A 56,122-nucleotide genomic window follows, 5' to 3' on the forward strand; every position below is an offset into this window, starting at 1 on the left:
AACGCTCTTCTATTGCCCACCGCTCAATTATTCACGGACCTTGTGAAGTGAGCGACGACGTTTTTATTGGTTTCAACTCCGTGGTGTTCAATACTGTTATTGGTAAAGGTTGTGTGATCCGCCATAACTGCGTGGTTGATGGAAGAGACCTTCCAGAGAGTTTCCATGTGCCGCCGATGACAAATATTGGTGCTGAATTTGACTTAAACAGTATCTCTAAGGTGCCGCCAGAGTATTCGGCGTTTTCTGAATCGGTTGTCTCAGCGAATCACACCCTTGTTCAAGGCTATAGGAGAATCGCCAATGAGCTCTAAACAAGCTTCTATTTCTGGAGTGCCCACCAATATTATTACTGGCTTCCTTGGGGTGGGAAAAACCACTGCCATCCTTAACTTAATGAAGCACAAACCGGAAGGCGAGAAATGGGCAGTGCTGGTTAATGAGTTTGGTGAGATAGGTGTGGATGGCAGCCTGATACAGGGACAGAAGCCTGACGCTCAATCGGTGTTTATTCGTGAAGTCCCAGGTGGGTGTATGTGCTGTGCGGCTGGTTTACCTATGCAGATCGCGCTTAATCAACTGCTCACTGAAGCAAAGCCTGATCGTCTGTTGATTGAACCGACTGGTTTGGGTCATCCAAAAGAAGTATTGCAGGTCTTATCATCTGAGCACTATCGCACGGTACTATCGCTTCAAAAGAACATTACCTTGGTTGATGCACGTAAACTTGCAGATCCTCGTTACACTGAGCACGATACATTCAATCAGCAAATTGCCATCGCTGATACCGTTGTCGGTAATAAAATTGATCTGTACCAAGACGGCGACCGAGAGAAATTACAAACATACGTTGCTAAGGTGGCAAAACCTGACACCAGAGTCGTTTTTGCGGAGCACGGTGAAATTGCTCAGCATGAATTTGATGGCGATACTCAAGCGCACACTCATGAACATCACCATCATCATCACGGCCACAGCAAGCCATTAGCCTCGGAGTTACCAATGCCAGAAGAGGGTGTTATTAAAGCCAGCAACAGTGGTGAAGGTTTTCACAGTGAGGGATGGCGTTTCTCTGCAGACAAGGTATTTGAACGCGAAGCCGTTGTTAAACTGTTGTTGACGATCGATGCAGAGCGCATGAAAGCCGTGTTTATCACCCAAGACGGCATTTTTGGTTACAACCAAACAGCAGACGGCCTGACGGAGACTGAGTTGGATGATTGCAGCGAAAGCCGTATAGAGGTGATAGCGACAGAAATGGATGCAGAATTAGAGAGCAGATTGCTGAGCTGCTTGAGTGCTTAGAGCCAACGGTTTGCCAAACTGCCTATTGTAGGTGGTTAAAAATGAGCCCCTTAAACGCTTCATTGTGTTTTAGGGGCTTTTGTTTTTTAGAAGGTTCGAGCTTGAGGCTAGCTAGCAACAGTATTCGTCAGAGTATCGTGTGGTTGCACAAATTATTAAGCCACAATGACCTTTTTCTTTTCCGCCAATGCCATCGCGATATTCGCTGCGCTATAGGCACTTTCGTTAATAAAGTGCGGGTAGACCTCTTTTTCGCTCTCCCAAAGTACATCGTATCCGAAGAACGTAGCCAGTATCGGATCACCTTGCTTAACTACTTCAAAGTCGCGCCCGCATATTGTTGGGTGCACGGTTGCTGCGCGCATGCCGTCGTGATCAAGTGGGATTTGAACCTCTTCGAGGTAGTAATAGGCGTCGTAGTTTTCTACTTCTCCAACCTGATCTAAATTATGTTTTTCGACATAATCTAGTACCAAGGTCAGCATCTGTTTCATTAGCTCTAATGAATTGTAGGTTAATGAACCATGTGCTTGAGCGCCAACTTCAATCATGATGCCATGCTGACCTGTGGTGCAAAGGTATGGTTGATCCTGCCAAGGTTTGCGATCTTCAAACAGAATATTAGATTCTGGCATACGTTGTTTCACATACGCGCCCATCTTTTCATAGAAAGGGTCGTTTGAAAGCAAGATTAAGGTTGCCCCCATGTTGCTGGTGGTATTGTGAAGGTCAACAATCAGCTGCTTATTGTTGTCTGAATGCATCGACACGATTTTTTGCGCAAGTGTTTGTTCAGCATTCGCTTCGCTGTCATCGCTGTTCTTTATTGCAAACTGACGATTGAGATCGTCGTCGATGAAACGCACGTTCTTTTTAACGGCTTCTGGGTTTCCTATCATCGATAGCACTGAAAATGTCGCGCGATCTGCGTTATATAAACGGTCTTTTATGAGCTTTTGTAGATAGATTCCTGTTAACTCGTTGCCATGTGTACCCGCAACCAGTAGAACGCGATTTAGTTTGTCCATGAGCGTGATGTTCCAAATGTTACTGCGTTTGAAAACAGTATTGACCAAGATAGCCAGCACTGTGGGATAATAATATTTAGTAATGTTATATCATAACAACTGAGGGTTTTGTATGAGTTCAACGTTTGTTGGCAGCTACTTAACGTCATTGCTGAATACTTAGCGATGAAAAGCAGAACTTGGATCATCTTAAGCCTATTTGGGATTTTAATTATAGTTGACCTTGTCAACTAGTTGCTTTTGGGTTACCTTTGTACTGTAAACGTTAACCCTCATCGACACTGGTTGATAACGCTCCCCAAAAGGCTCAAAGAAAGACCTATATGACTAAGTCTCAGTTTTTCGCGCACTACCTGCGTTTGAATCGTAAGTCTTACCTACTTGCGATTGTTTTCATATTTCTCGTTAACTGGCTGCAGGTTGAAATCCCTCGCTACATCCAGTTGGCGATTGATCTTATCGATGATGCATCGGTGGCTGGTCATGATCAGCTGAAAACGTATATTGCGATCATCGTGGTGATGTCGGTGTCGATGATCATTGTGCGAATTTGGTCGCGTATCTATGCGCTTAATCCGGGGCGTATAACCGAAGCTTCTCTCAAAAATACACTGTTGGAAAAGCTCAATCGGTTACCAAACAGTTTCCATTCTCAGTTTGCGTCAGGGCGTTTAATTTCAATCATTAACAATGACTTGCAAGGCGTACGCTTGTTGTTTGGTGTTGGTTTTTTGCAGTTTTTCAACGCATTGTTAGCGCTGTCTTTAACGCCTTTGTGGATGTGGCGCATTTCGCCCGAACTCACCATGTACTCAGTGATTCCGATCATGATTGCATTCGTTATCTTCCGCGTGGGTTTTGTGAGAATGAAATCACTGCATATGGAGCATATGAAGCGATTACAGAACTTGTCTGCACAGTTGATGAGTTACCTATCGGGCATCGATTTGATAAAGAGCCAACAAATGTCACCGTGGGTGAGAGCAGAGACTGAGAAGCTTAACCAGATGTTGTTGCAATGCAGAATCAAGATCACACGCATTCAAGTGTTCTTTATGCCTGTTTTAGATTATGCCAATGACCTAATGAAGATCCTGATTCTTGGTTTAGGTGGCTACATGCTTGTTAATCAAGAGCTTACGCTTGGTGAAATCACTGCTTTCTTAACTTATTCGGTACTGTTAGCCATGCCACTGATGCAGCTCGGGCGTATTGCGACCATTTACCAGCGTGGCATTGTGGGCATCACCAGTGCACAAACCATTTTGAATGCGAAGGTGCCTGAACGGGATGAAACGACGTTAACTACCGATGAAGTTGAAGCACTGAAAGGCCAAACGCTGTCAGTAAGAAACCTCAGTTATCAATACGAAGGTGAAGAGCGCTTGGTGTTGGATGACATCAGCTTTGATATTCCGGCAGGCAAAAAAGTAGGGGTACTCGGTAGTATTGGCTCTGGTAAAACGACACTGGTTAACTGCTTGAATCATCATTTAGATGTGGTAACTGGGAGTGTGTTTCTGGGCGACAAAGACATCACTGAGTTTTCGCGCAACGATTTGCGCCGCTACGTTAAAACCGTGACTCAAGACCCATACCTGTTTTCAGCTACGGTAGAAGAGAACATTCGATTTGGCAGCACTCAGGCTGACATTGCTAAAGAACAAGTAGATGAAGTGTTGAACCTTAGCCAGCTAGCAAATGATGTAGCACGTCTTGAAATGGGTGACCAAACCTTGGTGGGAGAGAAGGGCATTATGCTATCTGGCGGGCAGAAGCAACGCTTGAGTATTGCGCGAGCACTATTAGAGCCTGCTGACCTGATCATCATGGATAACGTCCTCTCAGCTGTCGATTATGAAACCGAAAGAAAGATTCTAGAAGGGCTGTTTAAACGCTTAGAGAATCAATCGGTGCTGGTGGTTTCACATCGTGTCAACGCACTAGAGTATATGGACGAGATCATCGTCTTGAATCAAGGAAAAGTGATCGCTAAAGGTGATCATACAACTCTGCTAAAAACATGTCCTTACTACTATGAGACGTGGCAATTACAGCAAAATGAAGCGGAGGCAGCGGCATGTTAAAAGGCGTTGATATTCAATATCTCAAACACTTCCTGCAGTTTGCGAAGAAGTACAAACGCACCGCATTTATTGGTATTGCGATGTTGCCGCTCACCATTATCACGAGCTTGTTGTTTCCGTGGCTGATCATTCAAGTCATCGACGTTCAATTGAGCAATGGCAATATCGATGGCTTGCTGGAATATGTGTTCTATCTGGTCGCGGTACTGATTGTCAGCTATGTGGTCGATACGACTTACTCTTACAACCTCAGAAAGACAGGGCAGCTGACCATCACAGATATGCGATCGGTGCTGTTTGCTCGTGTTCTTAAACTGCCACGTAGCTACTTTGATAACACACCGATTGGCATCACGCTGTCACGTCTAACCAGCGACCTTGAAACCATTGGTGAAACCTTCATTCAATCTGTGGTCGGTTTGGTAAAAGACACGCTCAATACGCTCGCTTTGATTGGGATGATGTTTTACATCGATTGGAAGCTCACTTTGATTGTATTAGTGGTGATGCCGCCAGTGACGTATTTGACTGTGTTTGTCCGTAATAAACTGCGCCAGATGCATCTTATTACTCGTTCGTCATTGGCTCGCGGAATTGGCTTTTTACAAGAAGCCTTGTTAGGCATGAAAACCGTTCAGTTGTACCGTGCCGAAGAAGCCGTCGAGAAAAGATTCAAAGGCTATACCGATGAGTTTTTAAGAGCGCAGAAGAAGATCAATAAGTACGATGCGATTCTGTTTTCGGTGATCTCCGGTGTCACCTCGATAACTATCGCATTGATGATTTGGTTTGGTTCAGAACAGGTTCTGCAGGGTAGCTTAACTCTGGGTGTATTGATCGCTTTCATCAATACTTTAGAGAAAGTGTTTGTTCCTATTCGCGACTTTACCTCGCAGATCGCTTCTATTCAGAGCTCGTTTGCAGCCTTTGACCATATTGAAGAGCTATTTGTTGAGCCGACAGAGGAGCAGGGGAGAAAACTACTGCTGTCGCACCAAGTTGAAGAGCAGTTACGTGACTTTGTGAGTTTGGAATTCAAGAATGTTAGCTTTCGTTATAAGCCGGACGCACCCTATGTGCTAAAGGATGTCTCTTTCGTTTTAGAGAAAGGCCATCAGATTGCACTGGTAGGTTCGACAGGCTCTGGTAAATCGACGATCATGCGTTTGATTTCGAAAACCTATCAGAATTATGAAGGCAGTATTCTACTTAACGGCATCGAGTTGTCAGATATTTCAATGGAAGACTCAGCGCACCTGTTTTCATTGATGATGCAAGACGTACACCTATTCGAAGAGAGTGTTCACTTTAATATCGCACTCGGAAAAGGACATGTTTCTCGTGAACACGTTGAGCAAGCCGCGCGTTATGTATATGCGGACCAATTCGTTAAGCAATTACCTAATGGGTATGACTTCCATCTTGATAAGAACGGATCGAACTTGTCAGTGGGGCAAACTCAACTGCTCTCGTTCGCTCGCGCTGTGGCGCAAGGTGGTCAAGTGATGATGCTAGATGAGGCGACCAGTTCAGTCGATTCAATTACCGAAGATCTGATCCAAAAAGCGATGCAGAAACTGTTCAAAGAGAAGACTGTGATTGCTATTGCCCATCGCTTGAGCACCGTTCGTCACTCCGACATGATTTTGGTACTGGAGAAAGGTGAAATCATTGAACGCGGTAATCACAGACAATTGGTTGACCACAACGGTGTATATGCAGGGCTACTCAATGAGTCCATTGTTGAAACCAGCGAACCACAAGCGGTTGAAGCGTAATAAGCCTTAAAAATCGTAAAAATGCATATCCAAAGCCCCAGTTTATCTCGCTAGGGCTTTTTCATTTGGAACTGACTCTGATTGGCTATTCTACTTCTTTTCTACTGTGCACGCAGGGGAAGAAGCTGGAGCATAACTAAGAGTTATACTCGATATAACTTAGCCATTGTTTGATATTGATAGGGGTGATGGGAATTCTACGTTGTTAACGTTAGAGAATATTTGTGAGTGCTTTCAATCTCAGTAACGGACTATCGAGGTGTGAGGTATCAGGTCACCCTAACGTTCTTGAAACAGAGCATGCGGAACAGAACATGAAAAATACAGACTTTAGCTTAATTCCCTATTTTGTTGTGATGATGGAAGAGCTTTCTATCTCCAATACCGCCAAGCGCTTTGGCGTCTCCCAGCCTGCTGTCAGTAAAGCACTAGGTCGACTCAAAGAAACCTACGATGATCCTTTATTTGTGAAAACCAAAGAGGGCTACCGACCAAGTCGTTTCTGTTACGACATCTATCCACAAATCAAGCAAGCATACGATGCCTTTGAATCGACATTTCCAAGCAAGCGTAAATTCGACCCAAGCAAAATTGACCGATCGTTTAATGTCGCGTGCATTAGTGGTGCGATTTACTCGGTCATGAAGCGAGTCTCAGACATGCTCTACAAAGAGACGCCTGATATTGGAATCAACATTGACCCTCTGTACACAGGTGATATCGCATTGGACTTACGCCAGCATCGGTATGACCTCTGTATCGCACATGTACCAACCAGTGACCCAGCACTAGAATGTGTACCGCTAGCTAGTGAACGCATGGTAGTGGTTTACGATAAGAACCATCCGCGATTAGGAGAGAGTATTACGCTGCAAGAGTATTTGTCAGAGAAGCACGTGGTGCACAGCATGTGGAACACTGAAGATTCGCCACTGATGAAAAACAGTAAGTATGCTCAAAAAAGAAAAGTCGCGCGCAAAGCGCCGGGACCGTTCGAAATGCTCGACATGGTGAAAGGTACTGACTTGGTCTGTATTAGCCAAGAGTCAGTGATAGAGAAGTTTGGATTATCACAAGACTTTCAAGTGTCACCGTTGCCATTTGAATCTGACTTAGGCATTGAATATCTGGTATGGCATAAGAGCCGCAATTCAGACATGGCGCACTCGTGGTTTCGCAATAAGATTATTGATGCCTCACAAAAAAAGCCCCAGTGGGGCTTTAATTAGGATTCAACGAGGCGTTGTAACTTTATATTGTTAATTCTGACTTAGTAACTCTAAATCAGTTCGCGCCTTGTTGTTGCATCTTCTGAACAAGCTTTTGTAGCTTCAAGGTGTTGTAGTTGATGTTCGCAGCACTAAAGCCTTGACCTGCTTGCATTGGGTAGCCTTCTAGAGAACCCATGAACTTCGCCACTTCTTGAGACATTGGAACAAACAACCACATGTTGTCGATCATCCAGCGCGTGTACATACCGGACTCTTTGGCTGCAGTTTCGAATGGGTCCATACGTAGGTTAGTGATTGACGCCCAAGCTGGAGCCTGACGTACTGCTGATTGCATGTCGCCTTCCATCATCGCAAAGCTCGCTTTCCAATCATTCCAACGCAGTGCATTTAGCTCACCGTTTGCTGAGAAGTATAGAATCGTTTCGCGAGGGCCTTTGTCCGATTTACCTTCGAAGAATGGTTTGAAGTTAGAACCGTCTAGGTGAACACGCCACTCTTTATCATTCAGTGTTACGCCTTCCTTCAGCTCGTCGATAATGTTGTCGTTACCCGCTGCTGCTGCCAGTGTTGGTAGCCAGTCTTCTTGAGACATTAATGCGTTCACCGCAGAGCCCGGTTCGATAACGCCTGGCCATTTCACGATTTGTGGAACGCGCATACCGCCCTCATAGGTGGTGCCTTTCTCACCGTGGAAAGGAGACGTACCACCATCAGGCCAAGTAAATTTCTCAGCACCGTTATCGGTAGAAAGGATAACGATGGTGTTATCAGCGACGTCTAGACGGTCAAGCGTATCCAATAAGGCGCCGACGTTGTCATCCAGTTGGCGCATACCGTCTGCGTAGATACCTTGACCTGTGATGCCATCGTAATGATCGTTGAGACGAGTCCATACGTGCATGCGAGTTGAGTTGTACCAAACGAAGAATGGCTTGTCTGCCTTCACTGATTTCTCCATGAAGGTGATTGCCGCTTCAGTGAAATCTTCATCGATGGTTTCCATACGAGCGCGAGTCAGTGGTCCAGTGTCTTCAATCTTGCCATCCGCAGTGGCTTTGATAACACCACGTGGGCCGTATTGCTTTCTGAACTCTGGGTCTTTTGGATAGAAATAGGTTTCTGGTTCTTCTTCAGCATTTAGGTGATAAAGGTTACCGAAGAACTCATCGAAACCGTGGTTAGTAGGTAGGTGTTTGTCTTGATCGCCTAAGTGGTTCTTACCAAACTGTGCTGTCGCGTAACCCTCTTGTTTAAGCGCATCACCGATGGTTGGTGCCCAGTCAGGAATACCGTGGTCAGAGCCCGGCATACCAATGGTCAAAAGGCCGGTACGGAAAGGGTGCTGACCAGTGATAAATGCCGCTCGGCCTGCAGTACAAGATTGTTGTGCGTACATGTCTGTGAAGATAGCGCCGTCGTGCGCGATACGATCGATGTTTGGAGTCTCGTAGCCCATCATGCCACGGTTGTAAGCGCTGGTATTGTAGTAGCCTAGGTCATCTGCCCAGATAGCAAGAATATTAGGTTGCTCTGCTGCCGCAACACCTTGAGCGACAGTTAGAGCGCTCATTGCAAGTACGGATTTGGTTAAGGTAGTCAAGGTCGAGTCCTCTCGTTGTTCTGAATTTGGTTGAGAAGAAAGTAACAAAATGCAATTAACCTAGAGGACTACAGGGTATAAATTATGGTTAAATCGCGGAGTTGATGACTGTTAACCGATAAAGTTGTCATTGATAAACAAGAGAAAAGTACGCGGTTTTGTATCTTAGGAATGGTCAAAATAAACATATTTTACTTCGGGAAATATGTTATCCTCTCGATACTACTAAAGGGGTGCTTTTTTAAGCATTGAAATGTATACGAGCAACAGAGAACGATGTTCGTGTCAGTCACTTTCTGGCGAGTATGGAATAGAAAATGTTGTTGGAAGAAGTTGTAGAAATTATTGAGTTAACCGATTCAGACCATTTAGTTCAAGCAATGGACCTGTTTAATGAGCATGGCTTTGTTCATGCTGAGCAACTGCCGTTTATGAAGGTGGTATTTGAAACCGCTCCTGAACACCTGACCAAGAAGCTCTCCCAAGTCGGCTTTAAAGGTAAAGTTGAAATTGTGAAAGCAGAAGGTGCATCTGATTACATCGTGTTTGATGCTGAACGTGCCGAGTCAGAAGGTGCAGTAAATTGGAGTAAGAGTGCTTAAGTCTTTTAAAACGACAAAGCACGACTTTTATCATTATTTGAGGTTAACACAGTGACAACAGCTACTGCTTCATCAACAGAAAAACTGTCTAACGAACATGCGTTATTGGGCGCAGCACTGCTTGCAGCGCAAAAGGTTGAGTTCTCACTTTATACGGTCATTGCCCGACTGGTTACCACTGACAGCAATGTACATGAGCGCCAAGCGATAGAACTGAATGCCGATACCTTTCTGAAAGGCAACAGCAACGATCTGTCATTGGTTCTAGACCTTTACTACCAAGTATTTGGTAGCAAAATTCCGCTAACTAAGGCAGAGGTGAGCGATTTTGTTTTCAATCGTAATCTCATCTCTCGTAACTATTGGCGTGCTACTGGCGCGGATGTAAAAGGCGGGGAAAAGCTAGGTAATCCAGAGCTTTATTTATCTGAGTTCACGGCTAAGTGTGAAGCTTGGTTGCAAAAGCTTTCTTAATTTAGCTTTAAAGTCCCTTTAAGCTAATTCAAATTAAAGAAAACCACGGTGATCGCCGTGGTTTTTTTGTTTCTGGAGAGGGTTATTTTTGTGACTACTTTAAGACACACTTCAAAATTACTTTGACTTGGTTTCTCGACTAGCGAATTGCACAATTTCAATATAGAGTGACCTAATATCAAGATGTATAAGGAATATACGATGCTAAGAGTGGTTTGGTTAGTAATAATGGCAGTGTTACCTATGATGAGTGTTGCGTCTGAAGAGACTCGATATTCTGAGAAGGAGTACCTTGATAGACCATTGATGGAACGTTACATCTTGGATGAACTTAAGTCTCTGCGAATTGAACAACAAGACCTTGAGCGCAGGATGACTATCCAAATCACCGACCGTGAGCTAGAAGTCGCGGATAAATCGCTGAACTATGCGAATGTTACGGTCACGTACTTCTTCTACATTATCGCGGGTGTGGCTTCTTTGATCGCGTTGATAGGATGGCAATCGCTTAAAGAAATTAAACACAATACCAAAGAGATGGCTGACCAACGGTTGAATAAGATCGCTCAAGAATACGAGAAGAAGTTTGTTGCCTTAGAGCGGGATCTAAAACGTAAAACTCGCATCATCTCGGAAAACAATCGCGAGATTGAGATCATCAACGAAGTACATAACCTTTGGCTGAGAGCTCAAAATCAACAGACTCCAGAGCAGAAGTTAGAGATCTATGACGAGATCCTTAAGATTCGTCCGGGTGACTTGGAAGCACTGACTTACAAAGCGGATGCAGCCATGGAGATGCAAGAGTTCCACTGGGCAATGAGCCTATGTAACCGTGTATTAGAAGTGGATGACCAAAATGCGCACGCCCTTTACCAACGTGCTTGTGCCTACGCGCGTTTAGGCTCTGAATCTCAAGCGATTGAAGATCTTAAACGCTCAATAGAAGCGAGTGCCTCAATGCGAGATCTTATCTCTGATGAAACCGACTTTGAAATGTTAAGAGGTTTAGAAGGTTTTGAAGCGCTACGTGAGGAGCAATAGGTCTGCAAGATAGCCCAACCAGTAACAGATAGAGCTGAGGAATAGCTCAATAGATTGTTACAAACACCGGTTTATCAACTCCAATTGTTATGTTATAACAATTGGGTTTTTTTACCTCTGCAAACTCTATTCGACCTATGAAGTTTATTCGCCTAGGACTAGTGACTATCGCTATTGTTGCCTTTTCGCTAGCTGCCGTCCTTTCTATTGAGCCTGAGCCGCCTCAAGAAATCGAAATCAAAGTCACACCTTATCAAGAGTTGGTAGAGAGTGAGGTTATTCCCCCTCAGCCTGTCGAAGCTTCGGAGTCGAATAGTAACCTTGTGAGAGTGCATTACTTCGTTAAAGTCGGGGATACTTTGAGTAATGTGTTTGCTTCGTGGCAACTGCCATACGAAACCGCGCACAAGATCTTAGAAGCTGATCTGGAATCGCTCAAGTTAGATACCATCAAGCCTGGGGAGCACTTAGAGCTGCTTGTCGACAAGGATACCCGCCGTCTTGTCGAGCTCACGTATCATGAAAGCTTGATTGAGCGTTCAGTCTATTCACTTAATGACGATGGCAGCTTTGACTATCAGTTCATCGAAATGCCGGGTGAATGGAAAGAGAAGATGTACGCCGGTGAAGTTAATGGCAGCTTCTCGCTATCTGCGCATAAAATTGGCTTGTCGAGCCGCCAAATCGCCAATATCACTCGAACGTTAAGAGATAAGATCAATTTCGCCCGTGATTTACGAGCTGGTGATCGTTTTAGTGTGTTAGTCAGCGAGCAGTATGCGGATGACCACTTAACGGGAAAAACAGAAGTCCAAGGGGTTTCTATTCAGCTTCGCGGTCGAGAAGTTGCCGCGTTTCTTGCTGATGATGGTCGTTTTTACGATCGAGAAGGCAACAGCTTGGAACAAGCGTTCGATCGCTATCCTGTGGATCGTCAGTATCGCAGAATCACTTCAGCATTTAACCCTAGACGAAAACACCCAGTGACAGGGCGTATTACTCCGCATAACGGAACAGACTTTGCGACTCCGGTTGGAGCGCCTATCTATTCAACGGGCGATGGTAGAGTTGTCGCAGTGAGAAACCACCCATATGCGGGTAAGTACTTAGTCATTGAACACAACAGCGTTTACAAAACTCGCTACTTGCACTTACACAGATTCTTGGTGAAGAAAGGCCAGCAAGTGAAACGAGGTCAGAAGATCGCCCTTGCCGGAGCAACGGGTCGCATTACAGGCCCACATTTGCACTTTGAAGTGTTGGTTCGTGATCGCGCGGTTGATCCAATGAAAGCAAACTTACCGATGGCAAGCTCGATCTCTAAAGAAGAGAAGGGTGCCTTTTATGCACGTATTTCTGAGTTCGACAAATTGGTACAAGGTCATCAAGACCAAGCTAGCTAACCTTTAGAGCCCCAGAACCATAAGTAGACAAGAGCAAAGCCCCTTGGTGATACTACCAAAGGGCTTTGTTGTATTAATCGACGACCACCGCTGTGCCACTGGCTGAAACCATCAGCATGCCGTTGCCTTGACCTAGTACTTCGTAATCAATGTCGACACCAACAACTGCGTTCGCACCCAACTCTTGAGCTTTTAGTTCTAGTTCTTGAAACGCATAAGAACGTGCTTTTTCGAGCTCTTTTTCATAAGTGCCAGAACGGCCACCAACGAAGTCTCGAATGCCAGAAAACATATCTTTAAACACGTTTACGCCGAGGATGGCTTCTCCGGCAATCACACCCTTGTAAGCGACGATGCGTTTTCCTTCAATCGACGGGGTTGTTGTCACGATCATAATGCAGTTCCCTTATTGGTTTAGTCTGTGTGGTTCGAGGTAAATTGTGCCCGTAACCATGCTCTTAGTTTTAGCACACTTTCATTTTTGAGTTTGTTATCTGAACAGACAAAGTAATAGTCTTGATGCGGGTTTGAAACAGGCTCGCTAATCTCAATCAAAGCTCCGTGTTTTATGTCGTCACGAACAAACAGTCGATGAGTGACAAGTATGCCAAGAGAGCGTGTCGCTGCTTGTACCGCCTGAATGGAGACATCAAAGGAGAGGTTGGTGCTGAAGAAGGGCATAGGTAATTGGTGTGCATCACACCACACCTGCCAGTCGTGTTCCCTACGTGGGTTAAAAACACCGATAACGGGGTAGGTCTTGATCAGCTCTTCCATTGATTGCGAATCTTGCTCTTTGACTAAATTGGGACTTGCGACTAGCACTAGCTCATCGTCACCAAGTTTTTCACAGTAGTAATCTTGCCACTCTCGCGGTTTTCCATGTACTAACGCAATATCGACACCCTCTTGATCGAGGTCGAAGTAACCGATGCGGTTAGAGAGTCGAATATCTAGGCTTGGTGAGTCTTGTTGCAGCATAGGAACTCGAGGTATCCACCAGTGTAGCGCTAGCGAGTTGACCATATTGACGGTTAATCGGTTCTCCTTCGGTGTATTGGCTAATTGATCTGTTGCATCGACAATCTGCTCGAGAGCAGGTGCGACTTTTCGATAGTAGCGCTTACCATCAGCATTAAGAACGACACGTCGCCCGACACGCTGGAACAGGGGTTTATTGACTTGCTGCTCTAAAGATTTGATCGCCTGGCTCACTGCAGAGTGGCTAACAAACAGCGCCTTAGCGGCTTCGGTCATGCTCCCTGTCTCAGCAACAGCGACAAAAGCGTAGATTGACTTTAATGGAACGAGTTTCTTCATAAGTAAGTTTTCCTTACAGTTCTGGTTAATATTACTCGCTATTTTTTGTCGTGTCAGCCTTCTAGAATAAAGCACATAGGAGGTGATAATTATGTCTGATATTACCAAGGCCACCCTGTTTATGGTGGTGTCTACATTTAGCCTGTCAGTCGGCGGGCTTGCAGCGAAATACCTCGCTGAAATCATGCCAGTAACTTTGCTCGTTTTTTCTAGATTCTTCTTTCCTGGACTGATTTTACTGTCGATTTTAGTTTTCGTTCGATTGCGTAAACCTAGTCGTGAACTACTCAAACCGATTGTATCGCGAGCTTTATGCATGACAGCTTGTCAGCTCTGTTTTCTATCATCGCTACAGAGCTTAACCTTAGTTGAAAGTATCGTTTTGTTTAGTACAGGCCCATTGTTTATCCCAGTGTTAGAAAAATTAATATTTGGCGTTAAGTTTAACCCAAGGATTTTGGTTTGCTTAGGGATGACGTTTACCGGTGTCGTGCTAATGGCAGACAATCTTTCTGAATTCGACTTTAAACCGGCGATCTTAATTGGCTTAATGGCTGGATTCTTTAATTCAGGCTCACAAGTGAGTTTGTATCGAGCATCAAAGGGGGAATTGTCGCCAGCAGAGATGAACGCTTGGACCTTCTTGATCGCCGCTCTACTAGCGTCACCAATCATGATTTATAGCTTGGTGGGTATTGTGTCGCTCGATCAGGCACTCATTACCAATGTGGGAGAAGGGTTTACGCTATCGAATTATTATTGGGTAGGGTTTGTGTTGGCAATGATTGCGGTGTTTACCATTAATACGCAAATATGCCGCGCCAAAGCCTATCGCCTAGTGAGCAGTGGTTCTCAACTGGCTCCGCTGATTTTCACTACACTTTTGTTCAGTGCGATTTGGCAAGCTCTACTGTTCGACGACACATTTTCAAATCAAAAGCTATTTGGTATCGGGCTGATTATTTTTGCCAGCATGGTCAATACCTTCTTGTCTCATCGAAAAAACAAGCTTGCCCTCAAGTTAGGCACCGAACGTCCTAAAACAGTGAACGAATGTAGGCCCTAACTTTCTCTATGTGTTGTGGAGTATCAACGTCACTGTGTTGCTCTGGCTCAAGAAAGGCATCGGCATAACGCTTGTAGATGTCTTTCTCCAAGAACAGCAAATAGAGCTTAGGGTCAATGTGCCCAGTGGTTGCCATACGAGTCATGATTTTTAAAGACTCTTCGAGGGTTTTGCCATGTTTATAAGGGCGATCGCTTGAGGTCAATGCCTCGAACACATCGGCAATTGCGACCACTTTGGCTTGGATAGAGAGTTCGTCATCGTCCAATCCAAATGGGTAGCCTTTGCCATCGATTCGTTCATGATGATAACTGGCGATCTTTGGAATCTCTTTAAGGTGCTCAGGGTAGGGGAGCTTATTGAGCATCACCGACGTTTGGATAATATGATCGTTAATCATAAAGCGCTCTTCTGGGGTTAAGGTGCCACTGCGCACTTTAAGGTTATAAAGCTCTCCACGGTTGTATTTTAACTCTCCAGGTTTGAGTACATAGTCTTCTTGCCATAGGTCTTGTGGGCTTAGACCTTTCTCCCACGGCACACAGTGCTGGGGTTTGTTTGCGAGCAGTGGTTCCATTACAGGTAATTCGGGCTCTTGCTCATAACGAATCTTTTCTGTCCAAGCTATGCCGACTTGATCACTGAGTGTGCGTTTCCATTTGTGCTTAGCGATTTCATCGAGTCGAGCTTGATTCTCTTCCTCCATTCTCTCGGAACCGATGTTGCATTGAGCGACAAACGCGAAATCTTCATCGAGTTGTTGATGTTTACTTTTCAGTTTCTCTAGCTCTTTTTCTGGAAGTGAACCATTGGCGACGGCTTTCCAGTAGTCGGTTTCTGCTTGCTGTTTAAGAAGCTCAAAACGCATTCTGATTTCGTGTATTCGGTCATAAAGTGTTTCGAGTTTGGTGGCCTTGTCGACCACGTATTCTGGCGTTGTTACCTTACCGCAATCATGCAACCACGAAGCTAAGCTCAGTGCTTCCCACTGTTTTTTGTCTAGTGCAAACAGCGGGTAGTAACGGTCATCTTTAATCGCTGCTTCGGTTAGCCATTGGGTGAGCTCAGGAACGCGCTGACAATGCCCACCTGTGTATGGCGACTTGGTATCGATAGCCGAAGCAATCAACTCGATGAAGGCATTGAGCATCTCTTTTTGCTGTTGCATTTGGTCAATGTTGTCTTTAGCAATTTCAGCAAAGCTCAACAGTTCGCGAAGAAAGGCGTGTTTATCTGACTGCATTTTTGATATCGCACGTTCGTAACCGATGATCACAATGCCGACGAGTTGTTTCTCTCGGTTGAGAAGCGGGAAAAAGTACAGATCTGAGTTGAAAATGGTCGCGTGATACTGGTTAAGTGCATTTTCGCTTCTATCGAGATGGACCACTTCACCCATTTTGAGTTTCGCGAGTAGCCAAGGCGTATCCTTAACAAACTCGTTGAGGTCAGCCTTGAATGGGATGATGGCGTGATTGGCTGCAATCTCAAACTGTTTATTTTTATTATCGTAGGCGTACAGCAAGATGGTTTCGGCTTTAGTGATCAGGTAGCTCTGGTGGGCAATGGTCTTAGCCAAAACAGAGAAGTCTTGATTACCTGCAGTATCACGCAATAGGGCGATTAAATCATGGAGCGTATGTTCCATGAGCTCGATGGAGTGGGCTAAATTCGCGACTTCGTTGATCATGCTCTTAGGATAGTGGGTACGCTTAAAATCGAAGCGCGCGATGTTATGCGTCAGCTCCATCAGTTTTTTGATTGGCATAGAGAGACGATTGGCGACAACCCATACCAACCCAAAACAGATGAACAGAAGAATAATGGCAACGGTGACCTGCCTATCCCTCATCGATATTAAGTCGGCAAGCAAGTCAGTATGAGGTGTCGCTTCAGCGAGAAACAGAGTCACATTGGCGGTGAGCTCTACAGGCGTTAAGGTTAGTGCCCAGGCATTGAGGTTGTATTCAACACTCTGAATGCTCTGTTTGGTAGCCCTGTTATCGCTTAAAAGTGGAGCAAGCACTGTCTCTTTAAGCACATTATTGGCTTCGCGAGAATTAAATCGCATTGGACTGGTGATTGGCGCAACAGCATCGAGATCGAGTTGGTGATGCCCGAGTAAGTTCAGATGACGGTCAAACAGCGCCAAGCGGCTTTGCTCCGAGAAGGCGAGATCGCCAATCTGAGCGGATAGGGAATTGAGGGTAAAATCCGCACCAATCACATACTGCTGGTCACTGGATCGTCTAGAGAGAGTTATCCCCGGCGTCTTGAGGAAGAAGAACTGATATGGTTCAGATAGCTGGATAGAACCGTCTCGCTTTGCATTGATAAACCAAGGTCTGGTTCTTGGGTCGAAGAGGTCTTGTCCTGTCTCTTGTTGGCTAATGACTTGGTGTGCGCCGTCTAGAAAAGTGATTCGAGTGAGTCCATTGGTGGCGGTTTCGGTCACCATCATGGTCGCTTTGGAAGGCGCACTATGCTCTTGACGTTGTTTGTTGGTTTTTATCGGGCGGAACAGTTTGAAGTCACCATTTTCTGAGCCGTAAAACAGAGCAACTAAGCTTGGGCTCTGCTGAAAGATAAGGTCCAGAGATGAGAGCCAAGCATGGTACTCATTTTGAGTCGTGTCGTGGGTGATAAATGGGCTGACCGCCAATACGTTGAGCGCTGTGACCACGGGAGCGACCGATTGTTTAAACACTAACTCAAGCTTGTTGCTGTGTTCTTGGCTGACCTCTTCAATGGTTCCAAGAAGCAGTTGCTGAGAGTGCTTGTAACTCATTGTGATTAATACTGTTCCGACAATGCTGGTCATGACCAAAAACAGCGTCGTGATGTGAATGCTTAAGGGGTAACGTTTTTTTCTCATTCGCAATTACCAATCGATTGACTGGTTTAAGTATTGTAGAAGCTGAAAAGGTTGCAAAAAAATGACTTAACTAAAGCATCATCGGTATGCTAATTGTCACTTTGAGCTGATAGACTGATTACAGCATCAAGATAAGAGTTCGGAGTGAAGCGCAAAGATGAAATTACAAGTTGATACCCACACCCATACCTACGCCAGTGGCCACGCATACAGCACTTTAATTGAGAATGCCAAAGCAGCCAGTGAGCGAGGTCTTGCGATGTTTTGTACGACGGATCACTCAGAATCTATGCCGGGCGCGCCTCACTACTGGTTTTTCAGCAACCAGCGTATTCTTCCTCGCTTTATTGAGGGTGTCGCCATTATCCGCGGCGTTGAATCGAATATCATGAATACGGACGGTGAGATTGACGTACATCCAAGTGTAGATAAGAACCTCGATTGGGCTATTGCAAGCTTTCATGAACCTGTTTTCCGCCCTGCAGATAAAGCGGCTCATACTCTGGCGCTGATCAACGTGATTAAGGCTGACCGTATTGATGCGCTTGGGCACTTAGGCAACCCGAACTTTGACTTCGATTTTGAGGCCGTAATTGATTGTGCGGTTGAGCACAATGTTGCTATCGAGATCAATAACACCACGCTTAAAGGTAATAGCCGTATAGGCAGTGTTGAGCGATGTTATAAAATCGCCAAAATTGCCAAGGCAAAAGGAGCATACATCACAACAGGTAGTGATGCGCACTTTTGCGCGGATGTCGGGGGCCTAGACCTCGTTTCTCAACTGCTTGATGAAGTGGGTATGCCGCCAGAGCAAGTGATTACTCATTCGCCTAGCCAGTTTCTGCGCTTTTTAGCACTGCGTGGTCGCAATGAGATCCCAGAATATTCAGATCTTGTTTAAGAGAATGTCGGCGGGTTTGCATTTCGTCACAATCATTTTTTGTGTGTGCGGCATTTTTGTATAAACTAGCGCTCACAAATAAAGTCATAAGCACCGTAAACAAAAAGGTGTATCTTCAACTGGAGAAACAATGAAAACTCGCTCAATTCTTTTATCTGGCCTGATTGCGGCCTCGGTGATGTCGGCATCAGCGTTTGCAAGCGTAGACCTCAAGAAAAACATGCAAGAGATGAAGCTTGCATTCAAACAAGCTGCAGAAGCTCAAAGCATCGAAGAGATGCAAAAACCAATGGTACGTCTAGATACTTTGGTTGCTGAGTTGAAAACGGGTTCTTACCCTGCGGAGAAAGAGCAAAACTTTATGGAAGGTTTCTCTAAGATCCAAGCATCAATTGACTCGATTGAGCAGAAGCTAGAACAAGGCCAGTTCGAAGAAGCGAAGCAAGAGCTACGCACAATTGATGGCCTACGTGAGCAATACCACGAGAAGCGTAACCCAAGCATCTGGAGCAAGCTATTCGGCTAACCTTTTGATGCTCCACTCTGAGAGCATATCTTGGGTCATACAGAATTCTAAACGCCACACCGGCTTTTGTTGGTGTGGCGTTTTTATTTCGAGCTAACTGACTATGTGAATGATATCAATAATGTGCGTCAGCTTAGGTTTTTAACATAATGTTAATTAATCCGTTTAAACGCCTATTTAACTGATTCATAATGTTAGAAATTTACAAACCCTATTTATAGATTCGTACTAGATGCGTCAAACATCGTTCAATTATTCCATGTTATGGGCTACCGCTTTAAGCTGGACGCTCATTACACTGATGCCTGTTATCAATGCTCATGGTAACAGCGCGGGCGTGTGGGCGACGTTATGTACGGTTAATGGGTTTGAGCTAGTACAAGTTGAAGAAGGTGAGCCGCAAACACACAATGGTAAGCCCTGTCCTTTTAGCCACTTTTCTAGCTTCCATCATGATGAAATTCCAACTGCACTACTGACAACTCGACTGAGTTTGATTGTCTCAGACAGCTACGCTTTTTTGGCTCTAAGCGAGGCTTTTAAGAGGCACTCCCCTAGAGGCCCACCTCTCGCTATTTCCTAACCTAAATAACAACAAATAAAACAACACAGTAAAGTCAATCTGCTCACACCTTTCCTCACTTTCTGATGACCTCAGAAGGTGTTTTGGTGCGTGCAAAAGGAAATTTCAATGTCGAGAATTGAATCTCAACCTGCCACTCCGGCTCGAAGTAAAACCCTCTATTTTCTCACTTGGCGATGGCACTTCTACGCAGGCCTGTTCGTTATCCCATTTATGTTGATGCTGAGCGTAACCGGACTGGTGATGCTACTTGATGACGAGCTTGAAAGTGCACTCTATCCAGAAGCACTTATCGTTCAAAGCAGTGCCACTGATACGATGGTACCGATTAGCGACCAGTTAAATGCGGTCAAAGCGCAGTACCCTGATGGAGCTGTCTCTCAGTTCATTACCGCAAAGTCTGAAAGCTTACCAAGTCGTTTCTCGGTTAACTTGTCAGACGGCCGCTCGGTTTTCGCCACTGTCGATCCATACTCTGGGGATGTCATTGGTGAGATCCCACGCAGCGAGAGTTGGTATCAGCTCGCAAATGAAATACATGGCACCTTGCTAGTAGGGGATTGGGGCGACTATTTGATCGAGGTGGCAACGAGTCTATCTATCCTTCTTTTGGTCTCGGGTATTTATTTATGGCTACCGCGTGACAATGCTACTAAAGCTGGATTTTTAAAGATTCGTTTCTCATCTGGAACTCGTATTCTGATGCGCGATTTACACGCGAATCTTGGTGGTACTCTGTCTCTAGTTCTGCTGCTGTTCCTTCTCTCCGGTCTTGCTTGGGCTGGGTTCTGGGGTGGAAAAATGATTCAGGCTTGGAGCAGTTTTCCTGCGCAAATGTGGGATGATGTACCACTGTCGGATAAAACGCATGCTTCTCTGAACCATGGTTCTGAAGAAGAATTACCTTGGAATTTGGAGCAAACACCACTGCCCGAATCGCACGATCACTCCGCAATGACAGACGAGCATAGTCAGCATGATGTCTCTACAGAGAGCATTTCGCTTGAGGAGGTCATGCAAACTGCCTCTAGATTGGGCTTTACCTATTATCGCGTCAACTTCCCGCGCTCTGAAACAGGGGTGTACACCATCACCGCTAATACCATGGGGGGCGATATTGTCGACCCGAGAAAAGACCGAACAACTCATCTAGACCAGTACTCAGGCCGTATTCTCGGAGAGGTGACGTGGAACGATTATAACGTGATGGCAAAGACGCTCGCTGTTGGTATCTCTCTTCACCAAGGGGACATAAGCGTCGTGAACAAAATCCTAAACGTTCTGTTCTGCTTAGCCTTCATTGCAGTGTCAATCACTGGTGTGGTTATGTGGTGGGTGCGCCGTCCTGCGGGTAAAGGAAAGTTGGGAGTGCCGCCTAAGTTTGAAGACGCAGGTATTTGGAAAGCGGGCTTGGTGACTGTGGTTCTTATCTCTGTACTGTTCCCGCTAGCAGGAGCAACGATAGTCATCGCGATGTTACTTGACTGGCTGCTGTTCTCACGTGTTGAAAGATTGAAGATGGCTCTGAGCTAGATAGAACGCTGCCCCTCGATGCGTATTACTCATTGAGGGGCGGTATATCATTTCAAACGGCTATTGTCTGCTTAGTCAGTTCTACAAACCTGACAAACGTTCTCTACACGTGAAAAAGCTCTTCACGCCTGATAAAGCTCCAGAGGCAATCCGTCAGGGTCTGCGAAAAAGGTAAACTCTCGACCTGTGAACTCATCCACTCGAATGGGTTCGACTTCCACGCCTTTACTTTCTAGGTAGCTTTTCATTTGTTGAACGTCATCGACACAGAAAGCTAAATGTCTTAACCCTTGAGCTTCTGGAAAACTCGGCCTTTCGGGAGCATTTGGGAAGCTGAACAGTTCAATTTGAGCACCACTCGGCAATGCTAAGTCGAGCTTGTAAGATTGGCGTGCCTCTCGATAGTTCTCGGCAACAATTTCCAGTTTTAGAATCTCGGCATAGAAGCGCTTTGAGACTTGATAATCAGAGCAGATAATCGCCGCGTGATGGATTCCTTTCAGCACTGTTTTGTTTCTCCTGCCAGTTTGTCGCTTAAGTGTTCCATGGCGTAATCAATGAAAACGCGCAGACGCGCCGGCATATATTTCGTTTGAGCAAACTGCATTGCGATAGCGCCGTGGTAGTTACTTTTGATTGTCCAGTCATTGAGGACTTGAACGACGCTTCCTTCAGCGAGCGCATCCTGAATCACGAAGTCGTGGAAGATACCGATTCCCAATCCTTCTTGTACCCCTTTTAAACGCATTTGCGAGTGGTTAACTGCGTAGCGTCCACTGACTGATACCGTGTGGAACTCATCATCTTTAAGGAAATCCCAAATATGGTCTTTGTCGGTCTCCGCAAGGTACAGACAGTCATGTTGGCTAAGATCTGTCGGATGTGACGGCGTTCCCTTATTCGCAAGGTAATCTGGACTTGCGCACAATACGAGATTGGTTTTGCCTAACTCCTTAAGCACCAAGCTCTCATCGGGTTTATCTGTGAGACGAAACGCGATATCGATTCCCTGACGCAGAATGTCGATGTCCCCATCGGCAGCGCGCAGCTTTAGTTGAATCTCTGGGTATTGATTAAGGAAAGGGACAACAAAGGGTTGCAACACAGAGTTTAAGAAAGCCTCGGGCGCTGCCACGATCAGAGAACCAGAGGGCTCAGTGTGATCAGAGGTGGAGAGCTCAATCGCTTGTTGTGCCGCGTTAATCATGACTACGCTCTGGTCGTACACCAGTTGACCTGCCTGTGTAATGATAAGACTACGAGTAGTGCGTTCAAACAGCTTTACTGACAGGGCTTTTTCCAAACGGGTAATTAGCTTGCTCAGCGCCGATGGCGTCACACCAAGTTGTTTGGCTGCGGCGGTAAAGCTGCCCTCATTAACCACCAAAATAAAGGAGGCAAGGTCAGGAAGTAGGGCTATCAGTTTTGGGTTGATCATAACGTTAGGTACTCGGCCAGTGGGCTGATATTTCTGGAAATCGACAATCAGCATCATACGTCAAACTCCATTCAATATTAAGCGCAGTGTTTTGTGTGGCTTGTATCACGTTTTGGTGGCGGATTAAGCAGAAGATTCCGTGTTTTATAAAAACAATTACCGCCTATGTATTTATTCAATCAAATACATATACTGGCTAAATAGTCATAATTAAATCAGTTGGTTAAGGGAAAGGATATTTATGGATAGATCGGAGAGCTTATTTCAAAAGCAGCGTATAAAACGGTTTAACTTTTCAGTATGGACAGTTCTGACTGGAACGTTACTCGCCCGAACAAGCTACTTTATGGCATGGCCTTTTCTGATCGTCTTTCTCTATGAAGATTACGGTGCGTCTGCGATTGAAGTCGGCACCATGCTAGCGGTATCCGCCGTCGTTGGGGCTGGAACTGGTCTCTACTCGGGCTACCTTTCGGATAAGCTAGGGCGTAAATGGGTCATGGTGCTAGGCAGTTGGATTGCCTCGATATCCTACACCGGTATCGCACTAGCGAGTGAAGTATGGCAGTTCTATGTGCTGATCATGATGACAGGTTTGATGCGTCCAATGATTGAAGCACCAGCCAAAGCAGTAATAGGTGATAACCTCAGCGATTTGAAAGATCGTGAGTTAGCGCTAAACATTCGTTACTTCTTACTTAATTTGGGTGGCGCACTTGGTCCACTGATTGGGATCACTTTGGCGCTTGCCCAGCCACAAAACCTGTTCTTTGTTGCTGGTGGTACTTATGTCGTTTACGGTTTCTGGCTGCTATTAGGAATTGAGCGCAAAGGGACTTTTACCAAGCCAGATCCCTCTCAACTGCCTAATTTTGCCGCGACGCTTAATGTGATTCGCAAAGACAATATTTTTGTAAAACTGATGGTTGCCAACTTCATCATGATGTTTGTCTACGCGCAGGTTGAGTCGTCAATTCCTCAAGTCATCGTGCGCTCTTCCATCACTGATGCCGCGCAACTCATTGCTGGGTTAGTGTTGGTGAATACGCTGACGATTATTGTCTTCCAATTTCCAATGCTTAAATGGCTTGAGCATGTGCCGCTGTTTGTGAGAACTCGAATCGGCATGATTTTGATGGCGATTGCGCAAATTGGCTTTCTTTTTACACCAAATGATTGGCCACTAGGTTGGGGAATTGCTTGTTTTATATTAAGTTTAGGGGAAGTGATTGCTTTCCCAACCCTTAATGTACAAATCGATAGAATGGCACCGCCACATCTAAGGGGTTCTTACTTCGGTGCGGCTGCACTTTATTCTCTTGGCTTTGCTATTGCGCCACTGCTTGGTGGTGTGGTGATAGAGATGTTGAGCGCCTACTGGCTATTTGTGCTCTGCTTCATCCTATGTTTGGTGATGATTTGGTTGTACTGGTTGGCAGAGCATACCGAAGACAGTGTCGAAAGAGAGCCGATTACCCAAAGCTAGCGAGATAAGCCTTGGGTGTTAAGCGACAGATAACAACTAAGGCAACGTAAGTTATGGATAAATCGAATTTTGCACAAGAGTTAAAGTGCCTGCGTGAAGAGAAAGCTTTATCTCAGGAAGAGCTGGCCGATATTTTATCGACCTCTCATCGAGCATTTTCCGGTATTAACCAGGTGATGGTTAGTCAGTGGGAGCGTGGTAAAACGCTCCCTAGCTTCGTTCGTCGCCTAGGCATCGCCAGCTTCTTTCAGCGAGAGTATGAATTCTCGGTAGATGAGATGGTGCATGTGAAAGGTGCCTCTAAGTTGATGGACACACGCTTTAATATTGATATTGGCTACGACTATCACATTACTAGCGTTGAATCGACAGACGTCAGCGCGTTGTCTGACGAGCGTTTGAGCTCGATTAAGAACATGCATCAAAAACTTTATGGGCAAGACTTTATCAAGGTTTCGAGTCAGCTTGGGATTGAACTTGCCAACATGAAAGCACTCTGTTTCCTATATAACGGTGTCATCATTGGGCACGTTATCTATGATGGTGCTTCTAAAATGTTATGTAGTCTGGCTGCGGTCAGTGTCACTATCCGACGCAAAATCTTCGATGATCTCGCTAATCGTTTTAAAGGTACCGAGTTTCGATTCCCAACGATAGATCCGGCAATGTGCCAGTTTCTCTATGACCTCTATTTTGAACCTTACACCACAAAAATGGGTATGGTGTTCTTCAAGGCTGAGATCACCAAAGTAGTGAGTAACCCGTTTTCGCAGACCATTCAAAACAAACACGATATCTATTTCAAATACTTAAGGTATCAAGACCTTAAGCAGAAAAAGAAAAGCGTCGAGTTTGTTTTAGCTTAGTTGCTAGCATTGTTCTCATTAGAATGAACCCAATTACATGAGCAACATTAAGTCCGGTAGGGCGACAGGCTTGCTGTATAAGAAGCCTTGGTAACTATCAAAACCCAGTTGCTGCACTCGATTTCGAGTCGTGTGGTCTTCTACACCTTCAGCTACTGTCGAAATCCCTCTGTTTCGGCAGTACTCAATAACGGTTTCGATCAGCTGTGATGCTTCGCTGACAGGTTTGTTAATCAAAGAGCGATCGAATTTCACTTCATCAATACTGAGTTTTTGAATTTTGTCGATGTCTGAATAGCCGACACCAAAATCATCAACACTAAACTTTACGCCGAGTGCTTTGTAGCTCTCCATTTGAGACGCCAACGAAGAACAAAGCTCATCATTCTCACTCAACTCAAAAGTGAGCTGCTTAGCTGGAAAAGAGCTGTTCCAAAGCATCTCTCTGACTCTCGCCACATTATCTGGGTTTGCTAACACTTGTTTACTGATGTTTACTGCCAAGTTTAACGACGGAGAAACAGCACGTATCTCAGTGAGCGCTTGCTCTAACACATTAAAGAAGATGGTCTCTTCATAACCAAGCGCAAACGCGCGATCAATGAATGTACCTGGTGCGAAGATACCGTGTTCAGGGATATCCAATCGAAAAAGCGCTTCTACTCCAATTACATCTGTATTGTCAGAGCCGTCGCTAGAGTCAGTTTTTACTTTTGGCTGGTAAAAGCATGTGTGCCACTCATTGGCGAAAGCTTCCTTGATCAATTGGTCAGATAAGTTCATTGGTCAGTGCGCTCATTTGTTAAGGGAGGCGCATTGTGGGGGCATATGCGTTTAGTCACTATATCGATTTGCGGGAAAATTTTTTAATTCGACATAAATCGAACTATTAGTGTTTGTGAGTTCTTTTTCTAATCAGGTTGGACGGTGAATTGTGACTCTCTTCATAGTTAAGGTATTTGATTCGTGCCTCAGGTTCATTAATGTTTTTCCAACTAGAGGGATAATCGAGATCGAGATGTTCTACTAGAATGTAGGCATAAGTTTTACAGTGTAAATGGCGCTCACGTCACCGTTTATACTCCCCCTATAAATAAGCAGCGAATTCGCTGTGAATAATAACTAGGAAGGAATTAGACAATGTCTTCTGCATTCTACCAACAGATTGAAAAACAAATTGAAGAAGTAAAGGCTGAAGGTCTTTACAAGTCTGAGCGTGTAATCACTTCTCAGCAGCAAGCAGCTGTTAAAATTTCAACAGGCGAAGAAGTACTTAACTTCTGTGCAAACAACTACTTAGGTCTAGCTAACCACCCTGAACTTATCGAAGCTGGTAAAGCGGGTATGGATCAACACGGCTTTGGTATGGCGTCTGTACGTTTCATCTGTGGTACTCAAGACATCCACAAAGAGCTAGAAGACAAACTATCTACATTCCTTGGTAAAGAAGACACGATTCTTTACACATCTTGTTTCGATGCGAACGCAGGTCTTTTCGAAACTATCCTAGGCAAAGAAGATGCAATCATCTCTGATGCTCTAAACCATGCTTCAATCATCGATGGTGTTCGCCTATGTAAAGCAATGCGCTTCCGTTACGCGAACAACAACATGGAAGAGCTAGAGCAACAACTTATCGCGGCTAAAGAAGCAGGTGCTCGCCACACGTTAATCGTAACTGACGGCGTATTCTCTATGGACGGCGTAGTAGCAAACCTTCCAGCTATCTGTGACCTAGCAGACAAGTACGGCGCTCTAGTAATGGTTGATGATTCTCACGCAGTGGGCTTCATGGGCGAAAACGGCGCTGGTACTCACGAGTTCCACAACGTTGTTGACCGTATCGACATCATCACAGGTACGCTAGGTAAAGCAATGGGTGGCGCTTCAGGCGGTTACACGTCTGGTAAGAAAGAAGTGATCGACTGGCTACGTCAGCGTTCTCGTCCATACCTATTCTCTAACTCAGTTGCTCCAGCGATCGTTAACGCGTCTATCCGTGTTCTTGATCTTCTAAAAGAGAGCGGCGAGCTTCGCGACCGTCTATGGGAAAACGCTGCACACTTCCGTACTCGCATGGAAGATGCAGGCTTCACAATGGGTGGTGCTGACCACGCAATCATTCCAATCATGCTAGGTGATGCAAAAGTAGCGGCTGAGTTCGCTGAGCGTGCTCTAGAGAAAGGCATCTACGTTGTAGGTTTCTCTTTCCCTGTAGTACCAAAAGGCCAAGCGCGTATCCGTACTCAAATGTCTGCTGCACACTCTCGTGAACAACTAGACCGTGCTATCGATGCATTCATCGAAGTGGGTAAAGAGATGGAAATCATCTAATTCTGAGGCTTTACTCAGAATATAGATAAAAAGTTTTTTGATTCTCGCCTTACAGTTAGGCGAGATGAACTAGGTAACATTATGAAAATTAAAGCACTTTCTAAGCTTAAGCCTGAAGAAGGCATTTGGATGACCGAGGTTGAAAAACCTGAAATGGGTCATAATGATCTTCTTATCCGTATTAAGAAAACCGCAATCTGTGGTACAGACGTACACATCTACAACTGGGATGAGTGGTCACAAAACACAATTCCGGTACCTATGGTTGTAGGTCACGAATACGTGGGTGAAGTTGTTGGCATCGGCCAAGAAGTTCGTGGTTTTGAAATCGGCGATCGTGTATCGGGCGAAGGTCACATCACTTGTGGTCACTGTCGTAACTGTCGTGGCGGCCGTACTCACCTTTGTCGTAACACAACAGGTGTTGGTGTTAACCGCACTGGTGCGTTCTCTGAATACCTTGTGATTCCAGCGTTCAACGCATTTAAGATCCCAGCAGAGATCTCTGATGATCTAGCATCTATCTTCGACCCGTTCGGTAACGCGGTACACACCGCGCTTTCTTTCGACCTAGTAGGTGAAGACGTGCTAATCACTGGTGCTGGTCCAATCGGTATCATGGCTGCAGCAGTTGCTAAGCACGTAGGTGCTCGTCACGTAGTTATCACTGACGTAAACGAATACCGCCTAGATCTTGCTAAGAAGATGGGTGTAACGCGCGCTGTAAACGTGATGGAAGAGAAGCTAGAAGACGTAATGGCTGATCTAGGCATGACAGAAGGCTTCGATGTAGGCCTAGAAATGTCTGGTGTACCATCTGCATTCAACAGCATGCTAACTAACATGAACCACGGCGGTAAGATCTCTCTACTAGGTATTCCACCATCAGACATGGCAGTAGACTGGAACCAAGTAATCTTTAAAGGCTTGGTTATCAAAGGTATCTACGGTCGTGAGATGTTCGAAACTTGGTACAAGATGGCTTCTTTGATTCAATCAGGCTTAGATCTAACACCAATTATCACTCACCACTTTAAGGTTGATGACTTCCAAAAAGGCTTTGACGCTATGCGTAGCGGGCTTTCAGGTAAGGTAATCCTTGATTGGGAATAGTCTAAATTAGGCTCTGATTTGCAAAAGGCGACGATATAAATTGTCGCCTTTTTTACGTCTAAAAGCGCTAAATAACGCTCTTTTACAGTGGCTGCCGCCATTTTGTCGCCACTAATTCTCTAAAGGATTGAGATGAACAGCCTGCATCAAATGCTCTGGGGCAAAATGAGAATACGCCATTGTCTGCTCGATTTTTGTGTGACCAAGAATACGCTGCAGCACTAAGATATCCCCTTTATTCATCATAAAATGCGAAGCAAAAGTATGCCGTAGAACATGGGTCGCTTGCCCATTCGGAACCTGCTCAGGCAAGGCTCTTTTTATGTAACGCCAAGCATCTTTGTAACTGGTGTTAAATATGTCATGGTCGCTTACCGCTATGTCTAATATCTCTTGATACAAAGATGGTGAGATAGGCACACTGCGATTCCTTTTCCCTTTTGTCTCTGTGTAAGTCAATTTGAACTCGGTTATTTGAGCGCGAGTTAGAGTGAGTGCCTCACTGATTCGTGCACCAGTTGCCAAACAAATTTTCGCGATGACAATGATTTGTGGGATTGATACCTTGATAACTCGCTTGCAGTTCTGCAGTTCATCAAAGAACTCGTCGATTTGTGGCTTGGTTAGATAGGCAAGGTGCTTCTCACTGGTTTTGATCGGCTCGATTGCTTCAAGCGGGTTGGGATATTTCCACTGATTGTACTTAATCAGCTTCTTGAACATGCCCTTCAGATAAATCAGTTCATGGTTGTGTGTGGTGGGGGATATCTTGATGGATTTATTCTTGCCCCTATAGGGGACTCGAGCTGCTCGATACGCCAGGTAGTCTCGTTCTTTAAACTGGCAGGCAATTGGGTTACCTAACTCTTCAATTGTTTTGGATATGAGATCTTTGGCTTGCTTGCCTGACTTTAGAGTATGGCCATGGATGGTCCACCAACTTTCCAAAAGCTCACTCATTCTTCGGTTATCCGGTTTAATACCCATCCATGGCTTATCGTCGACTTCTTTCATTGTGTGGAGCTCAAAAGCTTTGGCTTCGCCCTTGGTTGTAAACTTCTTTCTAACTCGCTTACCTCTGCGGCCATTTGGGTAGCATTCACAGATCCAAGGTTTCGTAGAACCATCTTTAAGATTGCGCACAGACATAATTACACCTAAAATTACTGTATATAAAAACAGTATAATTCGGGGCTAAAACGTTGAACAATGTTTTATATCGGGGAAGTTGTACAAGGTTTGTAGCTTCATCGGCATTGTTACGAGAGCTCGTTGGAGTAAACATGTTTAAATCCATCCAAGTCACTAACGGGTACAGTATTTTTAAGATGAACAGTGATGGCCCTATTGGTGTAAACAAGAAAAATGATGGGACAATTTCGGCACTTTTGAAGATGGGTGGCCGCTTCAGTGCGCCGTTTGGTGGGTTCATCGAAGCCAGTAATATCATAGGCTTGAAAAAGGTGAAGTTACTGGATATCAAATATCTATGTGTAGATGAAGATGCCGAAACAATCGAGTATGTTCTACAAAATGATCATTATGTGGTGGGTACATACAAAGATGGTCGGCTGTTCATTCTTTTGTTTGACGGGAAGCCCAAGCATTACGTGATAAAGGGGTATGAACAAGACGGGAAGAACAACGTATTTGGGATCTTTTGATTACTTGATTTTGATATTACCTGGTTTTGTTTATATTACTTTCATAGCTAGTTTGTTTTGTCGCCAGTTAGCTTCTGTATCAATGGTAATTTATGACTAAGTCGGTAAAATGGGACGGTTAAGTTCTTTGTGAGTAATGTGAATGAGAGTTAAAGCGATAGATTTATTTGCCGGCGCCGGTGGTTTTACACTTTCTGCAATCGATGCAGGGGTGGAAGTGCTTGCAGCTATCGAGTTTGATAAAGCAGCTGCCAATACTTACAAGAAAAACTTTGTTGATTCTAAAGGGTTAAAAATTGACCTTCGTGCTGGCGAAGAGTGCGGTGATATCAATAATGTAGAGCCGCAAGAACTAATAGATAGTTTAGGCTTAGAACCTGGTGATTTAGATTTAATTCTTGGTGGGCCACCATGCCAAGGGTTTTCAACACATCGCATCAAAAACGCTGGTGTTAATGATCCTCGTAATGCATTGCTTCTTAGATACTTTGAGTTTGTAAATGAGTTCAAGCCTAAGGCGTTTCTAGTTGAAAACGTTTCAGGACTTTTGTGGAAACGTCACAAGCCTTTTTTAGATAAGTTCATTGCATTAGCTGAACAAGCTGGTTATGAAATCAAATTCCGCAATATAGTTAACGCTAAAGATTACGGGGTACCTCAAAACCGAAAACGCGTATTTATTTTTGGCCTTCGTAAAGATCTTGATTCAGACGATATTGTATTTCCACCGTCAAGTACTCACTTTTCTCCAACTTCAGGAGAAAAACCAGAATGGGTTGCAGCATCTTCTGTATTTGAAAAGATTCCAGAACATCTTTACCAAGTGTATTGGGAAGACTTCTTCAATAAAAAAGACAAACGCAGTAAAGATGAGGTATTTGCACTCCTTAAATCACTCCCTTATGGAGAGCAGTTAAATAAGAATGATCCTTGTAACGTTCATATGGTTCCGACTGATATGATGAAAGAGCGTTTTGCGGATACACCACTAAATGGTAGTCGTGAAGACGCAGGTGAGAAACACCGATTAAAGTGTCACTCAAATGGTTACAAAGGACACAAAGATGTCTATGGTCGGATATTTATACATACACCGAGTAACACAATGACCACTGGTTGCAACAATCCATCTAAAGGGCGTTTTGTCCACCCTTGGGAAGATCATGGTATGACATTGCGACATGCAGCCCGTTTACAGTCATTCCCTGATTGGTTCAACTTTTATGGAAGTTCTACCGAACAAGCTCGCCAAATAGGGAATGCAGTACCGCCACTGCTCGGACAGATTCTTATAAGTGATATATGCAGTAGATTGAATTGAAGAAAGTGCCTACAATGTTAGGCACTTTTTTTATATCTAACATACTGAGATCTGGTTACAAATGGCTCAAATGAATGTAAGCGCTAGAGCAGTTGACATGCTTGGTCGACAGCAAATAGCTGGTATCCCAACAGCGATACACGAATTATTCAAAAATGCGCATGATGCCTATGCCAATAATGCCGAGATTGATTACTTCCAAGACCAAAACCTCGTTACCTTGCGTGATGATGGTATTGGGATGACGGAAGAAGACTTCGTTAAGAAGTGGCTTACCATTGGTACATCGAGCAAGTTTGGTGTAAACCGTAAATCCGCCTATATTCCAGAAGGCATGGATGAGCGGCCGCTAATGGGTGAGAAAGGTATTGGCCGTTTAGCTATTGCTTCCATTGGTAGACAAGTAGTGGCATTAAGCCGTGCGGAACGCGCCGATGGAATGCACGACATGGTCGTGGCTTTAATTCACTGGAGCCAGTTTGAGATCCCAGACATCGGTATTTCAGATATCGTAATTCCTACGCGCACGTTCCCAGAAGGTAAGCTTCCGACTGCTGAAGATTTACAATCTATGGCACTAGAGCTGGTATCTCACTTAGCTAGTCTGGGTGATGCGATTCCGCTGGACTACTTCGAACTAATCAAAGCAGATACGAAGCTACTCTCGTTCTCTCCAGAAGTTTTGTTTACCAACCTACAAAATAAAACTCAGGCAGACTGGGAAAAAATACCAGAAGATTTGAAAACATCTGATACGGCTCCAAAGCTAGATGGTGTGGGTAAAGGTACTCACTTCATTATCATGCCGTGTGATGAAACATTAGCATTTGATGTAGAAGCTAACGGTAAAGGTACGACCAATTTACAAAAAATATTAGTTGGCTTTTCCAATACGTTTGGTTCCATAGCAGAAGACAGATTAAAAACAAAATTTCGCTTGTATCAAGGTGCTGCAGAAGCTGATGAACTGATTGAAGAAGGTTTTTTTACTGCAAAAGATGCAGCAGACGGTGACCATATTGTAGAAGGTGAATTTGACGCGTACGGTCAATTTAATGGCAAGGTCACAGTATATAAAGGTGAGCCTCAAGAGCACATAATCAATTGGAATGAAGGCTATGGTTCTAAAACCCGTTGCGGTCCATTCAAAATCAAGTTTACTTATCTGCAAGGCACTCCATCAGAGAGCATGGTGCCGAGTGAAAGGTATGTAGATCTACAAAACAAGCTTGCAATGTATGGTGGCCTCTACATCTATAGAGACGGAGTTAGAGTGCTACCGTATGGTACACAAGAGTTTGACTTTTTAAGGTTTGAGGAAAAACGCAGCAAAAATGCGGCACATGCATTCTTCTCGCACCGTTTGATGTTTGGTGCAATTTCGATAGCGCATGATGTAAATACGGGTTTGGAAGAAAAAGCAGGCCGTGAGGGTTTAAGAGCGAATGTAGCATATAGAGAATTTGTTAATATTCTACATCACTTCTTTGAACAGTTAGCGGCAGATTTTTTTAGAGAATCATCATCGAACGACAGGTTCACGGAGATAAAAACCAAGTTTAAAGAGATCGCTAAAAAGGAAGCTGAAGCAGCAAAACGGCGGAAAAAACAGGTTAATGCTAAGAAAGAAGTTTTCAGAGAGCAAATGCTAGACTTTTTTGATAGTTATACTGATGGTTCGTACATATCCCAAGTTGAAGCGTTGAAAAAAAGAGTTGAAGTCGACTTTGAAAAGGCAAGTGAGACTTGGATAGATAAGGAAAAATACCATTTCATCTCTAGTCTTCGTAGAGATATTACGAGTGCTTGGAAGGTGATCGATAACGACATAAAGATCACCAAACCTAAAGTGGGTTTGAGCAAGCCAGATGAGAAAAACTGGATCAGCTACTTAACCACTCGTGAAAAACTGGTTGAAGATGTCATTAACCCTGCTAAGAAAGCAATCGAGTCGAAAATATCAGAATACGTTTCATCTAATAGCTTGTCTTTCTCACTAAGGGATCGCGTGAGTGAGTTTATTGAGGAAGAAAAGAAAACGCTGACTAAGACAATTTCTGGCTATCGAGATGAGCTAAAAAGTAATGTAGGCGAAATTGATTCGGTAATCAAAGAAAAGGCGAGAAGTAAATCTGCGGAATATACCCGTTCTTTAGCTGAAGTAATGAGTGAAATTAACTCTACAGCGATCGATACGCTGTCAGAAGAAGAATCGCTAAACGTTATTTCTAACTGGGAAAAACAACTAGAAGAGATCAACGAGCAAACAGAACAATACTTCCAAAAAATGCGGGATACTGTTGAAGTCGTAATTAATGATATCAGCAACGACGAATCAAGCTCCGCTGATGTAATCGTCGCATTGGAGAGTGAGAACGAACAGGTCAAAGAATCACTCAATCAATATTATGAGTTTGCTCAACTTGGTATGTCACTAGGGATTATTCAGCACGAATTCAGTAGTACAGCACGAAACGTTCGCAACTCTATTCGCTCCCTAAAACCATGGGCGGATACAAATCCGAAGCTAAATGGATTGTACAATAACATTACCCATAGCTTCGCGCATTTAGATGGTTATCTAAAAATGTTCACACCGCTAAATCGCCGCTTATATAGAAGCAAGGTCGAATTATCGGGTAAAGAAATTGAGGCTTATCTACGAGACATCTTTGATGAGCGTTTGAAACGACACAATATTACGTTTACTGCAACTAGAGAGTTTTTGATTAAAACCACAAATGTGTTCCCATCTTCGTTCTTACCTGTGTTTATTAACGTGGTAGATAACGCGATTTATTGGCTCAACACTCAGCTTGAAAGTGAAAATGATAATAAAGAAATCAAGTTGGATGTAGATGGCGATTATCTACTAATTAGTAACAATGGCCCTGTAATACCATTGATAGACCGAAACCGGATTTTTGAATTCACTTTCTCTAGAAAGTCGAATGGTCGTGGTATGGGCCTATTTATAAGTAAAGAATCCCTAAATCATGAAGGGTTCGATATTCAGTTAGCTAGTGGAGGTGCAGATGCCACTCCATGTTTTGTAATCAGCGAAAAAAATATGGAGCAAGAGTAATGTCTGCATTTAATCAACATAGAAAAGAAATTGTAGAAGATTACCTTCAAACTGTTTTTGTCATCGATGATGGTGCAAACCTTGGAGTTAATAAAAACATTGTAAGTGAACTTTCTGACCCTGAAGAGCAACCAACAAGCCCTCTAGTTGTGAGTCAAGAAAAACCAGCAGAATCAGGTCATGAATCTGGTAGTGATAGCCATCAACTTGATCCTTTGGCTTTAACCAATGCATTTTATAAGGTTGGAATAGTACCTGGGCTGTATCAACCACAAGTTAAGGACGGCGATGACCCAGTAGAATTTGCTAAAAACATCATCAAAGTCTCAAAAAATTCTGATGTCATTATCCTAGATTGGATGCTTAAGAAGAATGCAAGTGAATACAGTAAGTCAATAGTTAAAGAAATTATTGAGAGCGATAAAGGAACTGGAGGAAGACTCAGAAGTATCTTGATATATACAGGGGAAAATACGTTAGCCGATATATGTGATGAGTTACTCGTTTACCTTGATGATACTCGCCTAAGTAAGGATGGTGATTACCGAATTATTGGAGATGGTTTAATTATAGATTTCTATTGTAAAGAGGGAGCTGGAAGCCTCGAGCGTGATAAAGCTGAGTCCGAATTACCACTACTTGTTATCGAATCATTTTCATTATTGCTAAATGGTCTAGCCCCTTCTTTTGCTGTACGTTCTGCTTCTGAGATCCGTAAAAATATAGGACGTTTAACGTCTAAATTCTCTAGTAAAGTAGATGCAGGATATTTAACTCATCGCTCTTTAATACCTTCACCTGAAGATTCAGAGCTATTTATGCTGGAGATTTTTGTCAGTCACCTCAGGAGTTTGTTAGCAATTTCAAAAGCTGATCAGGATTGTTTAGGGATCAAAGCAATTGAAAAATGGGTAGATGATTCAGAAAAGCATTTATGCAGGGAAATTGAAGCTGGAGGTGCCAAATTTTCATTTTGCAGAGCAGATCTTTTGGAAATTTTGACTAAAGGTTACGATAAAGATAATGATGACCATGGGTTAAGAAAAGTTCTCTTTTCACTAAGCGATCAGAACAATAGTGGACGCGATATTTCAAAGGGTAAGGTCAACAAGATTCTTCACAAATCAAACTTACATGAAGTCTTTTCTGTTTACGCAAAAGACTCATCACTACTAGATTCTGTTAAAGAGCTATCAGTTTTATCGCTATTTAAAAGGACTAGAACGGATATTTCGAAAGACTTTCCATACTTAACGCAAGGAACTGTTGTGTATTGTATGGGCAGTGAGGAGTATCTTTTATGTGTAACTCCTAAATGTGACACAGTGAGGCTGAATGGGAAACACAACTTTTCATTTTCACCTTTGAAGAGCTCTGCAGATGGGTTTGATCTCGTAATACGGAATAAAAATTTGGATGGCTATCAAACTCTCGCTACAAAGAGCAAGTTTTATGATCTTACTCATATTGAGTTTTCACCACATGGAGATGGGAGAGTTCAATGCAGAGAGGATCAGGGCCGATTGATATTTGTAGCAGAGACAGGAATGAAGTATCAATGGATCGGAGATTTAGAAGAACTTCAGGCTCAAAATAGAGTTATTGAACTTGTTGGAGATCTCAGCCGAAATGGCGTGGATGAAGTCGAATGGCTTAGACAGCAATAGAGTGCAAAAGCGGCTACTAGCCGCTTTCTTTTTCTACAATACTTTCCAGTAGAATTGAAGATCTGGTTTCTCGTCCCTTCCCAAAATGTAACATCCTATGGCAGTTAGGGCAGATACCAGCACAGTTTTCCACGGTGTCTGCTCCGTCGTCTACTAGTGGGATGATGTGATGAACCTCTAAGAATGGCCTATCTTCTTCGGTCTCAAATGGTGCTTCTTGGTTACAGCATTCACATATGCCATTTGCACGGTTGAGTACCCAGGCTTTTACTTCCGGTGAACGAGCGTAACTTGTAGTGGTAGATGTACTCGTTTTCGGCTTTGCATCCCCTTTAGGTTTTGTCGGGTTTGGCTTTTTAGATGACTCCCTAACTTTAGCTTCAAAGGAAGCCTTCCCCTCAAATGGTTTGCTTTCAATAGATGCGATGAGGCTTTCAATTAGCTCTACTTGTTGAGACGTGATGTTGCGTTTAGGCTTTAAGCCAGGAACCCAAGCTCTTCCCATTAGCTCGAATACATAAGAAATGTTTTGCATTCTAAACTCGTAGGACTTAAGGCCCCTTTTATGACGGCTACTTAGCTCTCGATAGATTTGGGCTTTATTGAATTTATAGCCGTTTCTGCTGAGTTCTAGCATTTGAAGATATTCTTTGACTGAATCCTCTATTTCAGCATCAGACCAAGGGCTTCCATCCTTTAATCTTATCTCGAAGCCCAGGTTTTCAAATGTCGTAAAACAGGGGCTTTTTAAGCCTGCCGAGAAATGAGTTGAGATTACTTCAATGCCTAGTAACTTACTCATCGCTAAACCAAAGATAGCTTTAGGTGGGTAGGGCTCACCATCAACTATTAGGTCATAGGTAGTCGAGTGTGAGTAAGTGTGAACGGTACGGCCTTGCTCTAAGAAACGTTTAACTGCCTTGCGAACATCTTCTTGGGTCAATGGCTCGGCCATGGTTTTTAAACGAGCGATAGCACCGTTGTTATCAAAAGCTACGGTATGAACCAATTACTTCTTCTCCATTACCAAAGCCACACGGCCAACAACCCTTACTTCATCTTCTTCAACAGTCAGCGTTGATCCATTAAAGCTGATCGCTAGTTTCTTACCTGGTAGGCGTTGGATTTCGTTCAGAGAGAGGAGGCCGTCCATATCAACTAAGTATGTACCGTTTACAGCTTGGCGGACTTCTTTATCAATGATTGATGTGCAGTCTCCATCTCGAATAGCCATAGCGTTCGTGACTGAAATTTCATCGAGCAGCGACTTGTCGAATGTAAGTGTTCGCAATTCAGATAATTCGCCATTGAGAATTTTAAAGGAGTCAATATCAAATAAAAACTTGGTTTCTAGGCGTTTTGACTCATGCATTTGCGAACTTCTATTCGGAAATGCCTCTCCCTCACCCAACAAAAGCCATCTCAGAGATACACCAGTGTGCAAATGAGCTCTCACGGCGATCTCATGAGGGGTTAAACCACGCTTTACCCATGTAGAGATAGTAGACGTGGGTACGCCTAGCTTTTCCGAAAGCACTCGTTGACTCTTAGATTCCGTTACCTCGATCAATCGTTGGACAAAATCTTTTCCATGTAAATACGCAAAAGCGGATAATTCTTCTTGATTAGTTGGCATAAGCGATCAATAATCTTTGCTAAAGCGTAGTCAGCGGGCTGCAACTTCTGACTACTTATGTAAACATTCAATGACTTAACAGGATATCACTATGCTCTCATATCAAGTAGTCCTAAATACACCTTTCATGACGTACGACCAATATTCCCAGTTCTCTGGTATGCCAAAGCGCACCATCATGGATTGGGTTGCCGATGGTCGCTTACCTATTAAAACTAAAGCAAAAGGTAAAGAAACACCGCTAATCAACATGGTGGCTTTACTTGAGATCGCTACTCGTGAAGCAATGGAAAACTTGGGGTAGGTCATCATGCGCTTATCTTCCTTAATTCCAACCAAAGAGCATTGCCCATTTTGGCTCAACATCGTTGGTTGGGGTTTCGTTTTCGTACCGTTTTTCTTCAATTGAGTATTCGCTATGAACGAAATTGACTCAATGTGCGAATTCCGTGGCTCTAAACAAAAGGCATTTAACGAAGCGTGTTGTGCATTTGCGAACTCGGAGAACATGACCAAGTTAGCAAAAGAGGTAGGTATGAATGCAACTATGTTGCGCAACAAGCTTAACCCCGAGCAGCCGCACATTCTAACTAACGTTGAACTGGTGATGATAACCAAAGCAAGTGGCAACTACACGATTCTTAATAGCCTGTTGCTTGGCCTCGGCGTGGTGACAGCACAGATCCCTCATGATGCGAGCGAAGAAACATTCATTAAGCGTGCATTAGAAAATGCGATGCACTCGGGCGACCTTTCTCGTATGGCTTTAGAGCATGCAGGCAAAGACCGTCTTAGTCGTACTAACAAGCACATCATCATCCAAAAAGCACAAGCAGGTATCAGTAACCTTGTGCTTCTTATAAACGATATAGAGAGCCGTACAAAAGGCGTTTCCCCATTCTTAGCTATGAGTGCGGATTTGGTCGCCAATGGTTCGGCAATTCCCGGCTTAAGTTAAAGGAAAATTTTATGTCAGTTGCAACAATCGAACACTCAGACCAAGCAATACCACCTCTAGAAAACCCGTGTCCTGACTTGCCGTGTTGGTCTCTGAACCGCGAGCAAAAGGAACGAGGCCTAACGTTTTTACAGCGAACAAGAAAAGAACTTGGCGAACGTAAATTAAAGCCGCTTCGTTCACGTAGAGCAGAACTACAAGCGCAGTACGCCAATACTAATAGCAACACAGAGCGTCAGCGTCTCTCACGAGAGATTCATAGAATTGATGCCAGCGCACAGGACGTGCTCTCTCGTTGGTCTTAGCTCAGTAAAGCCGAAACAACCTAGCCATTAGGCAATTTGCCTAAACCCTGTATCCCTCTTGCGCTTTGAGAGGGAGGGTTTTTTACATCCAAAATTTGAGGAAATGATGATGAGTAACATTGAAGAACATTTGTTTAGTCAGTCTTTTAAGCAAATCGCTGAACGTTTTAATTCAAGCAACCAAGAGCAACAGCACAAGGTGTTAATTCAATTAGATGCTATCGCGAAGAAGCAAGAACCTATCGCTACCCACCGCCCGCAAGAAGAAGTACTGGCCGACATCAAAGAAGCAATGAAATGCGATCGCGCTCGTGTGTTCTTTGGTTATTCGTTTCCTAGCTGGTACCGCAACGGTTCAATTGAGCAAGTTTCACAGCTTCACCATTGGGCGAACTTAGATATGAGTAATCGTCATTTGTTTCTTGAAATGCTTGGCCTCCGTGACTTAGGTCGGTTTGATGATGAGGCACTGTATCAATTCGAACAATTTTGTTTGTCAGAAGTAGGGGCGTAAATATGAGGCAAGGAACTAACTCTAGAGAGAGGCAATTGATTGAGTATCTACGAGACCGATTGCAAGAGACGTGTGATTGTATCGAAGCGGGCTACGACATCATGCGTGAAGCTGGTGTAACAACGTCTGATTCTCAAATGACAGTGGAAGGTGCTCAACTTTTTATTGGAGAGGCTAACCAATATTTAGCGGGTCTTACAGAGGTGGAAGCATGAGTACAATCACTGTATTTCGTAAAGATTTAGAGCATGGCCTTCGTAGTGAAGGCTTTACCACTCGCAAAATCGAGCAGTTCATCCGAGTCTTCAATGATATTGATTCTAACCAAGGTGCAATACTTCAGCTCGATTCTACTCGAGCTATGTTGGTGAATGTGAATGGCACAGAACAGGGGCTGTGCCTTGAAGACTTCATAACGGCTTGGTGGGTGTTTTGGGTAGTGGTGTTCAACCAGTCAACAGATACCGCTATGCATCATCAAGCTTTAGGTGCAATTCGTGCACTCTTTTTTGTTTCTGCTTGTACCAAAAGCGTTAACCAAAACGCGACTATGCAAATGTGGTGGCGAGACTGTGAACCACTCCATGGCTATCCAACCTTGGAGGTCTCTTGATGTTGAACTATGTTGCAGTGGCACTAAACAACGGGGGCGGAGTCGTTCGCCATGATGAAACTAATGAAGTTAAGAGTGTAGTGCTTGGTGAGTTTGATTCATTAGAGCCGGCCATAGATACAGCTTGTAAGTTGTTTAACTGCCAACACGTTATGAATGGTGTGATCATCAAAGGTAACCATACCGGTGGACATATGATAATCGATACACAGGAGTTGGCTGAACTATGAGTAACTTTTTAGAAACGCCTGAAAAACAAGCTCTCGTCATCAAGATTGATGGCCGTTACTTTTCTAAGTTTGGTAAGAAAGGGCAAACCCAAACTGCTTGGTCTTTGGCTGGTGCTGAAGTGTTTTTGAATTCATTGACGCCAGTACTGCACAAGCTAGATGAGAAAGGGAAAAAGTACTCTGTAGAAAGAGTTGAGATTGTTGATTGCCTTGAGTGTTACACGGCCAAAGATGTATTTAAGCTTCGTTATCGTTTAGAACGTATGGCCGCAAACTCTCAATTTTATGATCTTACTTTATGTTTTCGGAAAGCTAAGCGAAACCTAGTTGAAGAAACTGCATTAACTGCCATGCAGATGATGAAAGCTGAGCGAAGTATTTTGAAGCGCACCGCTATGAAGATAGATAAATATATTTCGTGTTTGGAGTATGAATTGTTACCTTCAGATTGCCTTAAAGTCAGACTGTATAACTACAAAAAGCGCAAAGCCGGTGTTGCTGTATCTAGTAGTGAAGGGGTTTGATGCATGGAAATGAATGATCTCCTTTATAGTGTAGGGGCTGTGATGCCCCTCGATAAAATCCGAAGAAACAATGCCAGCTATAACGCTGGTTTTTTAGTATCCAAAATTTACACCGACCAAGAGCAAGCGCTCCTAGATTCGGGGTTAGTAAAGAAAATTCCGATTTATGACCGGGTCTTGAACCAAAAATCTAAACGAGAAGTTGAGCTTGAGAAGTCGACTGACCTTTATAAAGCGCTTAACCATCGCTCCGAACACGACCGCGAAGCGGCGGCGAGAATCGCCGAAGATAATAGGCTAGTCAAAGGGCGCAAAAGTCCGACAGAAAAATATCGCCATAGAATAGAGCGAAATCGCCGGACTCTGCGACTGCTAGACAAGGTATTGAAGCCGTCGGAAGTTTTGCAAAGCCCAGAGTCATATTTTAATCATGACTCGCTCTATGGCTCTACAGAGCGAAACATACCTGCTGTTTTGCGTGATAAGGGCAAAGTTAATCTATGTGAACCGAAAGTTATCCCTACTTCGGTGCAACTTCAGCAACGCAAGTGTTTCAATCAATATCGAATTCAGCACATTACTCAAACTCCTGCGAGTAAAGCGCCGGCTGCAAACAATGGTGATAGATATACCGATAAACTTACCAAGCGGGCGGTAACACAAATTTTTGAAAGTGCAGCGTACTCTGCTGTTTGCAACGAGGGCTTTACCACGTTCCTGACGCTCACATTTACAAAGGCTCAACGTCTAGCAATTTTTGGGGGTATGGCAGACGAATCTGAACTTGGAGGGTTGGGCGCTAGACATCCTATCCGTTATCGAAGAAACATGGTGACGTATTCAAGTAACTCAAGGGAAAAAAGAGTAGCTTTACCTGTTATGAATATTGCTGGTCCATATTCGACTGTCCCATACAAAAATCGTCCGCGAACGAAGCTAATGAACATGACCGGCGATATCGCTGGCGATTATTGCCGGTTGGAGGATAAACCAGTTAGTGAATTCACTCTTGATAAAACGAGTGAAACCTCAATGGGGAAAGAGGTTTCTCGTTTTCTTGATGCTTGCAAAAAAATGTATCAAAGAGGGTGGGTAGCCGACCACACGATACAAAATGATACCGATAGCGGGCAAAGTTACTGCGATCTGAAATTGGAGAAAGTACCAGGTCATATTGGTAAACCCAGCGATGTTGGGCCAACGATGAAGCCTTTAGATTTTCATTATATTTGGGTCGCTGAATGTCCGGCCAACGAAGATGGTGAGCCCAATCCGCATGTGCATGTACTCCTTAAATGGAATGTGGAACCTAGGTTTTTCAGTGCTTGGGCAAAACGGCTCGAAAAAATATGGGGGCATGGTTTCGCAAAACTTGAACGAATTAAGAAACCAAAAGCTGCGGGTTCTTACATTATTAAAGCTGTCGGTTATGCCGCAAAAGGCGGGGATGCTGAGCAAGGGTTGATAAAAGGTAATCGCTACAATATTTCCAAATGCACTCGAGCTCCAAAGTGGGAATGTTTGGCTTCATTTGAGGCAGGAAACATAACTGCAGTGATCAAAGAATTGGGATACAAACTGGAACAATGGAAAAAGCCTCTAAAGAGAAAGGCATCAAAGTTAATTGCTGCTAAAGCCCAAACAATTAAAGCTAAATCGATAGCAGTTCAACAAGGAAAGCCGAAAGAACTTATTGATAAGATGCAATCCAGGATAATCAGGTTAGAAAAGCAAGCTGAAAATGTTAACAAGCAGATTCGTGAACGCGGGGTTCATGTATCTTCTGGGAACCGTTTCTCGATAACGTTTGAGGGGGGAGAGTCTAGTTCTAAGGTGGATGACTTTCTATTCTGGGCCGCTGGCGCTAGAGGTTGGTCAATGGAATGCCGTGATATTGATATGAGAGAGCTTAAGGAAAAAGCAGATGCGCACTATCACAGTGTATTTACCCGGCATCAAGAACGCAGAGCGTATTGGAAAGCTGTGTTTGAAGACTCTCCACCGGTTTGGGATATAGACGAGGGCGAATACAGCTTCTTGATGGAAACGCAGAATCAATATACCGAACTATGTCTAGAAGCTATGTTGCACTAGTTAAATTGAGGGCAACATCTCTCTTCATAAAAACACTGTATAAATCCTATAAAAACTACTGTATATTCATACAGTCTTTTGGTTTGGAGTAGAGCTATGTCATTAAAAGAACAAGACATATTTTTACAAGCGATGGAATTCATTATAGATGCTGTAGCACTCAGCACTGAAGGTGAAAGCAGAGCTGAAGTAGGTATTTATTTGATGGGTTTATTGGTCGCGGACCAGAGATCTGAGTTACGACCTGAGAAGTTAGCTGCAATGAAGCAACTTATTGAGATGGCTGATGACTTAGTAGGAATTAGATTGTAATAAAAAAGGTAGTAATACTATGGGTAGCTTTAAAGTTCCTATTTTCAAGGCGTTTTTTGTAGTCGGACCATTATTTATGGGCAGTTTCTTTAGTGTTTTTAATACGGAATACTTAAAGCATATCTTGGCCTTAGGTGAGATTGAGCAAGCACTCTTCGCATCTTTTGCTTTCTGTTTTTTGGGATTTTGGTGGAGTGTAAATTGGAGGTTCTATGAACAAATTGATACGGAGACCTCAGAGGCTGAAATATTGGTCTTCGTCAGTAAGACAACTTTACCATTGATTGCTTTCAGTCAATTGTTAAATGAAGCTATTAGTTTGATCTTAAAACCCAAAGGAAATTTGACCTGGTTTGAGCATGTTGCAATGCACATGGATAGTTTTGATGTTCTAGTGTCCGGCTTATTGTGCGTGCTATCGGCAGTGGTTGTTTGGTACCACACAATACGTGAAGAGACTAAAGCTGTAGAGTTACAAGATTGAAAGCTGCTGTTTAAGCTCTTGGCGTTGTTCTGGGGCTAGTGCTTTCACCATCTCAAAAGCAAGCTGTGAAGTCGTCTTTGCAGAAGGGCTAAGAGTGTGGCTAAACGTCAGGTTCATGACGAAGGAATGGCCGCATTCTGGATCACTGCAGCTACAGTATAAGTCGTTATAACTCGCTGAAATGCGGTTTGTTTTTTGGATGCGGGCTTTCTCCCCACATTCTGGGCAAACTACTCTCATATGACACCATAAACCTATCGAAATTATAAGCTCATGGTACTAAATTAGGGTGTGGATTCATACAGTTTTGGTTTGTTACTTTATTGGGAACTACCCCTTGAATTTAGCATGAAATACCCCGTATCATATGTAGATATTAATGTATTAAGGAAAAGCAGCAGTGACACAAGACGAACTTAAGAATCAAATTTTTATGTCGGTCGCTGATCAGCATTCTAAGCATCTCCCAATGAAGTTGTCTTTGAGTTTACCTAATGAACAGAGCAAAGAAGACCTTCAGGAACTAAAAGATAAACAGCTTCTTGCATGGGACTTCAATATGAAGTCTATACCTTATATGTCCCCTGTAAGTAATCCTCAAGACATGCTGTCATGCATTGCGTACTATGGAAATGCTGAAGTAGGGTATTCTTGTATTGGGTACGCTTTGGGCTGTATTAATGAAAGTGGCACTGCTATAGAAGTTAATTTTATTGAAAAGCGGTGTGATACTGGCAGTGATTTAAAGTCAAAGTTTTTGCCTGTAGTTGTTGACGCTTTTGCATCATATGGGTTATACCTAAATCATACAGGTAACGCGAAAATTAATAAGTTCGTGTTTGTTGGACCTGTTCCTGGCGTCATACATTACTATCAAGAACAAGGCTTTGAGTACACGAACGATTATTTAGGTACTGATGCCGTAATAAAGTTTTTAGTTTAGATTGAACTTTCAACACCGTCTTGTATAATATGGCGCCATATTTGGCATAGCCTGCCAGAACAGCTGATGCTGTTACACCATGAGGTACATTATGAAAAACATTCAAGAGAAGCGCGATGAAGTAAAAAGCTTCGTTGCAAACCTGTATATGAACGGCTCAAGCCCTGCAGAACGCTTCGGAATGTCATGGTCTTCTCTAAGTAAGCTTGAAGATAATGTTCCGGAGTTGACTTGTAAAACAAACCACAACGATTGCAAGACAGCCTAGCTAGTAGAAGATTCTTGAAACCCTCCTTTATGGAGGGTTTTTTTATATCTTTAAAAAATGAATGTTTATCTAAGTATTAAATTCTTTCCGGAAACGCACTCCTCCTCCCTACCTGTGAGACTTATGATCACTTTTTTCGCAGTTTCCAAATGGCGAAATTAAAGGGTTTCAGTAAACCGCTAAACTAGCTCCTAGGCTGTAGCAAATAAGCGGGTATGCACATGTATTTTCCCTCTCAAATTTCATCATTATGAATTTGTGCAATATGAGAACTTTCTACGCAACTAAACTAAATATCCACATATCATGGAGGTTTATGATTTAATCTGGTTTCTTGTAAAAGAGCGGGTGGCGCGTCTCTGTTTGCGTTTCAAAAGAAGTTGCTAACTTAAACTAAGTTATTGTTTCTAATCGCCTTGATTGCCAGCGTTTGGTAGACTCAGCAAAAGAAAGATTCATATTTACAAAACTAATACTTCGTTGGCAGGGTTTATGAGCGAAAAAATTAACAATCTAGATCATGAGACATCGAGCACTAAGGTTGAGATCATAGAGACTAAACGCAACAGCATGATACCGATTATGTTGTTAACCTATGGTTTTCTTGGAATTGTAGGAGTTATTTGGCTCGTCTATTCAAGAAACCCAAACTCGTTTGAACTAACGGCTGATACACTCAAGATATTTAATGAATCTCTAAATGCGGGGGTATTGTTGGTGATTCCCTTCATTTTTGGAGCTTTAGGGGCTTTTACAAGAATGCTAATAGCTAGTGTTGACATGATGAAGTTGGTTCCTGTCGTTTTATCATCAGGTTTAATGGCAATGTTTTCTTGGGTTGCTATTAAGAGCCAAGTTCTACTTGCGATTCTAGCCCCACACTTGGATAAAAAAAATATCACTGAATCAATAACAAGCCAAATGGGAAGCGATTTCTATTTGATGGCAATCATTGCTGTTGTCGTTGGTATGTTTTCATCGAATATGTTTATTTTTGTTGAACAAAGGGTTACTCAGGCAACTTCACAGAAGTCAAATAGTGCCTAATGTTTCTGATTCTAGCCACCTTCCCTGGTGGCTTTTCATGTTTGTCTCTAGCACATTGTAAATCTCCAGAAACCACAACCAACCCACGGAAAACGCACTCCTCCTCCCCACCTGCGAGGTTTACGATCACTTTTTTTCGCAGTTTTCAAATGGCGAAATTAAGGGGATTCAGAAAGCCGCCAAACTAGCTCCAAGCCTTTAGCAATAAGGGGTGCTGCAATATGATTTTCCCTATCAAAATGGCTTATGAAGCGTCTAAGAGAATTTCGTAGTGCGAAGAAGTTTGAAGAAAGTTGAAATTTGAATGATCAGGTTTGATCTCTGCTTTGACTGTAAGTGATTGAAAGTCAATGATTTTAGTTTTTTATGTCATGGTTTGGGATGATCTTGAATGTAATTTGATGATCTGTTTAAGGTAGGCCTAGCCCTTATCGGCTAAGGGCTAAGTACTATTTTAAAGCATCAAACAAAATGGCAAAAAATTTCGCACCTTCTAAGCTGCTTGATTCCCTAAATCAAATTCCAAGTGCAAACTCTTAGGCACTTCGGGGTCACTGTTTACGGCATCCATAAACATTTGGCAGGCAGGAATCACCTCATTTTTGCAGTAAACGTAGTCAAACTTTATTGGGTCACCACGTGTACCGCCGTTAGGAATGATAGCGGCTAACTCGACAGGGAAACGGTGGCCGGTGATCACTTCTTGTGCTGTGACGTTTTTAATCTTCTCGTATTCATCTTTTGTCGCAATGTCGCCAACAGGAATTAGCTGAATACCTTTCTCGTTCCCGTTTGGAATGTTGATGAACATAGAGCGAAAGTTGCCAACACCACGGCTCGATGCCATTTTCTTCTTAAGGTCGTCTTCATCTTGTTTGCTAAGGTTTGGGTCCGTTGCATAGAAGATAAAGCCCATATGCAGGCCATTCTTGTAGTAGCGGCGGCGGAACGTGGTCGAATCCTTACTTAACAAAGCAGACTGAACACAGCCTAGGTAATCAGGCCCGCCATATACTTGTTGAACAGGGTCATATTGCTTGATGAAGATGATGTCTTCTTTCTTGTAGCTCTTCTGTTTGTTGTCACGCTCAAGAAAAGCAAAATTACCGTTCTTACGTTTTCGCAAATACATGCTCGGAATCGGCCACAGCCCCACAACTTCACCAAAATAGTTGCGTAATTTGAGTAGGGCGGTATCACCGAACTCTAAGAAGTCATGGACGGCTGACTGCATCTGTTGTTTCTGCATTCCGCCTTTTGTGAACCTACCTGCAATCATATTGCGTCGAGCCATCAAGATGGAGCCATGATAAGCGTTGGCACGAGTTAGCTTATTCAAGCCAGCTCTATCTAGAGGTGGTTCCCAGTAGTCGCCATCTTCGTTGTAATAGAGTTCGTTGTAGTCATAGTTGGTGAATTCACTGTCCATGATTTCAGGTTCGCCGAAGCTAAACATGAGGCTTTCATCATTGGTTTCTGTTTCTTGAGGTGCTTCAATTGTTTGTTCAGTCATTGATTAAATCTGCCAGGTTGATTTGCGTTTTGCGGTATGGTCGAGCGGTTCGTTGATACAGGCATGAGATATCGCCCAGAACGCATCGGCATGACCGACCAACTCACTGCGATCGGCTTTGAATGTCATCATGCCGCCACCATTTGTCATAGAACGCTTAATGGCCATAAACGCCGCTGGTATATCTTTGATTTCTTTGTCGAACTGAATCCGATTTCCTTCGACAATATCAATCATCTTCATCACTAAGCGGTTTTTATTTTCGTTACTGTAATGGATTGGGTGAGCTTCCCTAGGATACTTCTGGTGTATCAGGTCCCAGACCCCGCCACCGATGCCGGTTGTGTCCACGCCTAGATAGGTAACGTTGTAACGCTTCATCATCTGGTCTATCTGATTAACGTGGTATTGGAAGTTGAGGCCTTTCCAGTAGTGGCGCTCAAGTACACGGAATTTCTCTTTACCGTCGATAGGCGGCGCAATAACGATAAGGCAGGCATTATCTCGTGTTCGACTTGGGTCATAACCTAGCCATACTTCACGATTACCAAACGGTCGGCTCTCTGTCGGGATGAAATCTTGCCAGGTATTTGTATCGACCATGAGCCTTTCAAGCTGGGTGAACTTAAACACTGAGGCCGAATCATCTACGAACTCACACTTGTATAGATTACGGAAAGCATCGGGGCTGTATTCTTCTTCAAGTTCCTTTGCATCAATAAGGTGACAACCGCCTTTCACTGCATCGTGAACATCAATAATGTAGCGCCATTGTTTATCAGGGCAGACGCGGCCACCATTTCTTAGCTCTTTGTTCGATGGGAACTCAATGTTTTTTCGAGTTTCTTTTTCACCTCGCCAGGCATCACCAGTCCAAAATGGGTAAGCAGGGTGGTTCTTGCTTGATGGAGTAGAGAAATAGGTTTTTCGAAAGCGCGTTTGTGTCGCACAAGCAGAAGCAACGTCACTTAACTTTTTGAAGTCACGTATCCAAAAGTATTCATCAATGTAGACATTGCCTGAGCGGGACTGCGCAGAGTTAGCATTCGTGGATAGAAAGTGCAGTTCGGCTTTGTTACTTAGAATGATCGGGTTGCCGGTTAATTCTATTCCCCAAAACTCATGAGCTATCTTTGTGATGTAGGCTCTAAACACTTCGGCCTGAGCTCTAGTCGCAGAAACGAAGATTTGATTCTCACCTGTAAGCACAGCATCTTCGAACGCTTCGCCTGCGGTGCCGTAGGTAAAACCAATTTGTCGGCTCTTCAGAATATTGCGGGTACGGGGCATCTTAGGGTCATTCTTAATTGATCGCGCTAAACGTTGGTAATCAAACAGGCTCGCGACCCACTCTTCAAAGTCTGCGGCGTCTAGGTGTCCAATATCGTTTTTCGCCTTCTTCTTTTTACGGCGCGAATCTTTACCACTGTTATTAGAATCACGAACTGGTGCAACAGAGCTGCCAGAACTCTGAGCCCGTTGCTCTTTCATCTTAATTTCAGCGTTTGCCTTTCTTAGCTTGACGATTTGGCCTGCCAGCAGTTCAAGCTCTTTTAGTTGCTGATCACTTTTCTCATCCTTATCAATTAGAACCGCAAGTCTGCGGTTAATCATCTGCTCAGCAGAAAGCTCATCCAACAACGCCGCCCAACCAAAATCTTTAGCCCAGTTGTAGATAACTCGTGTGCTATTGAGGTTGAGCTGCTCTGCAATTTCTTTAGGAGGAATACCACGCAAGTAGAGCTTTTGCGCTGCCTCTTTTACTTCGTTTGTATATGCCATGTGCCAATCATACGCCCAGATAACCACCTAAATTGCATAGCAAAATTCGGCTCCGTTCGGATTTGGCGTATATCCGAATTGACCAGAATTGAAGTGGCTGAAAGGGCAAATTTAAAGGCGTATTGTTTGAGTCCAGAAACACCTAACTGACAAATTTTTACTAGGTACAAAACACAAATGGCAAAAATCAGTGATTGGAAAATAGTAGCGACAGAAGGGCCAACGGTTGATGGTCGTAAGATCACCCGAGAGTGGCTAACTCAGATTGCTGAAAGCTATGCAATGACTGAATACACCGCTTTGATCTGGCCTGAACATAAACGCTTTGGTGGTTACGGTAGTAACTGGGGAAAAGTGGTTGAAGTGAAAGCAGAAGAAGTGGATGGGAAAATGCGCTTGTTCGCCAAGCTTGAACCAAACCAATACTTACTTGAAGCCAACAAGCTAGAGCAAAAGCTGTTTACCTCCATCGAACCTAATCCAGATTATAAAGGGCAAGGAAAGTGCTATCTCATGGGCATAGCCGTGACCGATTCCCCAGCATCGTCTGGTACTTCAATCCTTAAGTTCTCTCGCCAAGAGGGAGAAACCACAGAGCTGCAATGTAGCCAGTTAGAAGAACTCAACCTTGATGAATATTACTCAAGAACTGATCGTTTTTTAGCAATGTGCAGTGCCTTTTTCAATTCTGGTGACAACGAACCAGACCTAACACCTGTCCCTGAACCAGAGGAAGAAGATGTGACTGAAGAACAGTTAAATGCCGCGCTGAAAAAGCATTTCGGCATCATGAAAGGCGAGCTGAAAGATGAACTAAAACAAGAGTTCAATCTTCAAGCTGAGCAGCCACCGCACGAGCTAGAAGACAAGCCTGAGCAGTTTTCAATGGAACAGTTTAGCGCTGAACTCCAAAAGCAAATTGCGCCAGTAATGGAAAAGGTCGATGGCCTGGAAACCAAGTTCGCAGAGCTAAAGCAAGAGAAGCCTGGTCAAAAGCCAGGTGAAGAAGGCAATGGCGGCGATGATGAAAAAAAATTCAATGCTAAGGACATGTATTAATGTTAAATGCCGTTTCTACTCAATGTATCAAAGAATTCTGTGATGTAACTGTTGAAGCCGCTGGGGCCGCTGTCGGTTCTAAGATGTTTAGTATCACGCCAGTTATGGAAACCAAGCTGCGTGAAGCAATGAAACATTCGCATGCTTTCCTTGGCATGATTCATACGGGCTTTGTGGAACAAATCAAAGGTCAGGTGGTTGATGTTGGTTTGGATGGTCTAGCTACTGGTCGTGCTGATGGTCGATTCAGTGTTGATGTGGACCAAGAAGGTAACACCTACGAGCTAGTCAAAACTGACTCAGGTTGTCACATCCCTTGGGAGCTGATGACCCAATGGATTAACTCTGGTAGCAAAGGTCAGTGGCTTAACCTGATGAAAAACTCTATCGCGAAACGTTTTGCGCTAGACATGTTGCGTATTGGCTTTAACGGTACAAGCATTGCGAAGGTCACAGACCCTGCTAATAACCCGCTAGGTCAAGACGTCAATAAAGGCTGGCTGAAAATCGTTAAAGAGAAAAAAGCCGCTCAAGTGATCCCAGCCGCTAAGTTAGACCCAACTGGTCAAACAGTAGGTTCCTATAAAAACCTTGATTCGCTAGTTCAAGACTTAATCAATACCACCATTGCGGAGCAATATCGCCAAGACGATGATCTTGTAGTTATTGTTGGCTCAAACTTGGTGGCTGCCGAGCAACATCGCTTATTGGAGTCGGCGGAAACACCAACAGAACACAAAGCCGCTCAATCCCTTGCTAAGACTATTGCGGGCAAGAAAGCCTATACACCGCCGTTTTTCCCTGCAAATGCGATTTGGGTAACTAACCTGAAAAACCTGCAAATTTTAACGCAAACAGGTACTCAATGGCGCAAGCAAGAGAACAACACGGACCGACTGCGTTTTGAATCCAACCATATTCGTATGGAAGGTTACGCGGTAGGTAACTTTGGAAAGTTCGCAGCGATTGAAGCTGTAGAAGTTGTTGAACCTGCGCAGGGGTAACGTATGGCAAGCCCTTTAGCAAAAGCGCGTCAGCAAATCATTGAAAAGGAAGAGCGACAACAAGGTGAAAATGTTATCGCTAACCCGAACAGCTTGCACCTGTTACTGGCAGAGCTAGAGACAGACTTGAAAGTCTTGAAGAACTTCAACCGAACAGATGAAAAGGTCGAACATAAACGTGACGTGCTCGTACCCAAGTACCGCACAGCGGTGGAAGATTATCTAGCCGGCGATGAACAGTTTGATAATCCGTTGTTTGCCCAGATGGTGATTTGGCTGTTCGACATCGAAGATCTTGATACTGCGATTGAATGGTGTGGTATTGCCATCGAACGTGGGCTGGATACGCCGGAACGATTCAAGCGTGACTTCGCTACATTCTGTGCTGATGAAGTATTGGCCTGGTCTGAGCGTATGGCTGAACAATGTCATTCCATCGAGCCTTACTTTTCTCAAGTTTTTGAAAAAGTTCGCAATGAGTGGAGCATCAACGAAAAGCCAACAGCTAAGTGGCTTAAATTCGCTGGCCTTAATCTGATTCGAAATGACAAAGGTAAGCCACACGCCGCATCAGTCGGGAATGTTGAAACCTTACAAAAGGCGAAAGTGTTCCTTGAAGAAGCTCATGAACAGTACGCAGCCATTGGTGTCGGCACAATGATCGACAATATCGACCAACGTATTCGAGCACTCGAGTCAGGCAATAACCTGTAAAGACTCCAACGCCACCGCGCCTCGGCTGACGAGGAAGAACAAGTGATTTATCACTGCGTTTATTCCGTCGACTCAGTGGCTAGAGGCGCCCTAATTAACTGCAGTAGCAAAGAGGTTGAATCATGAGCTTTGGCGGAAAAATGGATAAAACGAGTGACCAAGCCATACCTGGTGAAGGTTGGCCAAGTTTATCGACCGATGAGTTTCGCCAATTACGCCGTATTCCGCATACGTTTGATAACGACTCTATTGCTGCGGCCATCACGATTGCCGCGCTGAATATTCAACAGAAGTTAGACCGCTTGTTGGTTGATGGTATTCCGCCATCAATGAGCATCGCCAAAACCACATTGTACAAACGTGCTGTGTATGGCCGAGCTCATTCTGAATTGTTACCCGAGTTTGCGACGCAAGACAGGCGTAAAGAAGGGGACAACGCGGCGATAGATGAGCCACAACAGGCGGCCCGTTTTCTAGCTCAAAGTAATAAAGATGTCTCTCAATTGCTCGGGCGCAGTGCCAATGGTATCGATTCGATATGAGCGACACGGTTTACAACAAGACCAAGCTTGAGCATTTAACGGAATACATCGTTAGCCACCTTAATAGCAACGTACTTGATAACAAAATTGATGCTTGGCAAGAGAACGGCTCGATTGTCCCAAGTGGTGAAGACCGAGGCAACGATGGTTACATCGCGTGTTACTGGAAATACAACGCGGTGATCTCGGTAGAGGAGTTTCCTCACCGATTGTTAGACCCACGTTGTTTGTTAGCTCTGGTTGCCTGTTGGTTAAGCGACCATGAAGAAGACCGAAACGAACAGGAACTTGAAGACCCAACGCTATCGGTGGATGTGATCAGCAATGAAGTCGCTGATGTGAGCATAGAGCTTGAGCTGATGGAGCCTATCGAGTTGGTACCAGATTCAGAAGCCGGAATGATTACCTGGCGCGGAATCAAATACCGAGTTCAGGCCGTAGAGATTTACACCGCAGAAGAAGCGGAGTTGGTGAATGAAACCGACGATTAGTGCGAATAAAAGGGATGTGCTTAGCATGCAAGAAAAGCTTGCCATGTTAGCACTACCACCCAAAAAGCGAGTCTGGATACTGAAAACCCTTGGCCGATGGGAAAAGACCAATACACGCAAACGCATTCAGCAACAGAAAGATATTCATGGGCAAGCATTACAGCCCAAAAAAGGGAAGAAGCGCGGCAAAGTGATGCGCCGTATGGCGAAAGGGTTAACCCCTTATGTACGAAACGCCAACATGCTCGACCTAACTTGGAACAACAAGCTCACCGCAAGAATTGCAGCCAGGCACCACGTTGGTCAAAAACAAAAAATGACCAAGCTCCAAATGCAAAAGCGTTGGGGAGCACCAGACTATTCAGCGCCTTGCAGTAAAGGGCAAGCGCGAAAGCTAAGGGAACTGGGTTACACGGTACCGAGAAAAAGCGGCAAAGGACGGAAAAAGCCAAGCCTTCGTCTATTGATGGAAACCGTTACCCATGGGCAAGCAGGGCAAATTATCCGGGAGCTGAGCAATCAGCCCAATGTCACCGCTTGGGAAATCCCATTAGCAGAACGCCAGATATTAGGCAGTAACGAACGCGAAGTAACCCGCCAACTCATAAAGATCTTTGAGCAGGCCAAGACGCGAACATAAGCGAGGAAACAACCAATGGCAACCGGAAAGGTAGAGGTAAACAACCTCAATTTAGGGCAAGGCGGGATTCCAGAGATTGAACGCCACCTGCTCTACATCGGGCGCACCGATAAAGTTGAACTGCAAGGCAAAGTCACGCGTGTGAATAACATGACCAACCTTGATGAGGTCGTAGCCGATGACGTGCTTGGCGCTAACCTCAAAGCGGCGCAGCTCAATGGCAAACAGAACTGGACGGGAGCCGTGTTTGGTCTCGCTGAGGGTAAAACGTGGCGGGAAGCGGTTGATATTGCCAACCGCACAGACTCGTTTGAAGGGGTTTGTGTGGTGGACATCGTGACCAGCAAAGCAGACTTTCAATCGATGCAAAGTAAAGCGACTGAGCTCACCAGCAAGCTTGGCCGTTGGGTGTTCTTCTTAGCGGCGTGTCCTGGCATCGATAAGAGTAAGCAAACTTGGGCGAAATACGAAACCAGTCTATTGGCGTTAGTGAAAGATGTGTCGGCCAATATGGTGACGCCTGTGCCGATGCTTAATGGCAATAACATCGGTGTATTGGGTGGGCGCTTGAGCGATCGAGCGGTGACCGTCGCCGACAGTCCAATGCGAGTAGCTACGGGCAGCGTGTTGGGGCTTGGTGAAATGCCTATTGATAGCGCAGGTAAACCACTGGAAATGAGCACCATCGCAGTGTTAGCCGATGCGCGTTATTCACTGCCGCAATGGTATGCCGACATGGAAGGGGTGTATTGGACAGACGCGACTACGTTGGAAGCGAAGGGCGGGGACTATCAATATCTAGAATACGTTCGTCCGGTTCACAAACTGAATCGCCGCGTTCGCATCAAAGCGATCCGCCGCATTGCTGATCGCATTCTTAATTCGACACCACCAAGTATCGAGCTCAACCGCACTTACTTCAGTAAAGACATGCGCGACATGTCGAAGACTACTGAGATTGGCGGCATTCCGTTCCCTGGTGAAATCATGCCACCACGCGATGAAGATGTGTCAATTCAGTGGATGAGCAAAACCAAAGTAAACATTGGCTTAATGGTTCGTCCTCATAACTGTCCGAAACACATTGTGGTCAACATTGGGCTTGATCTCTCTAACCCTGCAGATTCGGAGGCGTAACCAATGAGCATGCGTATTTCTGGCAAGAACATGCACTTTTCAATGGGCGACTACAAGCTGAAAGCGCAAAAAGTCACCCTATCTATTACCGACAATTCAGCCGTGAATAAAACCTCTGGCGTACCAGATGGTTGGGTAGATGGCGACGTAGAAGCAAGCGGTGAAATGGAGCTCACTACTCAACAATTTAACCAGTTGAGCAAAGCAGCAAGCCAAGCGGGTTCATGGCGTGGGTTGCCTGATTTCGATGCGCTTTTCTTCGGCAAGATTGATAAAGACGAGCTGAAAGTAGAAGCCTTTGGTTGTCGAATCAAAATCTCTGATTTGCTCGATGTTGATTCTAACGGTGGCAGCGCATTGGTTCACAAACTGCCGTTTGAAGTGACAAGCCCAGACTTTGTGAAGATCAACGGCACATCATATCTGCGTTCGGACGAAACCGAAGACTTGGTGCAGTAATAAGGGGGCGTGATGTCTGATGTTATCGACCATGCCAGTGGCCTTGAAACCCAATTCACAGAAGTGGCGCTTGCCAACCAACTGGCAAGGGCTAAGCGAATTGAACTGCGGGAAAGCGCACAGGAATGCGGCGAATGTGGCGACCCAATACCCGAAGAACGCCGCCAGAAAGTACCAGGGTGCCAATATTGCACCCAGTGCCAAAGCGACATGGAGAGAATGACGCGATGAAACTAGGAAAGCTCTTTGTTGAGCATGTGATTAAGCCGGTTCTTGACCATTTAGATATGGCAACAGGCGGATACGGAAAAATGAACACGCAAGCCGCTATCAATCTGATTTTGATGATTGTGGCTCATGAGTCTGGAAAGTTGACCTACTCAAAACAGGTTCGTGGTCCTGCTCTTGGTTTTACCCAGATGGAGCCAGCGACATTCCGATGGTTGATTGAGTGGCTAGGCAAATCGCGCCCTCACTTGTTGGATGCTTTATCTATGTTTGGGCCAGTTGGTGCTGATC

At 44.2% G+C, this 56,122-nt stretch carries 60 protein-coding genes (2 of these 60 cut by a window edge); 46 read left to right on the plus strand and 14 right to left on the minus strand.

Going from position 1 to position 56,122, the window contains the following annotated elements:
• Positions 1 to 314: the 3' portion of a carbonate dehydratase gene (locus tag KI743_RS06295; protein WP_285465613.1), read on the plus strand. Its footprint begins 247 nt before the window's first position; the window shows 314 of its 561 coding nt (coding positions 248–561); the start codon falls outside the window, past its left edge; the stop codon is at positions 312 to 314.
• Entirely contained in the window at positions 304 to 1,305 is a 1,002-nt protein-coding gene (locus KI743_RS06300; protein WP_285465614.1) for a GTP-binding protein, read from the plus strand. The genes KI743_RS06295 and KI743_RS06300 overlap by 11 nt, the downstream gene beginning before the upstream one ends.
• Before the next feature lie 155 nt (positions 1,306 to 1,460).
• Here KI743_RS06300 and KI743_RS06305 read toward each other — a convergent pair whose 3' ends face one another.
• A complete protein-coding gene (locus KI743_RS06305) occupies positions 1,461 to 2,333 on the minus strand; it encodes an aspartoacylase (RefSeq protein WP_285465615.1) in 873 nt (290 codons plus the stop codon).
• Positions 2,334 to 2,656: 323 nt separating this feature from the next.
• On the opposite strand from KI743_RS06305, the gene KI743_RS06310 reads away from it, so the two are divergent.
• From KI743_RS06310 to KI743_RS06320, 3 genes are all read left to right on the plus strand, one after another.
• Positions 2,657 to 4,420, plus strand: coding sequence for an ABC transporter ATP-binding protein (locus KI743_RS06310; protein ID WP_285465616.1), 1,764 nt, complete (start codon positions 2,657 to 2,659; stop codon positions 4,418 to 4,420).
• Complete coding sequence (locus tag KI743_RS06315; protein ID WP_285465617.1) at positions 4,414 to 6,198, plus strand: ABC transporter ATP-binding protein; 1,785 nt, start codon at positions 4,414 to 4,416, stop codon at positions 6,196 to 6,198. The genes KI743_RS06310 and KI743_RS06315 overlap by 7 nt, the downstream gene beginning before the upstream one ends.
• A gap of 224 nt (positions 6,199 to 6,422) precedes the next feature.
• Positions 6,423 to 7,427 (plus strand): LysR family transcriptional regulator, encoded by a 1,005-nt coding sequence (locus KI743_RS06320; RefSeq protein ID WP_285465618.1) that lies wholly within the window; start codon positions 6,423 to 6,425, stop codon positions 7,425 to 7,427.
• 55 nt (positions 7,428 to 7,482) lie between these two features.
• On the opposite strand, the gene KI743_RS06325 is transcribed toward KI743_RS06320, so the two are convergent.
• The gene (locus KI743_RS06325) at positions 7,483 to 9,000 is read right to left on the minus strand and encodes an arylsulfatase (RefSeq protein ID WP_285465681.1); all 1,518 of its coding nucleotides are present in this window, start codon (positions 8,998 to 9,000) and stop codon (positions 7,483 to 7,485) included.
• A gap of 347 nt (positions 9,001 to 9,347) precedes the next feature.
• Here KI743_RS06325 and KI743_RS06330 point away from each other — a divergent pair, with 347 nt between their 5' ends.
• From KI743_RS06330 to KI743_RS06345, 4 genes are all read left to right on the plus strand, one after another.
• The gene (locus KI743_RS06330; RefSeq protein ID WP_032550326.1) at positions 9,348 to 9,632 is read left to right on the plus strand and encodes a hypothetical protein; all 285 of its coding nucleotides are present in this window, start codon (positions 9,348 to 9,350) and stop codon (positions 9,630 to 9,632) included.
• A 51-nt stretch (positions 9,633 to 9,683) separates the two neighbouring features.
• Positions 9,684 to 10,106 carry a hypothetical protein gene (locus KI743_RS06335; RefSeq protein ID WP_285465619.1) on the plus strand — a complete coding sequence of 141 codons (423 nt, stop codon included), beginning with the start codon at positions 9,684 to 9,686 and terminating at the stop codon, positions 10,104 to 10,106.
• Positions 10,107 to 10,334: 228 nt separating this feature from the next.
• The gene (locus KI743_RS06340) at positions 10,335 to 11,150 is read left to right on the plus strand and encodes a tetratricopeptide repeat protein (RefSeq protein ID WP_373417815.1); all 816 of its coding nucleotides are present in this window, start codon (positions 10,335 to 10,337) and stop codon (positions 11,148 to 11,150) included.
• Positions 11,151 to 11,287: 137 nt separating this feature from the next.
• Entirely contained in the window at positions 11,288 to 12,553 is a 1,266-nt protein-coding gene (locus KI743_RS06345; RefSeq protein WP_285465620.1) for a peptidoglycan DD-metalloendopeptidase family protein, read from the plus strand.
• 73 nt (positions 12,554 to 12,626) lie between these two features.
• Here KI743_RS06345 and KI743_RS06350 read toward each other — a convergent pair whose 3' ends face one another.
• A complete protein-coding gene (locus tag KI743_RS06350; RefSeq protein ID WP_032550331.1) occupies positions 12,627 to 12,947 on the minus strand; it encodes a heavy metal-binding domain-containing protein in 321 nt (106 codons plus the stop codon).
• A 20-nt stretch (positions 12,948 to 12,967) separates the two neighbouring features.
• Entirely contained in the window at positions 12,968 to 13,873 is a 906-nt protein-coding gene (locus KI743_RS06355; RefSeq protein ID WP_285465621.1) for a LysR substrate-binding domain-containing protein, read from the minus strand.
• Between the two features lie 91 nt (positions 13,874 to 13,964).
• Between KI743_RS06355 and KI743_RS06360 the strand changes: the two genes are divergently transcribed.
• Positions 13,965 to 14,939: a DMT family transporter gene (locus KI743_RS06360; protein WP_285465622.1), complete on the plus strand. Its 975-nt coding sequence runs from the start codon at positions 13,965 to 13,967 to the stop codon at positions 14,937 to 14,939.
• Here KI743_RS06360 and KI743_RS06365 read toward each other — a convergent pair.
• A complete protein-coding gene (locus tag KI743_RS06365) occupies positions 14,911 to 17,814 on the minus strand; it encodes an HD domain-containing phosphohydrolase (RefSeq protein ID WP_285465623.1) in 2,904 nt (967 codons plus the stop codon). The genes KI743_RS06360 and KI743_RS06365 overlap by 29 nt on opposite strands.
• 157 nt (positions 17,815 to 17,971) lie before the next feature.
• Here KI743_RS06365 and KI743_RS06370 point away from each other — a divergent pair, with 157 nt between their 5' ends.
• From KI743_RS06370 to KI743_RS06385, 4 genes are all read left to right on the plus strand, one after another.
• Positions 17,972 to 18,718 (plus strand): phosphatase, encoded by a 747-nt coding sequence (locus KI743_RS06370; protein WP_285465624.1) that lies wholly within the window; start codon positions 17,972 to 17,974, stop codon positions 18,716 to 18,718.
• Positions 18,719 to 18,848: 130 nt separating this feature from the next.
• The gene (locus KI743_RS06375) at positions 18,849 to 19,244 is read left to right on the plus strand and encodes a cytochrome b562 (protein WP_032550337.1); all 396 of its coding nucleotides are present in this window, start codon (positions 18,849 to 18,851) and stop codon (positions 19,242 to 19,244) included.
• Positions 19,245 to 19,476: 232 nt separating this feature from the next.
• Complete coding sequence (locus KI743_RS06380; protein ID WP_152470361.1) at positions 19,477 to 19,827, plus strand: hypothetical protein; 351 nt, start codon at positions 19,477 to 19,479, stop codon at positions 19,825 to 19,827.
• Positions 19,828 to 19,935: 108 nt separating this feature from the next.
• Positions 19,936 to 21,360 carry a PepSY domain-containing protein gene (locus tag KI743_RS06385; protein ID WP_285465625.1) on the plus strand — a complete coding sequence of 475 codons (1,425 nt, stop codon included), beginning with the start codon at positions 19,936 to 19,938 and terminating at the stop codon, positions 21,358 to 21,360.
• 122 nt (positions 21,361 to 21,482) lie between these two features.
• Here the strand turns inward: KI743_RS06385 and KI743_RS06390 are convergent, their stop codons facing one another.
• Both KI743_RS06390 and KI743_RS06395 read right to left on the minus strand, forming a co-directional pair.
• Positions 21,483 to 21,866: a VOC family protein gene (locus KI743_RS06390; RefSeq protein WP_285465626.1), complete on the minus strand. Its 384-nt coding sequence runs from the start codon at positions 21,864 to 21,866 to the stop codon at positions 21,483 to 21,485.
• Positions 21,860 to 22,798: a LysR family transcriptional regulator gene (locus tag KI743_RS06395; protein ID WP_285465682.1), complete on the minus strand. Its 939-nt coding sequence runs from the start codon at positions 22,796 to 22,798 to the stop codon at positions 21,860 to 21,862. The genes KI743_RS06390 and KI743_RS06395 overlap by 7 nt, the downstream gene beginning before the upstream one ends.
• Before the next feature lie 241 nt (positions 22,799 to 23,039).
• On the opposite strand from KI743_RS06395, the gene KI743_RS06400 reads away from it, so the two are divergent.
• Positions 23,040 to 24,284, plus strand: a complete 1,245-nt coding sequence (locus KI743_RS06400) for an MFS transporter (RefSeq protein WP_032550343.1) — start codon at positions 23,040 to 23,042, stop codon at positions 24,282 to 24,284.
• Between the two features lie 53 nt (positions 24,285 to 24,337).
• Positions 24,338 to 25,150: a helix-turn-helix transcriptional regulator gene (locus KI743_RS06405; RefSeq protein WP_239840267.1), complete on the plus strand. Its 813-nt coding sequence runs from the start codon at positions 24,338 to 24,340 to the stop codon at positions 25,148 to 25,150.
• A 33-nt stretch (positions 25,151 to 25,183) separates the two neighbouring features.
• Here the strand turns inward: KI743_RS06405 and KI743_RS06410 are convergent, their stop codons facing one another.
• Entirely contained in the window at positions 25,184 to 25,933 is a 750-nt protein-coding gene (locus KI743_RS06410) for an EAL domain-containing protein (protein ID WP_150868700.1), read from the minus strand.
• A gap of 357 nt (positions 25,934 to 26,290) precedes the next feature.
• Between KI743_RS06410 and KI743_RS06415 the strand changes: the two genes are divergently transcribed.
• Both KI743_RS06415 and tdh read left to right on the plus strand, forming a co-directional pair.
• Complete coding sequence (locus KI743_RS06415; RefSeq protein ID WP_032550346.1) at positions 26,291 to 27,484, plus strand: glycine C-acetyltransferase; 1,194 nt, start codon at positions 26,291 to 26,293, stop codon at positions 27,482 to 27,484.
• 81 nt (positions 27,485 to 27,565) lie between these two features.
• The gene (gene tdh, locus KI743_RS06420; RefSeq protein WP_004742453.1) at positions 27,566 to 28,597 is read left to right on the plus strand and encodes an L-threonine 3-dehydrogenase; all 1,032 of its coding nucleotides are present in this window, start codon (positions 27,566 to 27,568) and stop codon (positions 28,595 to 28,597) included.
• Between the two features lie 111 nt (positions 28,598 to 28,708).
• On the opposite strand, the gene KI743_RS06425 is transcribed toward tdh, so the two are convergent.
• A complete protein-coding gene (locus tag KI743_RS06425) occupies positions 28,709 to 29,746 on the minus strand; it encodes a tyrosine-type recombinase/integrase (RefSeq protein ID WP_285465627.1) in 1,038 nt (345 codons plus the stop codon).
• A 134-nt stretch (positions 29,747 to 29,880) separates the two neighbouring features.
• Here KI743_RS06425 and KI743_RS06430 point away from each other — a divergent pair, with 134 nt between their 5' ends.
• The 4 genes from KI743_RS06430 to KI743_RS06445 all read left to right on the plus strand — a co-directional run bounded on the left by KI743_RS06430 (position 29,881) and on the right by KI743_RS06445 (position 36,334).
• Positions 29,881 to 30,261 carry a hypothetical protein gene (locus KI743_RS06430; protein ID WP_285465628.1) on the plus strand — a complete coding sequence of 127 codons (381 nt, stop codon included), beginning with the start codon at positions 29,881 to 29,883 and terminating at the stop codon, positions 30,259 to 30,261.
• A gap of 142 nt (positions 30,262 to 30,403) precedes the next feature.
• Entirely contained in the window at positions 30,404 to 31,582 is a 1,179-nt protein-coding gene (locus KI743_RS06435; RefSeq protein ID WP_285465629.1) for a DNA cytosine methyltransferase, read from the plus strand.
• A gap of 61 nt (positions 31,583 to 31,643) precedes the next feature.
• Positions 31,644 to 34,667: an ATP-binding protein gene (locus KI743_RS06440; protein WP_285465630.1), complete on the plus strand. Its 3,024-nt coding sequence runs from the start codon at positions 31,644 to 31,646 to the stop codon at positions 34,665 to 34,667.
• A complete protein-coding gene (locus tag KI743_RS06445; RefSeq protein WP_285465631.1) occupies positions 34,667 to 36,334 on the plus strand; it encodes a response regulator receiver domain in 1,668 nt (555 codons plus the stop codon). The genes KI743_RS06440 and KI743_RS06445 overlap by 1 nt, the downstream gene beginning before the upstream one ends.
• A 16-nt stretch (positions 36,335 to 36,350) precedes the next feature.
• Here the strand turns inward: KI743_RS06445 and KI743_RS06450 are convergent, their stop codons facing one another.
• Both KI743_RS06450 and KI743_RS06455 read right to left on the minus strand, forming a co-directional pair.
• Positions 36,351 to 37,343 carry an HNH endonuclease gene (locus tag KI743_RS06450; RefSeq protein ID WP_285465632.1) on the minus strand — a complete coding sequence of 331 codons (993 nt, stop codon included), beginning with the start codon at positions 37,341 to 37,343 and terminating at the stop codon, positions 36,351 to 36,353.
• Positions 37,344 to 37,970 carry a phage repressor protein CI gene (locus KI743_RS06455; RefSeq protein WP_285465633.1) on the minus strand — a complete coding sequence of 209 codons (627 nt, stop codon included), beginning with the start codon at positions 37,968 to 37,970 and terminating at the stop codon, positions 37,344 to 37,346. It abuts the gene before it with no gap.
• Positions 37,971 to 38,061: 91 nt separating this feature from the next.
• On the opposite strand from KI743_RS06455, the gene KI743_RS06460 reads away from it, so the two are divergent.
• From KI743_RS06460 to KI743_RS06510, 11 genes are all read left to right on the plus strand, one after another.
• The gene (locus tag KI743_RS06460; RefSeq protein ID WP_045607456.1) at positions 38,062 to 38,274 is read left to right on the plus strand and encodes a hypothetical protein; all 213 of its coding nucleotides are present in this window, start codon (positions 38,062 to 38,064) and stop codon (positions 38,272 to 38,274) included.
• A 114-nt stretch (positions 38,275 to 38,388) separates the two neighbouring features.
• Positions 38,389 to 38,928 carry a phage regulatory CII family protein gene (locus tag KI743_RS06465; protein ID WP_285465634.1) on the plus strand — a complete coding sequence of 180 codons (540 nt, stop codon included), beginning with the start codon at positions 38,389 to 38,391 and terminating at the stop codon, positions 38,926 to 38,928.
• A gap of 11 nt (positions 38,929 to 38,939) precedes the next feature.
• Positions 38,940 to 39,233, plus strand: a complete 294-nt coding sequence (locus KI743_RS06470) for a hypothetical protein (RefSeq protein WP_150868707.1) — start codon at positions 38,940 to 38,942, stop codon at positions 39,231 to 39,233.
• A gap of 109 nt (positions 39,234 to 39,342) precedes the next feature.
• Positions 39,343 to 39,747 carry a hypothetical protein gene (locus KI743_RS06475; RefSeq protein WP_285465635.1) on the plus strand — a complete coding sequence of 135 codons (405 nt, stop codon included), beginning with the start codon at positions 39,343 to 39,345 and terminating at the stop codon, positions 39,745 to 39,747.
• A gap of 2 nt (positions 39,748 to 39,749) precedes the next feature.
• Positions 39,750 to 39,962 (plus strand): hypothetical protein, encoded by a 213-nt coding sequence (locus tag KI743_RS06480; RefSeq protein ID WP_285465636.1) that lies wholly within the window; start codon positions 39,750 to 39,752, stop codon positions 39,960 to 39,962.
• On the plus strand, positions 39,959 to 40,360 hold the full coding sequence (locus KI743_RS06485; protein WP_285465637.1) for a hypothetical protein: 402 nt from the start codon (positions 39,959 to 39,961) through the stop codon (positions 40,358 to 40,360). Before KI743_RS06480 ends, KI743_RS06485 begins: the two co-directional genes overlap by 4 nt.
• On the plus strand, positions 40,360 to 40,590 hold the full coding sequence (locus tag KI743_RS06490) for a hypothetical protein (protein WP_285465638.1): 231 nt from the start codon (positions 40,360 to 40,362) through the stop codon (positions 40,588 to 40,590). Before KI743_RS06485 ends, KI743_RS06490 begins: the two co-directional genes overlap by 1 nt.
• Positions 40,587 to 41,114 carry a hypothetical protein gene (locus KI743_RS06495; protein WP_285465639.1) on the plus strand — a complete coding sequence of 176 codons (528 nt, stop codon included), beginning with the start codon at positions 40,587 to 40,589 and terminating at the stop codon, positions 41,112 to 41,114. The genes KI743_RS06490 and KI743_RS06495 overlap by 4 nt, the downstream gene beginning before the upstream one ends.
• Positions 41,115 to 41,117: 3 nt before the next feature.
• Positions 41,118 to 43,208, plus strand: coding sequence for a hypothetical protein (locus KI743_RS06500; RefSeq protein WP_285465640.1), 2,091 nt, complete (start codon positions 41,118 to 41,120; stop codon positions 43,206 to 43,208).
• A 96-nt stretch (positions 43,209 to 43,304) separates the two neighbouring features.
• Complete coding sequence (locus KI743_RS06505) at positions 43,305 to 43,520, plus strand: hypothetical protein (RefSeq protein WP_150868713.1); 216 nt, start codon at positions 43,305 to 43,307, stop codon at positions 43,518 to 43,520.
• Positions 43,521 to 43,539: 19 nt separating this feature from the next.
• Positions 43,540 to 44,004: a hypothetical protein gene (locus KI743_RS06510; protein ID WP_285465641.1), complete on the plus strand. Its 465-nt coding sequence runs from the start codon at positions 43,540 to 43,542 to the stop codon at positions 44,002 to 44,004.
• Here the strand turns inward: KI743_RS06510 and KI743_RS06515 are convergent.
• Entirely contained in the window at positions 43,993 to 44,244 is a 252-nt protein-coding gene (locus tag KI743_RS06515) for an ogr/Delta-like zinc finger family protein (protein WP_150868715.1), read from the minus strand. The genes KI743_RS06510 and KI743_RS06515 overlap by 12 nt on opposite strands.
• Before the next feature lie 160 nt (positions 44,245 to 44,404).
• Between KI743_RS06515 and KI743_RS06520 the strand changes: the two genes are divergently transcribed.
• From KI743_RS06520 to KI743_RS06530, 3 genes are all read left to right on the plus strand, one after another.
• Positions 44,405 to 44,947 carry a hypothetical protein gene (locus KI743_RS06520; protein ID WP_150868716.1) on the plus strand — a complete coding sequence of 181 codons (543 nt, stop codon included), beginning with the start codon at positions 44,405 to 44,407 and terminating at the stop codon, positions 44,945 to 44,947.
• A 91-nt stretch (positions 44,948 to 45,038) separates the two neighbouring features.
• Positions 45,039 to 45,215 carry a hypothetical protein gene (locus KI743_RS06525; RefSeq protein WP_191907544.1) on the plus strand — a complete coding sequence of 59 codons (177 nt, stop codon included), beginning with the start codon at positions 45,039 to 45,041 and terminating at the stop codon, positions 45,213 to 45,215.
• A 492-nt stretch (positions 45,216 to 45,707) separates the two neighbouring features.
• A complete protein-coding gene (locus tag KI743_RS06530) occupies positions 45,708 to 46,262 on the plus strand; it encodes a hypothetical protein (protein WP_285465642.1) in 555 nt (184 codons plus the stop codon).
• A 493-nt stretch (positions 46,263 to 46,755) separates the two neighbouring features.
• Here KI743_RS06530 and KI743_RS06535 read toward each other — a convergent pair whose 3' ends face one another.
• Together KI743_RS06535 and KI743_RS06540 are read right to left on the minus strand one after the other, a co-directional pair.
• The gene (locus tag KI743_RS06535) at positions 46,756 to 47,775 is read right to left on the minus strand and encodes a phage portal protein (RefSeq protein ID WP_285465643.1); all 1,020 of its coding nucleotides are present in this window, start codon (positions 47,773 to 47,775) and stop codon (positions 46,756 to 46,758) included.
• Between the two features lie 3 nt (positions 47,776 to 47,778).
• The gene (locus KI743_RS06540; RefSeq protein ID WP_285465644.1) at positions 47,779 to 49,557 is read right to left on the minus strand and encodes a terminase large subunit domain-containing protein; all 1,779 of its coding nucleotides are present in this window, start codon (positions 49,555 to 49,557) and stop codon (positions 47,779 to 47,781) included.
• A gap of 177 nt (positions 49,558 to 49,734) precedes the next feature.
• On the opposite strand from KI743_RS06540, the gene KI743_RS06545 reads away from it, so the two are divergent.
• The 10 genes from KI743_RS06545 to KI743_RS06590 form a co-directional block, all read left to right on the plus strand.
• Positions 49,735 to 50,616 (plus strand): GPO family capsid scaffolding protein, encoded by an 882-nt coding sequence (locus KI743_RS06545; protein WP_285465645.1) that lies wholly within the window; start codon positions 49,735 to 49,737, stop codon positions 50,614 to 50,616.
• Complete coding sequence (locus KI743_RS06550; protein ID WP_285465646.1) at positions 50,616 to 51,620, plus strand: phage major capsid protein, P2 family; 1,005 nt, start codon at positions 50,616 to 50,618, stop codon at positions 51,618 to 51,620. Before KI743_RS06545 ends, KI743_RS06550 begins: the two co-directional genes overlap by 1 nt.
• A 3-nt stretch (positions 51,621 to 51,623) precedes the next feature.
• The gene (gene gpM / locus KI743_RS06555) at positions 51,624 to 52,334 is read left to right on the plus strand and encodes a phage terminase small subunit (RefSeq protein WP_285465647.1); all 711 of its coding nucleotides are present in this window, start codon (positions 51,624 to 51,626) and stop codon (positions 52,332 to 52,334) included.
• A gap of 122 nt (positions 52,335 to 52,456) precedes the next feature.
• Positions 52,457 to 52,876, plus strand: a complete 420-nt coding sequence (locus KI743_RS06560; protein ID WP_150868721.1) for a head completion/stabilization protein — start codon at positions 52,457 to 52,459, stop codon at positions 52,874 to 52,876.
• The gene (locus KI743_RS06565) at positions 52,873 to 53,367 is read left to right on the plus strand and encodes a phage tail protein (protein WP_285465648.1); all 495 of its coding nucleotides are present in this window, start codon (positions 52,873 to 52,875) and stop codon (positions 53,365 to 53,367) included. The genes KI743_RS06560 and KI743_RS06565 overlap by 4 nt, the downstream gene beginning before the upstream one ends.
• On the plus strand, positions 53,351 to 54,007 hold the full coding sequence (locus tag KI743_RS06570; RefSeq protein ID WP_285465649.1) for a virion morphogenesis protein: 657 nt from the start codon (positions 53,351 to 53,353) through the stop codon (positions 54,005 to 54,007). The genes KI743_RS06565 and KI743_RS06570 overlap by 17 nt, the downstream gene beginning before the upstream one ends.
• Before the next feature lie 15 nt (positions 54,008 to 54,022).
• Positions 54,023 to 55,144, plus strand: coding sequence for a DUF2586 domain-containing protein (locus tag KI743_RS06575; protein ID WP_285465650.1), 1,122 nt, complete (start codon positions 54,023 to 54,025; stop codon positions 55,142 to 55,144).
• Between the two features lie 3 nt (positions 55,145 to 55,147).
• Positions 55,148 to 55,603 carry a phage protein gene (locus KI743_RS06580; protein ID WP_102363524.1) on the plus strand — a complete coding sequence of 152 codons (456 nt, stop codon included), beginning with the start codon at positions 55,148 to 55,150 and terminating at the stop codon, positions 55,601 to 55,603.
• A 12-nt stretch (positions 55,604 to 55,615) separates the two neighbouring features.
• Positions 55,616 to 55,834: a TraR/DksA C4-type zinc finger protein gene (locus KI743_RS06585; protein ID WP_285465651.1), complete on the plus strand. Its 219-nt coding sequence runs from the start codon at positions 55,616 to 55,618 to the stop codon at positions 55,832 to 55,834.
• Positions 55,831 to 56,122 carry the 5' portion of a hypothetical protein gene (locus tag KI743_RS06590; protein ID WP_206971248.1) on the plus strand. The gene runs 218 nt beyond the window's last position, so 292 of the gene's 510 nt are visible here — the first part of the coding sequence; it begins with the start codon at positions 55,831 to 55,833; its stop codon lies off the right edge, out of view. The genes KI743_RS06585 and KI743_RS06590 overlap by 4 nt, the downstream gene beginning before the upstream one ends.

This window comes from Vibrio sp. D420a (genome assembly GCF_030248625.1).
Classification (GTDB): domain Bacteria; phylum Pseudomonadota; class Gammaproteobacteria; order Enterobacterales; family Vibrionaceae; genus Vibrio; species Vibrio fortis_A.

Bases quoted from the DNA above. Each gene is read 5' to 3' on its own strand.
- KI743_RS06515 (WP_150868715.1), bottom strand. From the start codon at position 44,244: ATGAGAGTAGTTTGCCCAGAATGTGGGGAGAAAGCCCGCATCCAAAAA.
- KI743_RS06360 (WP_285465622.1), top strand. From the start codon at position 13,965: ATGTCTGATATTACCAAGGCCACCCTGTTTATGGTGGTGTCTACATTT.
- KI743_RS06315 (WP_285465617.1), top strand. From the start codon at position 4,414: ATGTTAAAAGGCGTTGATATTCAATATCTCAAACACTTCCTGCAGTTT.
- KI743_RS06430 (WP_285465628.1), top strand. From the start codon at position 29,881: ATGTTTAAATCCATCCAAGTCACTAACGGGTACAGTATTTTTAAGATG.
- KI743_RS06540 (WP_285465644.1), bottom strand. From the start codon at position 49,557: ATGGCATATACAAACGAAGTAAAAGAGGCAGCGCAAAAGCTCTACTTG.
- KI743_RS06370 (WP_285465624.1), top strand. From the start codon at position 17,972: ATGAAATTACAAGTTGATACCCACACCCATACCTACGCCAGTGGCCAC.
- KI743_RS06490 (WP_285465638.1), top strand. From the start codon at position 40,360: ATGTTGAACTATGTTGCAGTGGCACTAAACAACGGGGGCGGAGTCGTT.
- KI743_RS06440 (WP_285465630.1), top strand. From the start codon at position 31,644: ATGGCTCAAATGAATGTAAGCGCTAGAGCAGTTGACATGCTTGGTCGA.
- KI743_RS06575 (WP_285465650.1), top strand. From the start codon at position 54,023: ATGGCAACCGGAAAGGTAGAGGTAAACAACCTCAATTTAGGGCAAGGC.
- KI743_RS06545 (WP_285465645.1), top strand. From the start codon at position 49,735: ATGGCAAAAATCAGTGATTGGAAAATAGTAGCGACAGAAGGGCCAACG.
- KI743_RS06425 (WP_285465627.1), bottom strand. From the start codon at position 29,746: ATGTCTGTGCGCAATCTTAAAGATGGTTCTACGAAACCTTGGATCTGT.
- KI743_RS06365 (WP_285465623.1), bottom strand. From the start codon at position 17,814: ATGAGAAAAAAACGTTACCCCTTAAGCATTCACATCACGACGCTGTTT.
- KI743_RS06350 (WP_032550331.1), bottom strand. From the start codon at position 12,947: ATGATCGTGACAACAACCCCGTCGATTGAAGGAAAACGCATCGTCGCT.
- KI743_RS06380 (WP_152470361.1), top strand. From the start codon at position 19,477: ATGCGTCAAACATCGTTCAATTATTCCATGTTATGGGCTACCGCTTTA.
- KI743_RS06550 (WP_285465646.1), top strand. From the start codon at position 50,616: ATGTTAAATGCCGTTTCTACTCAATGTATCAAAGAATTCTGTGATGTA.
- tdh (WP_004742453.1), top strand. From the start codon at position 27,566: ATGAAAATTAAAGCACTTTCTAAGCTTAAGCCTGAAGAAGGCATTTGG.
- KI743_RS06505 (WP_150868713.1), top strand. From the start codon at position 43,305: ATGTCATTAAAAGAACAAGACATATTTTTACAAGCGATGGAATTCATT.
- KI743_RS06340 (WP_373417815.1), top strand. From the start codon at position 10,335: ATGGCAGTGTTACCTATGATGAGTGTTGCGTCTGAAGAGACTCGATAT.
- KI743_RS06530 (WP_285465642.1), top strand. From the start codon at position 45,708: ATGAGCGAAAAAATTAACAATCTAGATCATGAGACATCGAGCACTAAG.
- KI743_RS06525 (WP_191907544.1), top strand. From the start codon at position 45,039: ATGAAAAACATTCAAGAGAAGCGCGATGAAGTAAAAAGCTTCGTTGCA.
- KI743_RS06510 (WP_285465641.1), top strand. From the start codon at position 43,540: ATGGGTAGCTTTAAAGTTCCTATTTTCAAGGCGTTTTTTGTAGTCGGA.
- KI743_RS06435 (WP_285465629.1), top strand. From the start codon at position 30,404: ATGAGAGTTAAAGCGATAGATTTATTTGCCGGCGCCGGTGGTTTTACA.
- KI743_RS06395 (WP_285465682.1), bottom strand. From the start codon at position 22,798: ATGATCAACCCAAAACTGATAGCCCTACTTCCTGACCTTGCCTCCTTT.
- KI743_RS06570 (WP_285465649.1), top strand. From the start codon at position 53,351: ATGAAACCGACGATTAGTGCGAATAAAAGGGATGTGCTTAGCATGCAA.
- KI743_RS06445 (WP_285465631.1), top strand. From the start codon at position 34,667: ATGTCTGCATTTAATCAACATAGAAAAGAAATTGTAGAAGATTACCTT.
- KI743_RS06310 (WP_285465616.1), top strand. From the start codon at position 2,657: ATGACTAAGTCTCAGTTTTTCGCGCACTACCTGCGTTTGAATCGTAAG.
- KI743_RS06565 (WP_285465648.1), top strand. From the start codon at position 52,873: ATGAGCGACACGGTTTACAACAAGACCAAGCTTGAGCATTTAACGGAA.
- KI743_RS06375 (WP_032550337.1), top strand. From the start codon at position 18,849: ATGAAAACTCGCTCAATTCTTTTATCTGGCCTGATTGCGGCCTCGGTG.
- KI743_RS06330 (WP_032550326.1), top strand. From the start codon at position 9,348: ATGTTGTTGGAAGAAGTTGTAGAAATTATTGAGTTAACCGATTCAGAC.
- gpM (WP_285465647.1), top strand. From the start codon at position 51,624: ATGGCAAGCCCTTTAGCAAAAGCGCGTCAGCAAATCATTGAAAAGGAA.
- KI743_RS06535 (WP_285465643.1), bottom strand. From the start codon at position 47,775: ATGACTGAACAAACAATTGAAGCACCTCAAGAAACAGAAACCAATGAT.
- KI743_RS06455 (WP_285465633.1), bottom strand. From the start codon at position 37,970: ATGCCAACTAATCAAGAAGAATTATCCGCTTTTGCGTATTTACATGGA.
- KI743_RS06585 (WP_285465651.1), top strand. From the start codon at position 55,616: ATGTCTGATGTTATCGACCATGCCAGTGGCCTTGAAACCCAATTCACA.
- KI743_RS06480 (WP_285465636.1), top strand. From the start codon at position 39,750: ATGAGGCAAGGAACTAACTCTAGAGAGAGGCAATTGATTGAGTATCTA.
- KI743_RS06400 (WP_032550343.1), top strand. From the start codon at position 23,040: ATGGATAGATCGGAGAGCTTATTTCAAAAGCAGCGTATAAAACGGTTT.
- KI743_RS06580 (WP_102363524.1), top strand. From the start codon at position 55,148: ATGAGCATGCGTATTTCTGGCAAGAACATGCACTTTTCAATGGGCGAC.
- KI743_RS06355 (WP_285465621.1), bottom strand. From the start codon at position 13,873: ATGAAGAAACTCGTTCCATTAAAGTCAATCTACGCTTTTGTCGCTGTT.
- KI743_RS06485 (WP_285465637.1), top strand. From the start codon at position 39,959: ATGAGTACAATCACTGTATTTCGTAAAGATTTAGAGCATGGCCTTCGT.
- KI743_RS06305 (WP_285465615.1), bottom strand. From the start codon at position 2,333: ATGGACAAACTAAATCGCGTTCTACTGGTTGCGGGTACACATGGCAAC.
- KI743_RS06385 (WP_285465625.1), top strand. From the start codon at position 19,936: ATGTCGAGAATTGAATCTCAACCTGCCACTCCGGCTCGAAGTAAAACC.
- KI743_RS06475 (WP_285465635.1), top strand. From the start codon at position 39,343: ATGAGTAACATTGAAGAACATTTGTTTAGTCAGTCTTTTAAGCAAATC.
- KI743_RS06325 (WP_285465681.1), bottom strand. From the start codon at position 9,000: ATGAGCGCTCTAACTGTCGCTCAAGGTGTTGCGGCAGCAGAGCAACCT.
- KI743_RS06560 (WP_150868721.1), top strand. From the start codon at position 52,457: ATGAGCTTTGGCGGAAAAATGGATAAAACGAGTGACCAAGCCATACCT.
- KI743_RS06495 (WP_285465639.1), top strand. From the start codon at position 40,587: ATGAGTAACTTTTTAGAAACGCCTGAAAAACAAGCTCTCGTCATCAAG.
- KI743_RS06470 (WP_150868707.1), top strand. From the start codon at position 38,940: ATGTCAGTTGCAACAATCGAACACTCAGACCAAGCAATACCACCTCTA.
- KI743_RS06500 (WP_285465640.1), top strand. From the start codon at position 41,118: ATGGAAATGAATGATCTCCTTTATAGTGTAGGGGCTGTGATGCCCCTC.
- KI743_RS06415 (WP_032550346.1), top strand. From the start codon at position 26,291: ATGTCTTCTGCATTCTACCAACAGATTGAAAAACAAATTGAAGAAGTA.
- KI743_RS06345 (WP_285465620.1), top strand. From the start codon at position 11,288: ATGAAGTTTATTCGCCTAGGACTAGTGACTATCGCTATTGTTGCCTTT.
- KI743_RS06410 (WP_150868700.1), bottom strand. From the start codon at position 25,933: ATGAACTTATCTGACCAATTGATCAAGGAAGCTTTCGCCAATGAGTGG.
- KI743_RS06465 (WP_285465634.1), top strand. From the start codon at position 38,389: ATGAACGAAATTGACTCAATGTGCGAATTCCGTGGCTCTAAACAAAAG.
- KI743_RS06460 (WP_045607456.1), top strand. From the start codon at position 38,062: ATGCTCTCATATCAAGTAGTCCTAAATACACCTTTCATGACGTACGAC.
- KI743_RS06405 (WP_239840267.1), top strand. From the start codon at position 24,338: ATGGATAAATCGAATTTTGCACAAGAGTTAAAGTGCCTGCGTGAAGAG.
- KI743_RS06300 (WP_285465614.1), top strand. From the start codon at position 304: ATGAGCTCTAAACAAGCTTCTATTTCTGGAGTGCCCACCAATATTATT.